Here is a 52,900-nt window from a genome sequence, read left to right on the forward strand (position 1 = left end):
GGCAGATTTCTCGCGCCTTCCCGGGCCGAACGCGGACCTGTGGGACTGGCAGCTGCTGGCGGCCTGCCGCGGGGTCGACAGCTCGCTCTTCTTCCATCCGGAAGGCGAGCGCGGTGCGGCTCGGAGCGCTCGGGAGAACTCGGCCAAGGAGGTCTGCATGAGGTGCCCGGTCCGTGCGGAGTGCGCGGCGCACGCGTTGGCGGTGCGCGAGCCGTACGGGGTGTGGGGCGGCCTGACCGAGGACGAGCGCGAAGAGCTCATGGGGCGGGCACGGAACCGGCTGGTGACGTCGTCGACCGGCGGGGACCCCGCCTCGAACAATTGAAGGAACGTTTCTGCCACAGCAGGGCACGCCCACGCGTGCCCTTGTGTTTCGTCCCCGCGCGCGTCGGCTCCGTGTCCGCCGTCGCTACGTGTCCCGGCCCTGGCGGGACGCCGCGCGGGCCAACTCGTCCAGCGTGGCCGCCACCGCCGGCACCTGGGCCAGGTCGGGAAGGGTGAGTGCGACGATCTCGCGCCGCACCGCCGGCTCCAGGGTCATCGTGCGCGCGCCCCGCGGCCGTACGGACTCGATCGCCAGCTGGGGCAGGACGGCGACGCCCAGCCCGGCGCCCACGAGGCCGATCACCGCCGGATAGTCGTCGGTCGCGAAGTCGATGCGGGGCGTGAAGCCGGCGCTCTCGCACGCCGCCACCAGCTGGCCGCGGCAGCGCGGACAGCCCGCGATCCACGGCTCGCCCGCCAGTTCCCCGATCGCGACGGCACCGGAGTGGGCCAGCGGGTGCCGTTCCGGTACTAGCGCCACGAGCCGATCGGTCAGCAGCGGCCGTACGACCAGGTCCTCCCACTCCTCGGCGCCCGCGGCCCCTTCGTAGCGGAAGGCGAGGGCCACGTCGCAGTCGCCCTCGCGCAGCAGCTCCACGGACCTCGGCGGCTCTGCCTCCTCCAGGGAGACCCGGGTGCCGGGGTGCGCGGCGCGGAGTGCGGCCAGCGCGGTCGGCACGAGCGTGGAACTGCCGCTGGGGAAGGAGACGAGCCGGACGCGCCCGGCCCGCAGGCCCGCGATGGCGGCGACCTCCTCCTCGGCGGCGGTGAGCCCGGCGAGGATCCCGTTGGCGTGCCGGACGAGCGCCTCGCCGGCCTGGGTCAGGCGCATCTCGCGGCCGCTGCGCACGAGCAGCGGGGTGCCGACGGAGGCCTCCAGGGCCTTCATCTGCTGGCTGATGGCGGGCTGGGTGCAGCCCAGTTCGCGCCCCGCCGCGGAGAAGGAGCCGGTGGCGGCCACGGCGCGCAGCACTCGGAGATGACGAGCCTCGATCACCCCTTGAGCATAAGTCAGACTTGGGCCCTCGTTCCGATAATGCGTCGACGCTTTGACTCCCGCTCCCCTACCGTGCGGGCATGAAGCTTCTGTCAGTGAATCTGGGTCGGCCGCGCGCCGTGCCGTACACCGACCAGCCGGAGGGGCTGACCGGCATCGACAAGCGGCCGGCGGACGGGGCGGTGCGGGTGGCGGCGCCCGGGCCGAAGGGCACCGGCGCGAGCGGTCTGGCCGGGGACGCGGTGTGCGACACCCGGCACCACGGCGGCGACGACCAGGCGGTGTACGCGATGGCCCGCGAGGACCTCGACGCCTGGGAGCGCGACCTGGGGCGGACGCTGGCCGACGGCGCGTTCGGCGAGAACCTCACCACGGCGGGCCTCGACATATCGGGGGCGCTGATCGGCGAGCGCTGGCGGGTCGGCCCCGCGGTGGTGCTGGAGGTCACCAGCGGGCGGATTCCCTGCCGTACGTTCCAGGGTCATCTGGCGGAGAAGGGCTGGGTGAAGCGGTTCACGCTGAGGGGTGCGCCGGGGGCGTATCTGCGGGTGATCGAGGCCGGTGAGATCCGGGCGGGCGACGCGATCGAGGTCGTGCACCGGCCGGACCACGACGTGACCGTGGCCCTGCAGTTCCGGGCCGCCACCACCGACCGCGCCCTGCTGCCCCGGCTGCTCGCGGCGGGCACGGCCCTGCACCCGGAGTCGCTCGCGGCGGCACGGAAGTACGCGGCTGCCCACCGCGGCTGAGCGGACGTCAGTACGCGCTCGTCCGTGGTCACCGCCGGAGGGACGCCGGCTGGACGCCGGACGAGGGCCGGCCGAAGGCCCGTGGAGGGCCGGATGAGGCCGGACGAGGGCCCGTGGAGGGCCGGACGAGGGGCCGGACGAGGGGCCGGACGGACACCGACAGGGTGCCGGGAGGGCGCCGGGAGGGCGCCGAAAGGGTGCCGGAAATGCGCCGGAAGGACGCCGTCCGCACCGCACCCGACCGTCACCGATCGGGAGGGCCTGTGCAGAGATCGGAACCGGGCGGTCCAGGCCACTAATCTTTCGCCATGACAACGGCTCTGATTACGGGATCGACCGCGGGCATCGGTGCCGCGTTCGCGCGGCGGCTGGCGGCCGACGGGCACAACCTCGTGCTGGTGGCGCGGGACACCGAGCGGCTCACGGAGCAGGCGACCGAGCTGCACGACCGGCACGGCATCGAGGCGGAGGTGCTGACGGCCGACCTGGCGACGGACGCGGGCATCGAGGCGGTCGCCGCGCGCCTGGGCGACCGCAAGCACCCCGTCGACCTGCTGGTCAACAACGCGGGCTTCGGCAACAAGGGCCGCTACCTGGACGTCTCGATGGACGACGAGCTGCGGATGCTCAAGGTGCACGTCGAGGCAGTGCTGCGGCTGACGTCGGCGGCGACGGAGGCGATGCGGGAGCGGGGCCGCGGCGGGGTCGTCAACGTGGCCTCCGTGGCGGCCTTCGTGCCCCGGGGCACGTACGGCGCGTCCAAGGCGTGGGTCGTGCAGTTCACGCAGGGCGCGGCGCGGGACCTGGCCGGCAGCGGCGTACGGCTGATGGCGCTCTGCCCCGGGTTCGTCCGCACCGAGTTCCACGAGCGGGCCGGGATGGGCACGGACAACATCCCGAATTGGATGTGGCTGGACGCGGACAAACTGGTCGCGGCGGCGCTGGCGGACCTCGCCCGCGGCCGGACCCTGTCGATCCCGGACCCCCGCTACAAGGCGCTCATGGGCCTGGTGAAGGTGACGCCCCGCTCGCTGCTCGGCGGGATCTCCTCGAAGACGGGCCGCAAGTACGGGCCCCAGTGACACCCCCGCCACCGGTGCCGGCCGCGGCGCCGGTACGGAGGTGAGGGCGGCGCTCCGGTGGAAAAATGGGCCCTGACGTACCGGACCCAGGGGGGCCGGAGGTGCCGCGATGACCTTCGTACAGCTCATCGAGTGCAGGACGAGCCGGTTCGACGAGATGAACCGGCTGATGGACGCCTGGGTCGAGCAGACCCGGGGGAAGCGGACGGCGACGCACGACCTGGTCGGCAGGGACCGCTCCGACGGATCACACATCGTGGAGATCGTGGAGTTCCCCTCGTACGAGGAGGCGATGCGGAACTCGGAGCTGCCCGAGACCGGCCGCGTCTTCCAGGACCTGGTCGCCCTCTGCGACGAGGAACCGACGTTCACGGACCTCGACGTCGTACGGGACGAGCCGTTGTGCGCGACGACGGCGCGGCGCCTGTTCGAGACACTCGCCGCCCCCGGTGAACTGCCGCCGCTCAACGACCTGCTGGACGAGGACTGCCACAGCCACGACCCGGTCAACCCGCAGGACACCATCGGGCTGGACGCCCTCCGGCGCGAGTACCGGATGTGGCGGGACGCCTTCGACTTCACCTTCACCATCGAGGACCTGATCGCCCAGGGCGACCGGGTCTGCGCCCGCTGGACCTGGAACGCCACACACAAGGGCGAGTTCCTGGGGATCGCCCCCACCGGCAAGCGGGTCACCATGACCGGGATGACGCTGTTCAGGTTCACGGCCGACGGGAAGATCGCCGAGACCTGGTGGCAGCACGACCAGCTGGGGCTGATGGGCCAACTGGGGGCGCTGGAGGAGTTGGAGATCTAGTGAGGACGGGGCCGCCGTGGCCTTGAAGGGGGCATCTTCTGCAGCGGAGCCGATTGTCGTAGGCGCCGACTAGATCTCCGGGCTGCCAGTGGAGGGGACTGCGCCGCGCCGCTCGGTCTCTTCCCCTACTTCTTTCGGCCCGTTTCCGGAGGTGCCCGCTGCTCCCAAGCCCGCAAACGCCTCCTCCTTCGACGCCCTCACCCACGTCACGGTCCGGCTGGGCCCCGAGGAGGCCGGCATCACGCCCGTAGCGGCCGTGCGACTGCCCGTCGTCATCAGGCACTCCCGCATTCCGCGCCCGTCCAACCCAGCCCGGCCCCACGCCTGTCGGCCCGGCTGACCGGCACCCGCGAATGCGAGGGCGACCACGTGCAACCCCGCCTCTTCCGCCCCGCCGGCGACGAACGCCTCTGCCCTCGCTGCTCGACGCCTTAGCACCCGGGCCCACACCTCCGGCAGGGCGGCTGCACTTCGGACGGCGCTCCGGGGAACGCGTCGGCGAAGGTCAAGTCAGTTGAATTGCAGAACCACCTGCAAAGAGACTCAGATCTTCCTCAACTCCCTTCTTCCCTGAGTGATCTTGCTTGTAGCGTTCTGCGTGACCGGAAGGCGAGGCTCCTGACCAGAGCCCGCATATCCAAGCCGGAAGAATCGGGGATCTTCACAACATGAAGCGCGCGATATCGAGCACGCTGTCCGTCACCCTCCTCAGCGGTGCCCTCATGATGGGTGCCGGGACCGCGTCGGCCGCCACGCAGTCGCAACACGTCGCCAAGGCTTCGACGCCGGTGGTCGGGGTCGACCCGAGGGAAGACCTGCGGTCGATGTGCACCGTCTACCACGACAAGTACGCGTGCGCCTCGCTCCTGCACAACAACAAGATGACCAAGGCGGTCCAGAACTGCCTGGTCAAGGCCGGTATCGGCGGGGCTGCCGCGTTCGTCGTCGGCAGGTACATCAGCAAGGACCTGGCCAAGGACATCGCCTCCAAGGTCGTCGTCGCAGGGGCCTCGGCCTGCCTGTCGTCCTTCACGTAAAAAATCGGGAGCGCACCAAATGACGGCCAAGATCCTTGTCACGCTCGTCTGGATTGCCGTACTCATCGGAGTGAACAAGCTGTTCGCCGGGACCGATTGGGCTCAATACGTGGCTACATTCATTCTGGCCGGCTCCTACGCACTGCTGATTGACAAAGTGAACAAGCGCACAGTCCGGGACAGCCGGAATTAGGGCATCGCTTTTCAAACGGTCTTGGCCGAAGCAGAAGTAATGCGAGTGGCCCGCCGCTTCACACGAGGCGGCGGTGCCGCAGAGACTGAAGCCGCGCCGTCCTGGGCCGGATTCGCCTACGGCGGCCAGTGCGGGACTCCCGGCCGCCGGCCAGCCACCCCGACAAGCCCTACGCGCCCATGCCCCACCCCGACAGACCGCACACGTAGGGGCTACGGGTCTGGTGACGGCGATCAGGACCTTCGGACGGCTCCCGCCCCGTCGTGAAGGCGTACACCCGAGAGGCTCACCGTCATATCTGACGGATCTTCTGGAACCTCCCTGGGAGGGTCTGCATCTTTCTGTGCGGTGACGCAAAAGCGGTGACACGGGGTCCCGCAGGGTGTCTTCACCAGGGGGAAGTCACATGGCACGGCGGACACTGGCCGTCTCGGCTCTCGGTCTGGTGGTGCTGCTGGGTGCCGCTGCCTGCGGCAAGGACCACAACACCGCCACCCAGCCGTCCAAGGGCTCTTCGGACGCTCGTCCCGCCGCGTGCGGATCGTCCCAGCTGAGCTGGAAGCTGGCCCTTCTGCCGGGCAAGCCTCACCATACGCCGACGGCGATGCTCAGCGCCGCGCACAAGGGACCGAGGCCCTGCGCCTTCGACGGGTACCCGGGGCTCGAGTTCTGGGTCGGCAAGGGACCGTCGGCCGACGCGAAGCCGAAGAAGTCCACGCCGGTCCGTCTGGTGCTGAAGCCGGGCCACAGCATCGAGTTCCCGGTCTTCTACGACGCGGTGGGCTCGCCGTCCGAGAGCTGCGACCTCCTGGCGGAGAACGACCCGCGCATCTCCGTGACGCCACCGCACCACGCCGCGCACGACTACGGCTCCCGCGTGCGGCTGACCGACGCAGAGGGGCACCATGTGCGGGCGCAGGTGTGCGGCCCCGACGACCCGCTGTTGGGTGCGCCCCAACTGCACTGAGACGCCACTGGTTTAACGAGGTGTACGCACGCCTCCTTCGTGCGATCATGGCGGCTGCGACCGCTGACCACGGTCGGTTGACAGCCGCCGCATGGCGGCACGGGGGGAATTGCACCGGGGGTGCTGCGGTGCGCTGCGCGCGCGGCGCAGGCCGTCGGCGGAAGATCGCACTTCGTACTCCGTAGCAGCGGTACGCCTGCCGCTCTGCGGCAGTGGCATGTCCGTGGGGTCCTCGTGTCGCCGTTCGGCCTGCCTCGGTTGGAGAACCTGAATTGCTCGATGAACGAATACGTCTCGGGGCCGTCGTGGCGCTGAGTGCCGCGCTGCTGCTGGGCAACGCCGCAGTGGCACAGGCCGACACCGCGCCCCCCTTACCCGGCACACCCACGCCGACCGCGTCGGGGCTCCCACAGAGCACCGGCCCTGCTCCGACGTCGGCCACGCCCACACCCCCGGCCGGTCCTTCGGCCGAGCCGCCGACCGCGGACACGCAGGTGCCGGCCCCCGACGCCGCCTGGACGGCCGAGGCCGGCCATCAGCTTCTGGACTCCCGAGCGCATGGCCTCGGCCACCGATCCCTCGGGCCGTACCCCCACCGCCCCACCGCAGGGCTTGACGGCGGCACGCCGGCAGCGCTCCGCCACCGGGCTGACCGCCGCCCAGCACTTCAAGGGCATCAAGACCGTCGGCACGATCTTCAGCACCGACAAGGGCCTGCAGGGCCACCGCTGTACGGCCAGCGTTGTGCGCAGCGGGGGGCACAACCTGATCCTCACCGCGGGCCACTGTGTCGGCTCGAAGTCCATGTTCGTGCCCATGTACGACCACACCAAGACGGCGGCGCAGCAGCAGTACGGGGTCTGGGCGGTCGACGACTGGTTCCGCGACAAGCGGTACGCCTCGGACAAGTCCAAGAACTCCGACCTGGATTACGCCTTCGCGAGCCTGAAGCCGAACGGCGGCAAGAACGTCCAGGATGTCGTGGGCGGCGCCAACAGCCTGGAGCGTACGCCCGGCTATACCAACAAGGTGACGGTCATCGGCTACCCGATGATCGGGCACAACCCCCAGGACACGGCGGTCCGCTGTGCCGACGTCCACACGACGGCACTGTCCGGCTACTACCAGATGCAGATCTTCTGCGGCGGCATGTGGGGCGGGGTCTCCGGCGGCCCGTTCTTCTCCAAGCTCGACACCTCCGGCGACAGCGGCACGATCATCGGCAACGTGGGCGGGTTCCTCCAGGGCGGACCGGATGTGGACCACACGGATCCGCGGTACAACGAGATCACCTACAGCCCGCTGCACGGCGACCGCTTCTTCCGGCTCTACGCCGACGCGCAGGAGGGCCGCAACCCCGACTACGGCCCGTACCAGCAGCCGCCCCTGCCCTACACCATGGGATCCGGGTCGACCTGGAAGCACGCGCGGCTGATGGCCTCGGGCGACTTCAACGGCAAGGGCCACAGTGACATGGTCGTGGTCTGGGACGACGGCGAGACCACCCTCTACAACAGCGACGGCGACGGCCACTTCACCAGTGAGCGGCAACTGCTGCCCAAGAACACCACCTGGGATCACGCGGCGACCATCACCGCGGGCGACTTCACCGGGTCGAAGCAGTTCGACCTGATGGTGCGCTGGTCCGACGGCGAGGTCACCCTCTACGGCGACGTGGGCACCAAGGGCCTCAACTGGGCCGGCACCCAGATGATCAAGCCGAACGACCTCTGGAAGAACGCGACCCAGATCGCGGCGGGCCGCTTCAACGCCAACCAGTACGTCACCGACCTGGTTGTGCGCTGGATCGACGGCGAGGTCACCCTCTACACCAACGTCAGCGCCGGCACCTTCGGCCAGGAGCACCAGCTCCACGGCAAGAACGACACCTGGCGGGACGCCACCCTGCTCACCGCCGGCGAGTACTCCGGCAGCGCCAAGTGGGACCTCATGGTGCGCTGGACCGACGGCGAGGTCGACAACTATGTCAACACGAGCACGTCGGGCCTGGGACAGGAGCAGCGCATCCTGGACAAGAACGCCCTCTGGACGCACGACCTGGCCATGACGACCGGTGACTTCACCGGAAACGGTCGTACCGACGACCTCGTCATCCGCTGGTCCGACGGCGAGACCACGATGTACAGGGACACCGGCGCCGCCCGTTTGGGCGCCGAGGAGACCCTGGTCCACCCCGCCTGAACCCGGGCACCAGCGCCCGACACCCGATGCCCTCGGCACACGCCCGTGCCGAGGGCATCACACGTACGGCACGCCGGCCACCGCCCGGGAGGTCGCCTGGCCGTAGGCCGGGGAGACCCAGCCACCCGAAGGGAAACGGGGAGGCCACCACCCGTACCGATCTTCCGCGTGGGTGTGCGGTGCGCGCTGGGACGTGTGTCGCCCCGTAAGGGGCGCGGGGAACTGCGCGAGCAACCAAGCACGGCGCCCCACCCGGCATCGAACCCCGCACGGCAGACGCGAACCCGCCAGGCACAGGCACAGGCACAGGCAGCGGGAAAACGCACGGTGCCCAGCCCCCGAGAGGACTGGGCACCGTTGGTTCAGCTCAGCCGGAGCTGACGCTCAGCGCAGCGCTCAGTGGGCGTGGCCGTGGCCGTGGCCCGCGGCGGCCGGCTCTTCCTCTTCCTTCTTCTCGACGACCAGGGTCTCGGTCGTCAGGAGGAGGGAGGCGATGGAGGCGGCGTTCTCCAGGGCGGAGCGGGTGACCTTGACCGGGTCGATGACGCCGGCCTTGACCAGGTCGCCGTACTCGCCGGTGGCGGCGTTGTAGCCGTTGCCCTTCTCCAGCTCGGCGACCTTGGAGACGATGACGTAGCCCTCCAGGCCCGCGTTCTCCGCGATCCAGCGCAGCGGCTCGACGGCGGCGCGGCGGACGACGGCGACACCGGTGGCCTCGTCGCCGGTCTTGCCGAGGTTGCCCTCGAGGACCTTGACGGCGTGGACCAGGGCGGAGCCACCACCGGAGACGATGCCCTCCTCGACCGCGGCGCGGGTCGCGGAGATGGCGTCCTCCAGACGGTGCTTCTTCTCCTTCAGCTCCACCTCGGTGGCGGCGCCGACCTTGATCACGCACACGCCGCCGGCCAGCTTCGCGAGGCGCTCCTGGAGCTTCTCGCGGTCCCAGTCGGAGTCGGTGGACTCGATCTCGGCCTTGATCTGCGCGATGCGACCCTCGACGTCCTCCTTCTTGCCGGCGCCGTCGACGATCGTGGTGTCGTCCTTGGTGACGGTGATGCGGCGGGCGGAGCCGAGGACGTCCAGACCGGCCTGGTCGAGCTTGAGGCCGACCTCCTCGGAGATGACGGTGGCGCCGGTGAGGACGGCCATGTCCTGCAGCATCGCCTTGCGGCGGTCGCCGAAGCCCGGGGCCTTGACGGCCACGGCGTTGAACGTGCCGCGGATCTTGTTGACGACCAGGGTCGACAGGGCCTCGCCGTCGACGTCCTCGGCGATGATCAGCAGCGGCTTCGAGGCGTTCGCCTGGATGATCTTCTCGAGGAGCGGGAGCATGTCCGCGATCGCGGAGATCTTGCCCTGGTGGATCAGGATGTACGGGTCGTCGAGGACGGCCTCCATACGCTCCTGGTCGGTCACGAAGTACGGCGAGAGGTAGCCCTTGTCGAACGCCATGCCCTCGGTGAAGTCCAGCTCCAGACCGAAGGTGTTGGACTCCTCGACGGTGATGACGCCGTCCTTGCCGACCTTGTCCATGGCCTCGGCGATGAGCTCGCCGACCTGCTGGTCCTGGGCGGACAGCGCGGCGACCGCGGCGATGTCGGACTTCTCGTCGATCGGGCGGGCGGTGGCCAGCAGGTCGTCGGAGACGGCCTTGACCGCGGCGTCGATGCCCTTCTTCAGGGCGGCCGGGGAGGCACCGGCGGCGACGTTCTTCAGGCCCTCGCGCACCAGCGCCTGGGCGAGCACGGTGGCGGTGGTGGTGCCGTCACCCGCGATGTCGTTGGTCTTGGTCGCCACCTCCTTCACCAGCTGGGCGCCGAGGTTCTCGTACGGGTCCTCGACCTCGACCTCGCGGGCGATGGTGACGCCGTCGTTGGTGATGGTGGGCGCGCCGAACTTCTTGTCGATGACGACGTTGCGGCCCTTGGGGCCGATCGTCACCTTGACCGTGTCGGCAAGCTTGTTGACGCCGCGCTCGAGGGCGCGACGGGCGTCCTCGTCGAACTTCAGGATCTTCGCCATGGCAGCGGGAGCCCTCTCGGAATTCTGGGTGAAAAAGACACTACGCCCCGGGCGCCCGGCTTCTTATCGGTCGCGGGGGCCAGGGGCGCAGCTCACAGCAGGAATGCTGAGGTGATTACTTCTCGATGATCGCGAGCACGTCGCGGGCCGAGAGGACGAGGTACTCCTCGCCGTTGTACTTCACCTCGGTGCCGCCGTACTTGCTGTAGAGAACGACGTCGCCGACGCTGACGTCGAGCGGAAGGCGGTTGCCGTCCTCGAAGCGGCCCGGGCCCACGGCCAGGACGACGCCCTCCTGGGGCTTCTCCTTGGCGGTGTCCGGAATGACCAGGCCCGAGGCCGTGGTCTGCTCGGCGTCGAGCGGCTGGACCACGATGCGGTCCTCGAGCGGCTTGATGGCAACCTTGGAGCTGGTGGTCGTCACGATCCGACCTCCCCCTTCGGAGATCTCACGGGGTTAACTGTCTGAGGTGGCGACCAGGTCGATCCGTCGTCGCGGGTGCCGGACCTGCCCGTCGCTGTGTTGGCACTCTCCAGGGGGGAGTGCCAGACCTGAGACTATGACTGTCGTTAGCACTCGGTCAAGCGGAGTGCCAATTGCCTGCGGCGCGTCGCGGGAGTTCCCTGTGAGCGCGGGGTTGTGCAGCACACCGTCTGCTGGTGTGACCGGCCCCGGGGGCCGCCGCCCCCGGACCCCCGCTTCGGCCTTGACGGCCTCGTCCTCGAACTCCCCCGAGCTCTTCGAGCAGGGTGTGCCCCCAGACGGGCTGAATGCTGGACGGGCCGGCTACTCACGCGTCGGACGGGCTGAATGCGTGACCTCGGCTCACAGGTAGTCCTGGAGCCGCCCCACCGTCAGGCCCCGGTCCTGGATCCGGCGCAGCAGCCGTGTCGTGCGTTCGCGCAGGGTCGGGCCGTCGAGGTCGTCGTCGTCCGAGGCGACGAGGAGGATGTCGCCGGGGCGCAGGCCGCGGTGGCCGTGGGTGAAGCGCAGGTCGGTGTCCGACATCGAGGCGCGCCACAGGACGACCGCCGAGACCCCGCAGTCGGCCGCCGCGCGCAGGGTCGTGCGGTCGAACGCGCGGTACGGCGGCCGGAACAGGCGGGCGCGGACGCCGAAGCGGGCGTGCAGCTTGTCCCGCTGGCCGCAGATCTCGGCGCGCTGGCCGGCGTAGGGCAGGCCGCGCAGCGAGGGGTGGTCGAGGGTGTGGTTCTGGAGGTCCGCGCCGACCGACATCAGGTGGGCGAAGTGCCCGTACCCCGGTCCGACGACTCTGTCCGTGAGGAACATGCTGACCGGCAGCCTCAGCTCACGCACCATGTCGACGAACCGCGGATCGCGCTCCGCCCCGTCGTCGTAGGTGAGGAAGACGACCTTGTCGGAGGTCCGGACGTGGTCCACGACCGGAGGCATTCCCGGGCCGGAGGTGCCGGTGAGCCGGGGCCGGGCGGGCGGGCGCGGGGGCGCGGGCAGCGGGGCCGCCAGGCCCCAGCGGCGGTAGGGCGGCTCGGCGGCCGGGCCCGCGGGCCGTACCCGCTGGGCCGCCTTCCTGCCGAGCCGCTCGATGGGGTCGACGGACGGCGCGCAGCCGGTCAGCAGCACGGCCGCGAGCAGGGCCGCGGCCACGCGCCGCGGCCTCACAGGTAGTCCTCCAGCCGGGCCACCGCGTACCCCTCGGCCGTGACCTTGTTCAGGAACCGGCGCATGTCGTCGATCATCGTGCCGTTCCATTCGCCCGGCCCGCGGAAGTGGGTGAGGACGATGTCGCCGCGGTGGATCCGCTGGTCGACCTCGCGGTACTCCCAGTGGTCGACGAAGACCTCCTCGTTCCAGATCGGCGCGTACTCGATGCCGCAGGACTTGGCGGCGACCAGGGTGTCCTGGTTGTAGTTGCCGTAGGGCGGGCGGAAGACCTTCGGGCGCTTGCCGAACTGGCGCCGCATGATGTCCTGCATGTCGCAGATCTCGCGCTCCTGGTCCTCGTAGGACAGGCCCGGCAGGTAGGGGTGGTGCAGGGTGTGGTTGTTGAGGGTGTTGCCGTAGGCCTGCACCGTCCGGAAGTACCCGTAGTCGTCCTTCACCAGGTAGTTGCTGAGGAAGGCGGTGTACGGGATGTTCAGGTCCCGCATCATCTCCAGGAACTCGGGGTCCTTCTCCGAGCCGTCGTCGATGGTGAGGAAGACGACGCGGTCCCTGGTGGGGACGGTGGTGAAGACCGGGGGCAGATCCCACTCCTCCTGGTTCGTCACCTGGAAGCCGGGGCGGGCGTGGATCCTCGGCTTGACGGCGGGCGGCGGCGGGGGTGTGAGCGGGACCCGCATGAGGCCCCAGCGCCGGGCGGCGGCCACGCGGGCCTCGTAGGCGGCGCGCAGGCGGCCGGCGTAGGAGTGGAGGGCGCGGGCCGGGGGCGCCTGGAGGAGGGGCTCCTGGCCGGGGGCCGGCCGGGCCTGGGTGTTGGAGGGCGTGCAGCCCGAGGCGAGTGCGGCGGCCACGAGGAGCACGAGACCGCCCCGGGTCACGGCCTTCCGGCGCACCGCCACCGCGGGGCGCTTTTTGTCATTTTGTCCTACTACTCCCATGGCGCCGGATCTTCGCAGGCTTCCGCGGGGAACCCGGGCCGACACCGCGGCGGGAGGCGCACCATCCACCGACTGGCCCACAATGAGCCGGTGAACGACCACCGCCTGCGCGACTTCGCCCCGCTGCTCACCCCCGAGGGCCGTGCCCTCCTGGACGAGGTGCGCGGCACCGACCCCGCGGGAGAACTCGCCGTCGCCACCCGGCTGCGCCGCGAGCACCCCGCCGAGCTGGTGTCGGCCGCGCTGGGGCAGGCGCGGCTGCGGCAGCGGGCGGCGGCGAAGTTCGGGGCCCAGGACGCGGAGCGGATGTTCTTCACGCCGAACGGGGTCGAGCAGTCGACCCGGACGAGCGTGGCGGCCCACCGGGCGCACCGGTTCCGGGACCTCGGCGTGACCTCCGTGGCCGACCTGTGCTGCGGGATCGGCGGGGACGCGATCGCGCTCGCCCGCGCCGGGATCCGCGTGCTGGCCGTGGACCGGGACCCGCTGACGGCGGCCGTGGCGCGGGCGAACGCCGAGGCGCTGGGGCTGGGCGACCTGATCGAGGTCCGGGAGGCGGATGTCACCGAGGTCGACACCTCGGGGTACGACGCCGTCTTCGTGGACCCCGCGCGGCGCGGCGGCCGGGGCCGGATCTTCGACCCCGAGGCGTACTCGCCGCCGCTGTCCTGGGCGGTGGACACCGCGCTCAAGGCCCCCCGGGCGGCGCTGAAGATCGCCCCGGGCATCCCGCACGAGGCCGTCCCCGCCGAGGCCGAGGCCGAGTGGATCTCCGACGGCGGGGACGTGAAGGAGGCGGTGCTCTGGTTCGGCACCGAGCCCGGCCGCGTCCGGGCCACCCTGCTCCCCGGTCCGCGCACCCTGCCGGGCCGCGGCCTGCCCGACCCGGAGGTGCGCCCCGTGGGCCGCTTTCTGTACGAGCCCGACGGCGCCGTCATCCGGGCCCACCTGGTCGCCGAGGTCGCCGAGGAGCTCGACGGGGGCCTGCTCGACGAGACCATCGCCTACGTCACCGCCGACACCCTGCGCCCCACGCCGTACGCGCGCGCCTACGAGATCACCGACCGGCTCCCCTTCAACGTCAAGAAGCTGAAGGCCCTGCTGCGGGAGCGCGAGATCGGCGTCCTGACCGTGAAGAAGCGGGGCTCGGCGGTCGAACCGGAGGAACTGCGCCGCAAGGTGCTGCCCAAGCCGCACGGACGGAACACGGCGACGGTGTTCCTGACCCGCGTCGCGGGAGCCCCGACCATGCTGATCGGCCACCCGGCGGACTGACAGCGGCGGCGCGGGCCGGGCCGCTCAGGACGCGACGATCCCCTTGCCCACGGCGAAACCCCTGGCCCGGCCTTCCGGGATCACGCGTCGGTGCCGTGAGGAACGCCGCTCAGCCGGAGGCGGCCGCGCGGCGTAGCAGCAGGGCCCGTTCGCGGGTGTTGCGGGTGAGGGATGCCGCCCGCTCGAACTCCACGCGGGCCTCCGCCGGGCGGCCGAGGCGGGACAGCAGGTCGCCGCGGACGCTGGGGAGCAAGTGGTAGTCGCGCAGGGCCGGTTCGGCGGCGAGGGCGTCGACGATCTCCAGCGCCGGGGCCGGGCCGTCCGCCATCGAGACGGCCACCGCACGGTTCAACTCCACCACCGGGGACGGGGACCGGGCGGCCAGCAGGCCGTACAGGGTGGCGATGGCGGGCCAGTCGGTCTCCTCGTAGGTGAGCGCGTGGGCGTGGCAGGCGGCGATGGCGGCCTGGAGGACGTAGGGGCCGGGGGCTCCGGTGGCCACGGCGTCGGCGCGGGCCAGGGCGGTGACGCCGCGGGCGACGAGCATGCGGTTCCAGCGGCGCCTGTTCTGGTCCTGGAGCAGCACGGGCTCGCCGTTCGGACCGGTGCGGGCGGCGGCGCGGGACATCTGGAACTCCAGCAGCGCGGTCAGCCCGTGCACCTCGGGCTCCTTGGGCATCAGTCCGCTCAGCAGCCGGGCCAGGCGCAGCGCGTCCTCGCACAGGGCGGGGCGCAGCCAGTCGTCGCCGGCCGTGGCGGCGTAACCCTCGTTGAAGACGAGGTAGATGACGTCGAGCACGGAACCGAGGCGGGCCTCCCGGTCGGGGCCGTACGGCACCTCGAAGGCGACGTTCCGGGTGGCCAGTGTCCGCTTGGCGCGCACGATGCGCTGGGCGACCGTCGGCTCGGGCGCGAGGAAGGCGCGGGCGATCTCGGCCGTGGTCAGACCGCCGAGCAGCCGCAGGGTGAGGGCGATGCGGGCCTCGGCGGACAGCACCGGGTGGCAGGTGGTGAAGACCAGCCGCAGCAGGTCGTCGTCGATGTCGTCCGGGCCGGAGGGTTCCTCCGGCCCGGACGTGCTCTCCAGGTCGCGCCCGATCTCGGCCAGCTTGCGGGCGTACCGCTCCCGGCGGCGCACCAGGTCGACGGCGCGGTGGCGGGCGGTCGTCATGAGCCAGGCGCCGGGGTTGTCCGGCACCCCGTCCCGGGGCCACTGCTCCAGCGCCGCGACCAGGGCGTCCTGGGTCAGCTCCTCGGCGATGCCGACGTCCCGCACGATCCGGGCCACGGCGGCGACGACACGCGGCGACTCCAGCCGGAAGACGGTTTCGAGGGCGCCGGAGGGCCCGGTGGGCTGCCTGTCCACTTCCACAGTTCCCCATGCAACACCCCCGGCGGCCCCCGGCCAAGGAGGACTCAGCCCTCGGCGATCTCCCGCACCTCGCAGGTCACCGTCCAGAACTCCTCGTGGGCCTTCAGGAACCGCTTGGTCCACTCCAGGGCCTCGGCCATGTCCTTGCACTGCATGAGCGCGTAGCCGCCGACGACCTCCTTGGACTCGGTGAACGGCCCGTCGGTGACGGAGATCTTCCCGCCCTCCCAGTGCACCCGGGTGCCCTGGGCGGAAGGGGTCAGCCCGGCCGTGTCGAGCATGACCCCGGCCTTGGTGATCTCCTCGATCAGCTCACCCATCCGCTGCGTCAGCTCGCAGCTCGGGCCCTCGGCGGGGGCGGTGGACTCGTCGATCCTCACGAGCGACAGGTAGCGCGGCATGGTGTCTCCTCGGGTCGAGGACGGGGCCCTTCCCCGCCTCTCACCCCTGCGTCGAACGGGGACACCGGGAATCGACACCCGCGCCGGATTTCCCCGAAGATTTTTCTCCGGGGGCGTTCCCGCAGGTGGGGGTGGCGTTCCTGTCGGCGGTGGACGGTGGATGGTCAGCGCAGGGACGCCCAGAGGCGGCTCGCCCCGGGTTCCTCGGCCACCACCCGGTCGGGGTCGGACGGGGCCGGCACCACCGGCATGGTCACCGTCCTCACCCGGCCGGCCGACAGGCCCCGCAGGCTCTGGCCCAGGCGGGTCAGCTCGCCCAGCGAGCCACCGGTGTCCGCCGTCGGGCTGCCGGTCACCGTGTCGGCGACCCGGTGGAACCGGGCCGAACGGCCGGCAGGTCGGTGGCCCAGGTCTGCTCCAGCAGCGCCCTGTCGAATTCCTGCCGCAGACCGAAGCGGCCGAGGCCGCTGCCGTGCAGGGTGCGGGCCGGGGGCCGCGAGCGTTTCGCGGCCGGACGTCCGCCCGGTCGGCTACGGCGTATGGAGCCGGCGCTGGATTCCCGCCGCCTGACCGTCCATGTCCACGCGGCCCTCTCGGCGTTCACCGACGCCTCGGGCGCGCGTTGGTGGAGCCGGGTGCGCTGGAACTGTTGCCTGGCCTCGTCCGCCGCGGAGGTACGGCACACCGCCCGGCTGACCCTGACGGGTCCGGTGCGGGTGCTGGGCCCGGACCGGTGGCTGCGCTGCGGGACGACCGTGGTGCAGCCGGCCGTAGTTGACTGAGGGTCAGGCCCCCATCCGCTCCGTCAGGCCGAGCTGGGACATGATCGAGCCGGAGTCGAGGTAGGCGCGGGCCTCCTGGACCTTGCCGTTCTTCACCTCGTAGACGTCGACCGCGTGCACCGTTACCGGGCGTCCCGTCGCGGGCACGGTGCCGACGTTCAGCCTCAGGTCGCCGGTCTGAGTGCCGCTGCCCGTGTACTCGATGACCACCGTGTCCCCCTGGGCCGTGAGGTGGTCCAGGGTGAACTTCCCGTCGGGCATGGCCTCGAACAGCGCCTTGGCCAGCTGGGTGAAGCCTTCCGGGCCCTCCAGGGTCCTGCCGCTGCCCTCGTCGATGAGGGTGCAGTCGGGCGCAACGGCCCCCGCGATGGAGTCGTAGTCGCGGTTGTTCCAGGCCTCGAAAAGTCCGCGGACGAATGCCTCGTTGTCTGCCATAAGATCCTCCGCCACATCATCCCCCGGTCGCCCCCGCTTCCCTTCCAATGCTGACTCCGCGCGGCGGCCGCTGCATCTCGGCAGCGGCCCGGCACCGCGGCGGTGTGCCGGCCGAGCACCGGCCGGTCTCACCGGCCGGTGCTCAGGGGTGTGCCCGCGTTGTCCGCCGCCGCTCCGGGCCCGGCGCCGGCCGCTGGCGGGGTGCTGCCGGAGCGTGGAGCAGGGGGTACGGCCCGGGCGTCAGCCGCCTCGTCGTGTCGCCCCCGCCAGGATCCAGGCCTCGACCGCCTCGTACTGCCGGCGTTGCTCCTCCGCCTTGCGCCGCCCGGAGATCACCGTCCCCGCCCAGCCGAGGGCGAAGCCGAGGGGGACGGAGACCAGCCCGGTGGTGGTGAACGGGAACCAGTTGAAGTCGGCGTTCGGGAAGGCGGCGGCAGGGGACCCGGAGACCAGGTTGGTGCCGGTCATGAGGACCAGGGTGGCGAGGGATCCGCCGATCAGGGTCCACAGCAGCCCAGTACGGGTGTAGCGGCGCCAGAACAGGCTGTAGACGAGAGCGGGCGCGAGTGCGGATGCGCCGAGGGACGCCGACAACAGGGCCAGCGGCTGCAGGTTGTGGTGCTGGACGAGGGTGGCCAGCAGGATGGTGGGGGCGCCCACCGCCAGCGCGGACACCCGGGCGATGGTCATCTCGCGGCGTGGGGCGGTCTGCTTCGCCCGGTTGGCGAGCAGGTCGTGCGCGAGGGTGTTGGCACAGGCCAGGATCATCCCGGCGACCGACGCGAGCAGGGTGAGGAAGAGCGCCGTCGTGACCACGGTGAACAGGAAGGTCTCGGCCGTCGACACCTCCGCCCCCAACGCGGCCCGCGAGCCCAGCAGATACGCGGTCCTGCCCGTCGGGTCGGCGCCCGCGATCGCGGCGCGCCCGACCAGCGCCGTCGCGCCGAAGCTGACGACCGTGACGATCAGCATGAAGAGGGCCACGCTGGGCACCGCCCAGGACATCGACCGGCGCACCTGACGGGCGCTGCGCGCCGTGTACATGCGCATGGTGACATGGGGCAGACAGGCGCTGCCGAGGACGACGGTGAGCTCTGAGCTGATCATGTCCAGCCGGGGTTCGGGCCCGCCCGCGAACTGGAGACCCGAGCGCAGGAAGGCCGGCCCCACGCCCCCGCGCGCTGCCGCGGCGGAGAACAGCTTGCCCGGGTCCCAGTCGAACTGCCGAAGGATCAGTGCGGCCACGACGGCACCGGAGCCGAGCAGGATCACGATCTTCAGGATCTGGATGAGGGCCGTGCCCTTCATACCGCCGATCGCCGCGTAGCTGATCATCAGTGCGCCGATTCCGACGATGCAGGCCGTCTTCAGCGAGTCGCTGGAGAAGCCGAGGACGAACGCCATCAGATCACCGGTGCCCGCCAGCTGGATGAGCATCATCGGCACCAGCGCCGTGATCGTCGCGGCACACGCGGCGATGCGCACGCTTCGTCCGGGCATCCGAAGCGCGAACACGTCGCCCATCGTGAACCGGCCCGCGTTGCGCAGCGGTTCGGCCAGCAGGAACATCAGCAGCATGAGGGAGAGGGCGATACTCAGCGCCAGGACCACGCCGTCGTACCCGAAGACGGCGATCACACCGCCCGTCGACAGGACCGTCGCGGCGGATATGTAGTCCCCGGCGATGGCCAGGCCGTTGCGCATCGGCGACAGCGACCCGTACCCCGTGTAGAACTCGTCGAGGTCGTCCCTGTCGGGGCCCGTCATCACGCACAGGAACAGGGTGATCGTGGCGACCGCCGTGAACGCCACCAGCGACATCGCCTGCGCCGAACTGCTGAGACCGGTCACCGTGCCCCTCCCCGCCCGGCGCCCGGCTCCGCCTGCTCGCGGATGCGGCCCGCGAGCGGATCGACCCTGCGGCGCGCCGTGTACTCGTACAGCCCGACGGCCAGGCAGGTGACGGGTACTTGGAGCAGGCCGAGCAGCAGCCCCGTGGTCAGGCCGCCCGAGACGGATCGCGTCGTCAGCGACGGCACGAACGCGGACAGGACGAGGAAGAGGGTGAAGTACCCGAGTGCCGTGAGGACCGGCACGCGCCGCTGCAGACGGTAGGCACCGCGCAGAAGGCGAAGTTCGCGGGGGTGGCCGAGCGCCGGACGGTTCTCCCCGCCGGACCGCGGTCGCGGTTGCGGGGGGTGGGCGGGTCGCGCCGGCGGCGGACGGAATGCCGAATCGTACGGCGGGGCCGCACGCTGCGGGCGGTACTCGGGGGACGGGAACGCGTCTTGCATCCCGTTTCTCCTTGCGCGGCTCGGGGCCCAGGTGGGACCGAAGGGAAGCGGGGGGTGAGCGCACGCTACTCGCCGGTACTGGTCCGCGCCAGACTCCGGGCGCACCGAGGCCGTCACGGGCATCACCGACACCCGCTCGGCCCTACGCCCCGTCCCGGTCCTCCCCCGCCGACTCGAAGCGCCAGCGGTGCACCGCGCGGGTGACCAACTCGCCGTCGGGCTCGGGCAGTTCCGGGAGGTCGGCGTCGTACGCCGCGTCCCACCAGGTGACCACCAGGACGCGGTCCTGCGGGGCACGGAAGAACTCCCGGCGCACCGGCCGCGCGGCGAGTTCCTGTGCGCGGGCCCAGGCCAGGAGCTCCTCGCCCCGGCCGGGGACCGCACGCGCCTCCCACATGAGGGCGACGGTCATGAGTAGAGGTTCTCCGTGCTCACCTCGTGCACGTGATCGTGACCATGACCGTGTCCGTCGTCGCCCGGCACGTGCGGCTCCGTCACCGGCAGGGACGAGTCCGCCGACAGGTCCCAGCTGGACGCCGCACGCCCCCGGCTCACCATCTCCGCGCCGAGCGCGGCGACCATCGCGCCGTTGTCCGTGCACAGCTTGGGGCGGGGCACCCGCAGCCGGATCCCTGCCGCCTCGCACCGCTCCTGCGCCAGCGCGCGCAGCCGGGAGTTGGCCGCGACACCGCCGCCGATCATCAGGTGGTCGACGCCCTGGTCCTTGCAGGCCCGCACGGCCTTGCGGGTCAGCACGTCCACGACCGCCTCCTGGAAGGAGGCCGACACGTCCCGCACCGGGACCTCCTCCCCCGCCGCCCGCCTGGCCTCGATCCAGCGGGCGACCGCCGTCTTCAGGCCGGAGAAGGAGAAGTCGTAGGCGGGGTCGCGCGGGCCGGTCAGGCCGCGCGGGAAGGCGATCGCCTTCGGGTCGCCCTCCTTCGCGTACCGGTCGATCACCGGGCCGCCGGGGAAGCCCAGGTTCAGCACGCGCGCGATCTTGTCGAAGGCCTCGCCGGCCGCGTCGTCGATCGTCGCGCCCATCGGGCGGACGTCGGAGGTGATGTCCGTGGACAGCAGCAGGGAGGAGTGGCCGCCGCTCACCAGCAGCGCCATGGTCGGCTCCGGCAACGGGCCGTGCTCGAGCTGGTCCACGCAGATGTGGGAGGCGAGGTGGTTGACGCCGTACAGCGGCTTGCCGAGCGCGTAGGCGTACGCCTTCGCGGCCGAGACGCCGACCAGGAGGGCGCCGGCCAGGCCGGGGCCCGCGGTGACGGCGATGCCGTCCAGGTCCTTCGCCGAGACGCCCGCCTCCTTCAGGGCCCGCTCGACGGTGGGGACCATCGCCTCCAGGTGCGCCCGGGACGCCACCTCGGGCACCACCCCGCCGAAGCGGGCGTGCTCGTCGACGCTGGAGGCGACCGCGTCGGCCAGCAGGGTGGTACCGCGGACGATGCCGACGCCGGTCTCGTCGCAGGAGGTCTCGATGCCGAGGACGAGCGGCTCGTCGCGCATGTCAGTCATGGATGTCGGTTCCTTGTACGCCGTTGTCGGAGGGGGCGGGGGCACCCGCGGCGGGGCCGCTGCCGGACGCGGTGGACAGGCGCATCACCAGGGCGTCCACGTTCCCCGGCTGGTAGTAGCCGCGTCTGAAGCCGATGGGTTCGAAGCCGAAGCGCTCGTAGAGCTTCTGCGCGCGGACGTTGTCCACGCGGCACTCGAGCATCACCTCGGCGCACTCGAAGGCGGTCGCGGCCCGCAGCAGCTCGGACAGCAGCCGGGAGCCGAGTCCGGTGCCCCAGTGGTCGCGGGCGACGGCAATGGTCTGGACGTCCCCCTGGTCCCCGGAGGCGACCAGCCCGGCGTACCCGACGATCCGGTCGTCCTCGACGGCGACGACGTACCGCCGCGTCGCCTCGGGGCCCCGCGCGTGCGCCAGCTCGGACCAGAACATGCCCCGGGACCAGGCGTCCTCGGGGAACAGGTCCTTCTCCAGTTCCAGCACCGGGTCGATGTCCCACCAGCGCATCTCCCGCAACACGGGAGTCGCGGCACCGCCGGTGGCGGGTCCGGTCGTCGTCTGTCCCGTCACTTGGGGGTGACCACCTTGTAGTTCTTGGGAACCTGGGCGTCCGGCCGCCTCAGGTACAGAGGCCGGGGCGCGGGCAGCTCCTCGCCGGCGACCAGCCTCTCGGCGGCCAGGCGGGCGAGGGCGGCGGCCGACACGTGTTCGGGCTCGTGGGTCTTCGGGAAGGTGCCGGGGTACAGCAGCGCGCCCGCGCCGACCGCGGGCAGGCCCCTGACCTCGTCGGCGATGTCGGCGGGCCGGTCGACGGCCGGGTCGGTGACACGGGTGCGGGAGTCGGCGTACCGCGCCCAGTACACCTCCTTGCGGCGGGCGTCGGTCGCCACGACGAAGGGTCCGGGGACGTCGGCCGCGTAGGCGAGGGCGTCGAGCGTGCACACGCCGTGCACGGGGACGCCGAGCGCGAGCCCGAAGGTCTCGGCGGTCATCAGCCCGACGCGCAGGCCCGTGTACGGGCCGGGGCCGACGCCGACGACGATGTCCGTGACGGCGTCCAGCTTCAGCCCCGCCTCGGCGAGCACCCGGTCGACGGCCGGCAGCAGCAGCTCTCCGTGCCGGCGGGCGTCCACCTGGCTCGACGAGGCGACGACGGCCGATCCGTCGTGCAGGGCGACGGTGACGGCGGGGGTGGCGGTATCCAGAGCGAGCAAGAGCACGCAAACAGCCTACGGCTCCCGCGGCACGGGCACGGACGCCCCGGGCGGACGGTGCTCGGCTGCTACCGTCACGGCGAGGCGGCCGGCACGACGTGCGGACCCGACACGGAGGTGGTCGAGGGTGTCAAGGGGCAGCTCGGCTTTCGTGGCCGCGCTCACCGCCGCGTCCCTCGCCGCGGTCGGTTTCCTCGCCTACCGGGCGCAGGCGAGCGTGCCCCCGAAGCTGGGCAGCCGGCCCGGCGCGAGCGCGAAGCCCTCCGCCACCAAGGCACCCCGTGACACCAGCAACCCCACCGCCCTGCCCTCGGGCTCCGGCACCGGTGAGCGGGTCGTGTACTCCGTGGACGACGACCGGGTGTGGCTGGTCAGCGCGGGCGACCGGGTGGAGAACACCTTCCGGGTCATCCCCGGCAGCGTCGACCCGGCCCCCGGCACCTACGCCGTCACCTCCCGGTCGAAACAGGTCACCGGGACCGACGGCACCCTGGTCGAGCACGTCGTGCGCTTCACAGGCGTGGGCGGGGTCGTCATCGGCTTCAGCGCGGCGGTGGACGGGGCGGTCCCGACACCGGACCCGGCCGTGCGGACCGGGGGCATCCGCGAGTCCCGCGAGGACGGCGAGACGATGTGGATGTTCGCGACGATCGGGCAGCAGGTCGTCGTCATCCGATAGGGCTACGCCGCTTCGCCGCGTTCTTCAGCCGTACGGGCGTCGCGGGTGCCGTGGACGTCCTGGGCGCGCTCCGGCGCCGGCTCCGGGTCGCGGGGCGGCCGTGAGATCACGTCGGCCGCGGCGCAGGAGGCCAGCAGGTCGCTCACGCGGACACCGCCGACCCGGTACGGCCGCGGCTGGGGCGTGCTTGCGGTGGCCGACATGGCGCCTCCTGCGGGTCGGGGGCGACGATAGTCAGGTATGCCTAACCACGATCTGCCTCCCATGTGACCACGGCGAGGACACCGGACGCAAGAACATGCCGACGCCCTGTCGGAATGTTCACCTCCGCAGAGTCCGCGTGCTCGGGCGGTGTACGGGGGCGGCGGGTGGAGCCCGGGGCCGGCGGGTGGTGCCGGGGGCGCGGGCGGTGCCGGCGGCGCGTGGCCGCCCAGGCTGTCGGGACGCTCAGGCCGTCCAGCCGCTCAGCCCGTTCGGACGCTCAGGCCGTTCGGACGCTCAGGCCGTCAGGACGCTCAGGCCGTCAGGACGCTCAGGTCCACCGGCGACCATCGCTGCCCGAGCCCGGTCACCGTCACGTGCCGCACCTCGTCGGTCGTGTCGCCGACGGCTCGGTGGACGAGGATCTGCAGCCGCTCGTCGGTCAGCTCCTCGACCTTGCCCTCGCCCCACTCCACCACGACCACGGAGTCGGGCAGCGAGACGTCGAGGTCGAGGTCCTCCATCTCGTCCAGGCCGCCGGACAGGCGGTAGGCGTCGACGTGGACGAGCGGCGGACCGTCGCCGAGGGAGGGGTGCACACGGGCGATCACGAAGGTCGGGGAGGTGACGGCGCCACGCACGCCGAGGCCCTCGCCGAGCCCGCGGGTCAGCGTCGTCTTGCCCGCGCCGAGCTCCCCGCTGAGCATCACGAGGTCGCCCGCGCGCAGCAGCTTGGCGACGCGGCGGCCCAGTTCCCGCATCTGTTCCGGGGAGGTGACGGTGATCTCGACGGACACGGGGTCAGCCGGGCTGTGCGGTGCTGCTGGTGCTTCCATAGCCACCCACGGTAGCTCCTGCCGGGACGGCTCCCACGCGGGTCAGCAGGTCGGCGAGCCGGTCGGTGACGACCTCCGGGTGCTCCAGCATGACCAGGTGCCCGGCGTCCGGGACCAGCACCAGCTCCGCCTCCGGCAGCATGTCGGCGATGGCCTCGCTGTGCTCGCTCGGCGTGACCAGGTCCTTCACCCCGGCCAGTATGAGCACCGGCATGTTCTGGAAGTGGGTCAGCGCGTCGGTCTTGTCGTGGTCGGTGAAGGCCGGATAGAACTCGGCGACCACGTCGATCGGGGTGCCCTCGATCATCCGCTCGGCGAACCGGGCGATCGCCGGGTCGACGTCGCGTGACCCGAACGAGTAGCGCTTGATGATGCCGGCGAACAGGTCGGCGGTGGCCCGCCGTCCCTTCTCCACGAGATCGGCCTGCTGCCCGAGCGCCTTCAGCACCCCCGGCAGCACCCGGCGCACCGCGTTGACGCCGGCGACCGGCAGCCCGAAGTTGACCTCGCCGAGCCGCCCGGAGGACGTACCGACGAAGGCGGTGGCGACGACGCGGTCGCGGATCAGCTCGGGGCACTCGGAGGCCAGCGCCATCACCGTCATGCCGCCCATGGAATGCCCCACCAGCACGATGGGGCCCTCCGGCGCGGCCGCGTCGATGACGGCCTTGAGGTCCAGGCCGAGCTGGTCGATGCTGACCGGCACGTCGTCGCGCGTCTGGGCCACACCCCGGGTGGACCGGCCGTGGCTGCGCTGGTCCCAGTACACGGTGCGCACCACGCCACGCAGCGCGGCGCGCTGGAAGTGCCAGGAGTCCTGGCTGAGGCAGTAGCCGTGACTGAAGACCACGGTGACGGGGGCGGGGGCCTTGCGGCCGAAGAGCCGGCGGCGGCGCGGGGCCAGGCTCGCCGCGATATCCGGGTCGAGTTCGTCGACCTCGTAGTGGAGTTCGGTGCCGTCGTCGGCGTACGCCTTGCCGGGGGTGCCGCGCAGCGTCCCGTAGGGGCCCGCCGAGTCCAGGGCCAGCCGCGCCTTGCGCCGTATCCCGCGTCCTACGGTCATCCGCTCGATGGCGACACCGGCGGCCGCGCCCGCGGCGACCACGCCTATCGCGGCGCCCGCGACGCCCGTCGCCCTGCGCCAGCCGCCGGAGGCCCCCGCGGCGGAGGCGGCGACCGCCGACGCGGCCTGCGCGACGGACCTCGCGCTGCTCTCGCTCACGTACCGCTCCTCTTCGCCAAACTGATGTTCGCCTGGTGGGGTGTGGCCGGCCGTGCCGGCTCCATTGGTCCTGGTGGTTCTGGTGGTCCTGGTGCTGCCGGTGTCGGTGCCGTGCCTGTGCCCGGCCCGATGGGGCCGGTGGCGGCGCGGGCCGGGGCCCTGTGCGGGTCACCCGTCCTGCTACCCGTCCCGGCCGCCGTCCCGTGCGTGGCCTTCGTCACCGCGTCCTTCGTCTTCCTCGTTCACATAGACGCGCGGAACGCGGGTTCCGATCCGGGTGACGACCTCGTAGGCGATGGTGCCCGCGGCCTGCGCCCAGTCCTCGGCGGTGGGTTCGCCGCGGTCGCCGGGGCCGAAGAGCAGCGCCTCGGCGCCGGCCTCGGGCTCGTCCCCGCCGAGGTCGACGACGAACTGGTCCATGGCGATCCGGCCCGCGACGGTGCGCCACTTGCCGCCGACCAGCACGGGGCCGGCCCCGGAGGCGTGGCGCGGAATGCCGTCCGCGTAGCCGACGGGCACCAGGCCGAGGGTGGTCTCGCCCGGGGTGACGTAGTGGTACCCGTAGCTGACGCCGTGGCCGCCCGGCACGTGCTTCACCAGGGCCAGCGAGGCGGCCAGGGTCATCACCGGGCGCAGCCCGAAGTCGGCCGGGGCGCCCAGCTCGGGGCTGGGCGAGATGCCGTAGAGGGCGATCCCGGTGCGGACGAGGTCGAAGTGGGTCTCGGGGAGGGTGAGCGTGGCGGGCGAGTTGGCGATGTGCCGCACCTCGGGGCGGACGCCCTGCCCCTCGGCGTGGGCCACCATCTCCCGGAAGCGGGTGAGCTGGGCGGCGATGGACGGGTGGCCGGGCTCGTCGGCGCAGGCGAAGTGGGACCACAGCCCGGTGACGCGGACGAGTCCCTCGGCCTCGGCGCGCAGGGCCTCGGCGACGAGTTCGGGCCAGTCGGCGGGCTGGCAGCCGTTGCGGCCGAGGCCGGTGTCGGCCTTGAGCTGCACACGCGCGGGACGGCCCGCGGCGCGGGCGGCCGTACGGACCTCGGCCAGCGCCCACAGCCCGCTCACCGACACGTCCAGATCGGCCTCGACGGCCTCCCGCCAGGGGCCGCCCGGAGTCCACAGCCAGCACATGATCCGCACCGGTGGCACCAGTCCGGCGGCGCGCAGGGCGAGGGCCTCCTCGGGCGTGGCGGTGCCGAGCCAGGTCGCCCCGGCGGCGAGCGCGGCGCGGGCGCACGGGACGGCGCCGTGGCCGTACGCGTCGGACTTGACCACGGCCATCAGTGCCGCGCCGGGCGCCTGGGCGCGCAGGGCCCGCACGTTGGCCCGCAGGGCGGCCAGATCGATCTCGGCGCGGGCGCGCAGCGGTGCCGTCCGCGGGTGTGCTGTCTCAGTCATCGCGCCCCCAGTGTCTCAGAGCACCGGAACGCCCCCTCGGCACCCGGGCCCTGAACACCGCGCGGCACACCCCGGTCCCGCTCCCGTGACACCGACGCGGCCCGGGCGCGCCCCGGCCGCCGACCGCGCACTCCGCGTCCTACGGCCCCGACGCGGCCGCGCGAGCCGGACGCGCCGGACACCCCGGGCGGGGCCGGTCCCGTCGTCGGCCGTCCCGCCGCGCGGGCGGGTGTCAGTCGTGGACGTCCCGCCAGGCCTCCGGGATCGTCTCGGCCACGTCGTGCGCGCCGGCCGGGGCGCCCGCCGCCGCGAAGCGGCCGGCCAGGCCGTGCAGGTAGGCGGCCGCGCTGCCCGCGTCCAGCGGGGACAGGCCCGCCGCCAGCAGGGACCCGGCGAGGCCGGACAGGACGTCGCCGCTGCCGGCCGTGGCCAGCCAGGGCGTGCCCGTCGGGTTGACGCGTGCCGGGCCGCCGTCCGGCGCGGCGACCAGGGTGGTGGAGCCCTTGAGCAGGACGGTGGCGCCGTAGCGGGCGGCGAGTTCGCGAGCGGAGGACAGCCGGGCTCCCTCCACCTCCTCGCGGGGCACACCGAGCAGGGCGGCGGCCTCTCCGGCGTGCGGGGTCATCAGGGTGGGCGCGGTACGGGCGCGTACGGCGTCCCGGTGGGCCAGCCGCAGCCCGTCCGCGTCGATCAGCACCGGTACGTCCGTCTCCAGCACCTCGGCGACGGTGGCCGCGTCGTCCCCGGCGCCGGGACCCACGACCCACGCCTGCACCCGGCCCGCCTTGTGCGGCCCCTGGTCGGAGACGAGCGTCTCCGGGAAGCGGGCGATCACCGCGTGCCCGGCGGGACCGACGTAGCGCACGGCACCGGCTCCGCCCCGCAGCGCCCCCGACACGGCGAGCACGGCCGCGCCGGGATAGCGCGCCGAGCCGGCGGCGATGCCGACCACGCCCCGCCGGTACTTGTCGCTCTCGGCGGCGGGCCGCGGCAGCAGCGCGGCCACGTCGGCGTGCTGGAGTGCCTCGAGTTCGGGCACGGCGGGCAGGTCGAGGCCGATGTCGACGAGGCGTACGGTGCCGGCGTGCTCGCGTGCCGGGTCGACGAGCAGCCCCGGCTTGTGCGTGCCGAAGGTGACGGTGAGGTCCGCGCGGACGGCGGCGCCGCGCACCTCGCCCGTGTCGGCCTCCACCCCGCTCGGCAGGTCGACGGCGACGACGGCCGCGCGGGACCCGGCCGCCCGTTCGGCCAGCGGCGCCGCGTCCGGGCGCAGCCCGCCCTTGCCGCCGATGCCGACGATGCCGTCGACCACCAGGTCGGCCCGGTCGATCAGCTCCTCCGCCGTGCCGGGGCGGGCGACGCTGCCGCCCGCGCGCCCCAGGGCCGCGAGACCGCCGGGGTGCGTGTGGTCGGGGGCGAGCAGCACCGCCGTGACTCCGGCGCCGCGGCGGGCCAGCCGGGCACCGGCGTACAGGGCGTCACCGCCGTTGTCGCCGCTGCCGACGAGGAGCACCACCCGGCGGCCGTAGACCCGCCCCAGCAAGTCCGCGCAGGCGGCGGCGAGTCCGGCGGCGGCGCGCTGCATCAGCGCGCCCTCGGGGAGCCGCGCCATCAGCTCACGTTCGGCTGTCCTGACCGTGTCCACGCTGTAGGCAGTACGCATGCGGTCGAGTCTGCCCCGGATGGGGCGGGTCCTGCACGCGCACGGGTGGGTCCCGCACGCGCATGGGTGGGTCCCGCACGCGCAGGGGTGGGTCCTGCACGCGCAGGGGCGGCGCCCTGGAGCGCCCTCCGTGACGACCGCGGAATCACCGCCCGGTTCCTCGCCCAGCGACTCGCCCGACGGCCCCGTGGCCGCCCGCCGTCCCCGCGACCGCCACCCCCCGACCGCCGTCCGCGCGACCGCCCCCGGCGGTCACCCCTCCGCGATCACCACCGCCGACGCCACCCCCGCGTCGTGGCTCAGCGACACGTGCCAGGAGCGGACCCCGAGTTCGGCCGCCCGCGCCGCCACGGTCCCCTTCACCCGCAGCCGGGGCTGCCCGGAGTCCTCGACGAAGACCTCCGCGTCCGTCCAGTGCAGCCCGGCCGGGGCGCCGAGGGCCTTGGCGAGCGCCTCCTTGGCGGCGAACCGGACGGCGAGCGAGGCCATGCCCCGGCGCTCACCGCTCGGCAGCAGCAACTCGCTGTCCAGGAAGAGCCGTTGCGCCAGCGTGGGCGTCCTCTCCAGGGACGCCGCGAACCGGTCGATCTCGGCCACGTCGATACCGACCCCGATGATGCTCATGCCGAGCACCCTACGCGGCTCCTGCCGCCCCCGGCCGAGGGTGAACCGCCTGGTGGCCGTTGGGACGCCGGGCGCCGGAATGGAGGCGCTGGTTCCCTTGGCGCACCGGCGCCCGACGTGCTACGCGTGCCCCACGACCTGAGAGTTACGCCCGTTTTCACACTTTCTGCGCGCAGTGCGCAGGAGTGCCCCACGAGAGGCGTGGGGCACCACTGCACAGTGGGCACACGAAAAGGGGCCCCGACCGCGGTCGGAGCCCCTCTCGGCGTGAAACGCGTTACCAGCGATACCAGCGGCCGCGTCGGCCACCGCTGCCCGCCGGGCGCACCACGAAGCCCAGCAGCCATACGACGAGCACGATCACGGCGATCCACCACAGTGCCTTCAGTGCGAAGCCCGCACCGAAGAGGATCAGAGCCAGCAGAAGAACGAGAAGCAAGGGAACCATATCTATCAACCTCCGATCGACCGTGTTCCCGCCGACCAGGCGAGCACGCCTCCCGAACTTGCTGTTTTTTCCTGAAGACCGGGGGAATACGGGGAGGTTCGCCTGAGACCGCAGAGTCGTAAGGCCGCGAATTTTTGATGATGTTTATAGGCGACCGCGACGGTTATTCGATCATCACCGAACGCTATGACGATTGGGATGTGGACTCCATGGCTGAGAACCAGAAGGCACAGGCCAAGACCGAGCAGACCAAGGGCAAGGCCAAGGAGACGGTCGGCCGCGCTATCGGCAACGAACGCATGGAGGCCGAGGGCCGGATGGAGCAGTCACGCGGCGACGCCCGCGAGGCCAAGGAGAAGACGAAGGACGTCTTCCGCCACTGAGCGGATCAGAAGCCTGACCCGTTCGGGCGAATGCCAGATGTGGGCACCCCAGGCGAATTGGGGGTGCCCACATTTGTTTTGCCCCGAGGACGCCAGGTCTCGGTCTTGCGCGCCCGCCAAGCGGCCGCGAGTTCGCACCACACGATCTTTCCCCGGTCGTCCTCCCCGGCCAGCGGCTGCCGGCCCCACGCGGTAGACACCGGCTCACGGCCTCGGCGGCGGCTCCGTACGACCGTCGTCGACGGCAGGCCCCTCGTGAGTGCGGCGGCGGGACTCGGCGAGGGCGCGCTCGAACTCCTCGCGGGCGCGCCGCTGGATGCCGTCGCTGTCGTGCAGCAGCGCGTCGATTTCCTCGGGCGTGGCCGGGACGGGCGGCGGCCCCTCGTCGGTCAGGCGGTCGTGGAGCCACCGGCACGCCCGGTCCTCGTCCGGGAACCGCTCCAGGACCTCGCGGCTGCCACGTTCGTGGATCCCCACGACCCACCGGCCGCCGCACTCTTCGAGGAAGTAGCGATCTGCGACCGGGCGCGGGCCGGGTGTGCAGCCGGGGATCTCGTAGTACGCGTCCGGGACCCCGGCCGCCCGGAGGGCCTGGCAGAGCTGGAAGCGGTCCATGAAGCCAGTCTTTCAGCAGAAACGGGGCCGGGCCCGGCACCGGGCCCGGCCCCGCACCGTCACCGGGACGCGGCCTTCACCCCGGCCGGCGACTTCTGCTTCATCACCTTGCTGTCCGGGTACTTGCCGTCCGGGTACGGGACCTGCACCCGCACGAGAGTGCCGTTGCCCACGAGTGTCCCCACGGTGGCGAAGGGGATGCTCGGGCAGACGCTGCTGGAGGTGACGTACTGAATGCCCCCACCCGGCTGCTCGAACGCCGGAGCGGCCGGACCCGCGCACACGGTGACGTCCTTCGCGACCCTGTACAGGTGGTAGTCGTTGGGGTAACGCGGATCGTGGGTGTTGAGGTTGGAGGGCGGGATCGCCCGCGTCCCGTACTTCGCGCCCGCGGGAGAGAGGAACTTGCCGGTCTCCGCGCCGAACCTGTCGATCAGCTGCCCCGCGTGGAGCTCCAGTGGCGCCGCGATCGGCTGCTGCTGGTCGTCGAGCGCGAAGCCGTCGGGTTCCGGGTATTTCCAGTCGCCCTGGCCCGCGTCCCTGTTGGGGTCCCACCAGGTGTTCAGGAACTGCACGGCGGTGAGGCCCCCGAGCCGGTCGTATCCCTCGAGAATCTCTCCCACCAGGCCGCGGGTCGGCAAGTGCCTGGGGCCGAGCCGCCAGTCACCGCAGAAGTAGAACGCGCGGTAGGCCGGAAGAATGGGATAGGGCACCAGGCCCCTGCACACACGCGGATTGTCGGGGTCGCCATGCCCGTCCCCCGGTACTCCGAGCGCTGCTCCCGCCCGCGGCGACGTGCCCGACCGGACCTGGCCGACGGACCCCGTCCGACTGCCGTCCTCGGACGCGGGCGCCGCCGAGGAGACGGAAGCGCCCATGACCAGAGAACCGGCCAGGCCGACCGCGGCCGCGAAGCCGGCGCACCTTGTTGACGATCTCAACGAACCTCCAATAGAACGATCGTTCGGATCTGAATGTCCGACAATTCCGGAAGTGAGGGGGAAGGGGATGGAACGATGAGATCACTAAAGCCACAGGGTTCGACGACTGCGAGCGGACGCGCCGAGCCTGCGGCCGAATGAACTCGTCGGGACCAGGGGCGATACGCCAAGGGCGGCTCCGGCGGCCGTGCGCCGCGTCCCACGCCTTGCCCCGCGACACCTCGACGGCCTGTCAAAAAGGCGGTGGCGCAGTGCGGTCGAGGGCACCCGAGAGGGCCAACCGCCGGGCAGTCGGAGTGATTTCCCGATGATCCACGCGCCTCTCCCGCGGTGGGGTGGAATCACGTTCCTGCCGTTGCGCCGTCGTCGGTCATGGGCGGCGGACGCCCTGGTGCTCCCCACCACCCTGCCCTCGGAGAGGTCATGAGAATTCCCAGGCGTCGGCGTCTGCCCGGCGCAGCGTTCTGCCTCGCGGTACTCGGCCTGCTCGCCGCGGCCGCACCCACACGCGCGACCCCGGCCGCCGTACCCGACCCGCCCCCCGTACCGATGACCGCCGCCGACCCGAACGCCTTCGCTCTCCGGTGGGACCACGACCGGATCACCCAGGCTCTCCAACTGAGGACGGCGGTGAACCCGAACGGCGGCCGGGTCCCGGTGGGGTCGATGCTGAACGCGGCCAACCGCCAGGCACACACGCAGAACAACGCGGACTGCAGGGCTCAGGCCCGTGCGAACAACAGCGCGCTGAACGGAGCGCGCGCGGTCGCCTACTACTGTCTGCGAAGCGACGACGCCAACACCAACGACTGGACCCCTCAGGGCGTCAGCGGCACCGAGGACGCTCAGCCGGGGGCCGGCACGGTGGACGGGCACAGGGCCATCGTCTTCTCCTGGCACGCGGGCGGTGAGAGGCCGGCTCCCACGGATACGGGCACCCGGCTGAGCTTCCTGGACCGCACCAGCAACAGGTACATCCACGTGCTGCTCGTGGTGCCGAACAGTGCGGGGAACGACTACAGCGATGTGACCGTCCACGCGGGCGGCATCGTCTGGTACCAGCACTACACCTTCGTCGCCGCCAACGAGGGCGGGGTGCACGTCTTCGACACCAACAACCTGCTGCAGCTCGCGAACAACCCGAAGGGGAACACCAGCCCCGGCTGCGCGACCGGGCTTCAGAACGGCAGGTACTGCGGGCGCGGATACCACTACCTGCTGCCCGAGATCGGGCGCTGGAGCAACACGGCATCCGGCACCCGCTACGACTCCATGTCGCTGGAGCGTCCCCCCTCCGGGGGCGTGGCCTTCCTGACCAGCGAATTCCGCAGGGACAGCGTCGGCCGGGTGGCGCGCTGGACGGACTCCGCGATGACCCGCTTCCAGGGCACCATCCATCCGTACATCGCGTGGCACCAGCCCGTCCGCTACGTCCAGGGCGCCTTCTCCCGCGGCTGCTACTACTTCGACACGGGCGGCGGGGGCGGCAACCGCGACCTCGTGTGGGCCAACACGACGGGCAACAGGACGCCGAGGTCGCAGCTCGGCGGTCGAGGTCTGCAGGACCTCTACTGGCTGCGCTCGGCCAATCAGCTGTGGACCCTCACCGAGCACCGGGGCACCCACAGCCGGTTCCTCTACGGTGTGAACCGACCGGCCTGTCCCTGACCCCGGCCGCCGCCGGGAGCTTCCTCCCCGGACGTCCCGTCAGCGAGACGTACGGACTCCCGGCGGCGCACCGGACGCACGAGGTGGGAACTACTCCACCGTCACCGACTTCGCCAGGTTGCGCGGCTGGTCCACCTCGTTGCCGCGGGCGGTGGCCAGTTCGCAGGCGAAGACCTGGAGCGGCACCGTGGCGACCAGGGGCTGGAGCAGGGTCGGGGTGACCGGGATGCGGATGAGGTGATCGGCGTACGGGACGACCGCCTCGTCCCCCTCCTCCGCGATCACGATGGTGCGGGCACCCCGCGCCCGGATCTCCTGGATGTTGGAGACGATCTTGTCGTGCAGCAGGGAGCGGCCTCGCGGGGACGGGACGACCACGACGACCGGGAGGTCCTGCTCGATCAGGGCGATCGGCCCGTGCTTCAGCTCGCCCGCGGCGAAGCCCTCGGCGTGCATGTACGCCAACTCCTTGAGCTTCAGGGCGCCTTCGAGGGCGACCGGGTATCCCACGTGCCGGCCGAGGAACAGCACCGTGTTCTTGTCGGCGAGGGAGCGTGCCAGGGCCCGTACCGGCTCCATGGTCTCGAGGACCTGCTCGACCTCGCCGGAGATCTGGGAGAGGTCCCGGACGACGTCCTGGATCTCGTCGCCCCACTTGGTGCCTCGGACCTGGCCGAGGTACAGGGCGACCAGGTAACAGGCCACGAGCTGGGTCAGGAACGCCTTGGTGGAGGCGACCGCGACCTCGGGCCCGGCGTGGGTGTAGAGCACCGCGTCCGACTCGCGCGGGATGGTGGAGCCGTTGGTGTTGCAGATGGCCAGCACCTTGGCGCCCTGCTCGCGGGCGTGCCGCAGCGCCATCAGGGTGTCCATGGTCTCGCCGGACTGGGAGATGGCGATGACCAGGGTCTGCTGGTCGAGGATCGGGTCCCGGTAGCGGAACTCGCTGGCCAGCTCGACCTCGCAGGGGATGCGGGTCCAGTGCTCGATGGCGTACTTGGCGATCATCCCGGCGTGGAAGGCCGTACCGCAGGCGATGATGACGACCTTGTCCATCTCGCGCAGTTCGGAGGCGGAGATGCGGACCTCGTCGAGCGTCAGGCTGCCGGAGGCGTCGATACGGCCCAGCAGGGTGTCGGCGACCGCCTTGGGCTGCTCGGCGATCTCCTTGAGCATGAAGTAGTCGTAGCCGCCCTTCTCGGCGGCGGCCGCGTCCCAGTCGACGTTGTAGGAGCGCACCTCGGCGGGGCTCCCGTCGAAGCCGGTGACCGTCACGCCGTCGCGGCGCAGCTCGACCACCTGGTCCTGGCCCAGCTCGATCGCCGAGCGGGTGTGGGCGATGAACGCGGCGACGTCGGAGGCGAGGAAGGACTCGCCCTCGCCGACACCCACCACCAGCGGCGAGTTGCGGCGGGCGCCGACGACCACGTCCGGCTCGTCCGCGTGCACGGCGACCAGTGTGAAGGCGCCCTCCAGGCGCCGGCACACCAGCCGCATCGACTCCGCGAGGTCCGCGCAGGAGGAGAACTCCTCGGCGAGCAGGTGCGCGACGACCTCCGTGTCCGTCTCGGACGTCAGCTCGTGGCCGCGCTCCGCCAACTCGGCGCGCAGCGCCGCGAAGTTCTCGATGATGCCGTTGTGGACGACGGCGACCCGCCCGGCGTTGTCCAGGTGCGGATGCGCGTTGGCATCCGTGGGGCCGCCGTGCGTGGCCCACCGGGTGTGCCCGATGCCCGTCGTGCCGCTCGGCAGCGGCCGGTCGACGAGTTCCTTCTCCAGGTTGACCAGTTTCCCGGCCTTCTTGGCCGCCGCCAGTCCGCCGTCCGCGAGCACGGCGACACCCGCCGAGTCATAGCCCCGGTACTCCAGTCGCTTCAGCCCGGCCATCACGACCTCGAGCGCCGACTGCGACCCCACGTATCCCACGATTCCGCACATGGGCCGCAGCCTACGGGCCGGCCCGCTTCCGATCACCGCACTCGGTGCCCGAAATCGGAAATTCCCGCCGGGGTACGAACCACCCCGGCGGGCATCCGCGGTCAGCCCAGCTTGGCCAGCTGCGCCTGGACGAGCTCGGCCGGGAAGTCGAAGTCCTTGCCCGTGGCGGCGGAGGCGAGGTTGACGGCCGGGAGGTGGGCGAGGGTGGCGCCCTTGCGGACGACGACGGCCTTGACCGGCGCCTTCACGCCCTCCTCGGCGTCGATGGTCATCGTCACGGCGAACGCCTCGTCCGCGCCGCCGGGCGCCTGGGTCGGGGTGACGTCGACGATCTTGTTCGTCGTGCCGCCGACGGTGTACGAGAAGCCGCCGGCGCACTTGCGGGCGGCCGCCTTCAGGTCCTTCATGGCCTGCTCGGCGCCGCCGTCCGCGTAGGAGGCGAGGGTGTCCACGACCTTGGCGCGGTCGAGCGCGGCCATCATCGTGTCCTCGGCGCTCGCGCCCGCCGCGGGCTTCTTCGCGTCGCCCATCCAGGAGCGCTTCACCGTGGCCGCGGGCGTGCCGACGTAGGAGCCGACCTGGAGGTACGCGAGCGGCGCGCAGTCCGCGTCGTCCGTCTTCACCTTGTCCCGCGCGATGTCGTCCCGCGCCGGCACCTTGGTGGTGACCTTGCCGCTCTTGACGTCGGCCTGGGTGAGGGCGGCCTTCTCCAGTTCGGCGGCGGTCAGCGGCTTCGCCGCGGCGGCGGTCCGCTCGGCCCGCGCCGTCGAGTCGCCGCCCTTCTCCTCCCCGCCGTCGGAGGAGCCGCCGCAGGCGGTGGCGAACAGGGCGAGGGCAGCGGCGGAGGCGGCGAGGGCGGTGCGGCGAACGGCGGTGGATCTCAAGGAGCAGCTCTTTCTCTTCGCGTGGGCGCGGCCCCAAAAGCCACGCTTTCCCATTGCTTTGCCCGCACTTTAAGCACAGCGGCCACGCAGTTGATCATCGAACGATCACCCGGTACCCGACCGTGACATCCGCGTGATCTACGACCGCCGGCGACAATCGGCCATTTTCATACGACACCACCCGCGTTTCCGTGCATGTGAAACACGCAGGAAGCGCAGGACGGCGGTGGGGAGCCGGTGTCGGGCCTCGCCTTCCGGGCACGACCGCGGTCCCGGCGCGGCACGTGACGCACCCCACCCCGCACCCCCGTTCAAACTCCGTTAACAATGGACTGTGATCTCTCCGGTCCCCTCGATGCCCCGGAGCGCCCACCGGCAGCGGCCGGAGGCGACTCCCTACGTCGACCTCACTCGTGCCGAGTGGAGCGCGCTGCGCGACAAGACGCCGTTGCCGCTGTCCGCCGAGGAGGTGGAGCGGCTGCGCGGCCTCGGCGACGTCATCGACCTCGACGAGGTGCGGGACATCTACCTCCCGCTGTCCCGGCTGCTCAATCTGTACGTCGGTGCCACGGACGGCCTGCGCAGCGCGCTGAACACCTTCCTCGGCGAGCAGGGCTCCCAGTCCGGCACCCCCTTCGTCATAGGGGTCGCCGGCTCGGTCGCCGTCGGAAAATCCACCGTCGCCCGCCTGCTCCAGGCCCTGCTGTCCCGCTGGCCCGAGCACCCGCGCGTCGAGCTGGTCACGACCGACGGTTTCCTGCTGCCCACGCAGGACCTGGAGCGCCGGGGCCTGATGTCGCGCAAGGGCTTCCCGGAGTCGTACGACCGCAGGGCGCTGACCCGGTTCGTCGCCGACATCAAGGCGGGGAAGGGGGAGGTCACCGCCCCCGTCTACTCGCACCTGATCTACGACATCGTGCCCGGGGAGCGGCTCGTCGTCCGCCGTCCGGACATCCTCATCGTCGAGGGCCTGAACGTCCTCCAGCCCGCACTGCCCGGCAAGGACGGCCGCACCCGGGTCGGGCTCGCCGACTACTTCGACTTCAGCGTGTACGTCGACGCGCGCACCGAGGACATCGAGCAGTGGTACCTCAACCGGTTCCGCAAGCTGCGCGGGACCGCCTTCCAGGACCCCTCCTCGTACTTCCGCAAGTACACCCAGGTGTCCGAGGAGGACGCCCTCGACTACGCCCGCACCATGTGGCGCACGATCAACAAGCCGAACCTGGTGGAGAACATCGCCCCCACCCGCGGCCGGGCCACGCTCGTGCTGCGCAAGGGGCCGGACCACAAGGTGCAACGGCTCAGCCTGCGCAAGCTGTAGGGAGGGCGGGCCGGGTCTGTTAGACAGGGGGCATGCTGCATCTGCGCCTGATCACCCCGCCCGACCGGACCGACGACGTGCTGCGTCTGATCGAGAAGACGGTCGGCACCGCCCACCTGGTCGTGGTCGCGGGCGCCGCCCGCAACCCGGCAGGGGACGTGGTGATGTGCGACGTCGCCCGCGAGGCGGCGGACGAAATGCTGAGCAGTCTGCAGGAGTTGGGCCTCGGCGAGACCGGTTCCATCGCCGTCGAGAGCATCGACCTGTCGCTGTCCGAGCGGGCCGACCGGGCCGAGAAGGAGGCGCCGGGCGAGGGCGCGGACGCGGTGTTGTGGGAGCACCTGACCGAGGCGACGCACGAGGAGTCGACCCTCTCCGTCACCTACCTCGCCTTCCTCACGCTGGCCACGATGATCGCGGCCTGCGGTGTGCTGCTCGACAACGCGATCCTGATCGTGGGCGCGATGGCGGTCGGCCCGGAGTTCGGTCCCCTGGCCGGTGTCAGCACCGCGCTGGTGCAGCGGGCACCACGGCTGGCGCTGCGGTCGCTGATCGCGCTGCTGGCGGGCTTCGCGCTGGCGATGGCGGTGACGGTGGGCTTCAGCCTCGTCATGGACGCGGTCGGGCTGTTCAGCAAGGCGAAGCTGGAGGGCACGCGGCCCAACACCAACTTCGTGTACGCACCCGACGCGTTCTCCTTCGTGGTGGCGGTCCTCGCCGGAGCCGCCGGCACGCTCTCCCTGACCTCGGCCAAGTCCGGCGCCCTGGTCGGCGTCGCCATCTCCGTGACCACCGTCCCGGCCGCCGCCAACGCGGCCGTCGCGCTGAGCTACGGCGACACGGTGCAGACCTGGGGCTCGACGCAGCAGCTTCTGCTGAACCTGCTCGGCATCGTGGTGGCGGGCACGCTCACGCTGCTCGCCCAGAAGTGGTTCTGGGCCAGGCAGCGCGCCCGCCTCCACGCCGAGTAGAGCAACTCCCCCCCAGGGGCGCGGGGAACTGCGCGGCCGGCCACGGACCGCCCGCAGCCCGCCGTCGGCGAAAACCCCCGCCCCCTACCCGGCCCCGGGCTCCCGGCAACCCGGCACCCCGGCACTCGAAGCGGCAGCGCTACCCCAGCGTGGACTTCACCGCGTCCGCCAGCCGCCCCGCCACCGACCGCGCCTGGTCGATGTCGGCCGCCTCCACCATGACCCGCACCAGCGGCTCGGTGCCGGACGGCCGCAGCAGCACCCGCCCGGTCTCCCCCAGCTCCCGCTCCGCCTCGGTGACCGCGGCGGCGAGGTCCGCGGAGGTCTTCACCCGCGACTTGTCCACGTCCGGCACGTTGATGAGCACCTGCGGCAGCCGCTCCATCACCGACGCCAGCTCCCGCAGCGTACGGCCGCTCTCGGCGACCCGGGCCGCCAGCAGCAGGCCGGTCAGCGTGCCGTCGCCGGTCGTGGCGTGGTCGAGGACGATGACGTGGCCGGACTGCTCGCCGCCGAGGGCGAAGTCCTTCTCCTTCATCTCCTCCAGCACATAGCGGTCGCCGACCGCGGTCTGCACCAGGTGGATGCCCTCGCGCTCCATGGCCAGCTTGAAGCCCAGGTTCGACATCACGGTCGCGACGACGGTGTCGGAGCGCAGCGCGGAACGCTCCCGCATCGCCAGCGCGAGCACCGCCAGGATCTGGTCGCCGTCGACCTCCTCGCCGGTGTGGTCCACGGCCAGGCAGCGGTCCGCGTCGCCGTCGTGCGCGATGCCGAGGTCGGCGCCGTGCTCGACGACGACGGCCTTGATCCTGTCGAGGTGGGTCGAGCCGCAGCCGTCGTTGATGTTGAGCCCGTCCGGCTCGGCGCCGATGGTGACGACCTCGGCCCCGGCGCGCGCGAACGCCTCCGGCGAGACCCGGGAGGCCGCCCCGTGCGCCTCGTCGAGAACGATCTTCAGGCCGTCCAGGCGGTTCGGCAGCACGCCGAGGAGGTGGGCGACGTACTGGTCGAAGCCCTCGTCGTAGTCACGCACCCGGCCGACGCCCGCACCGGTCGGGCGGTCCCAGGGAGCGCCGGTGCGGTGCTCCTCGTAGACGCCCTCGATGCGGTTCTCCAGCTCGTCGGCGAGTTTGTGGCCGCCGCGGGCGAAGAACTTGATGCCGTTGTCGGGCATGGCGTTGTGGCTGGCCGACAGCATCACGCCGAGGTCGGCGCCGAGCGCGCCGGTGAGGTACGCCACCGCGGGCGTGGGCAGCACACCGACGCGCAGCACGTCCACACCCGCGCTCGCCAGGCCCGCGACCATGGCGGCCTCCAGGAACTCCCCGGACGCGCGCGGGTCCCGACCGACCACCGCCTTCGGCTTGTGGCCCTCGAAGGTGCCCGCCTCGGCCAGCACGTGCGCCGCCGCGACGGACAGGCCGAGCGCCATCTCGGCGGTCAGGTCCGCATTGGCGACGCCGCGCACGCCGTCCGTGCCGAAGAGTCGTCCCACTTGTCCTCCTGAGGAAGCGTCCGTTCGAAATGCCGTGCCGATGGGTTCAGCGCGTGTTCACCGGGTTCGATGTTCTCGACGCGTCTGCGGCTCCCGCATCGCGGGCATTCCGATGCCTGAACATCCGATCACACTAGCCTTCGAGCGCCCTGTGCCGTTATACGCCCAAGGGCTGTGATAAACGAACGCCCCGGCGGCACAGTGGCGTGCCGCCGGGGCGTTCGAGGTACGAGCAGGCAGCTGTGATTAGCGCTTGCTGTACTGCGGGGCCTTGCGGGCCTTCTTGAGACCGGCCTTCTTGCGCTCGACCGCACGGTCGTCGCGCTTGAGGAAGCCGGCCTTCTTCAGCGGGCCGCGGTTGTTGTCCACGTCGGCCTCGTTCAGCGCGCGGGCGACACCGAGACGGAGCGCACCGGCCTGACCGGAGACACCGCCACCGGCGATTCGGGCGACGACGTCGTAACGGCCCTCGAGCTCGAGCACCTTGAAGGGCTCGTTGACTTCCTGCTGGTGCACCTTGTTCGGGAAGTAGTCCTCGAGGGTGCGACCGTTGATCTTCCACTTGCCGGTGCCCGGGACGATCCGGACGCGGGCGATGGCGTTCTTGCGACGGCCCAGGCCGGCGGCCGGCTGCGGCTCGCCGAAGCGGGAGGCCATGGACTCCGAGGTGTACTCGCCCTCGACGGGAACCTCGGACTCGGTGGTGTAGCTGTCGATGTCAAGCTCTTCGAGCGGCTGCTCGGCAGTGGTCTCGGCCACGATGCTCCTCAGATTCTCTTCAGTCTTAGGGGGTGGCCGGACTTACTGCGCGACCTGGGTGATCTCGAACGGCACCGGCTGCTGGGCAGCGTGCGGGTGCTGGTCGCCCGAGTAGACCTTCAGCTTCGAAAGCATCTGACGGCCCAGGGTGTTCTTGGGGAGCATGCCCTTGACGGCCTTCTCGACGGCCTTCTCGGGGTTCTTGGCGAGCAGCTCGTCGTAACGGACGGAGCGCAGACCACCCGGGTAGCCGGAGTGGCGGTACGCCATCTTCTGGGTCCGCTTGTTGCCGGAGAGGTGCACCTTGTCGGCGTTGATGATGATGACGAAGTCACCAGCGTCGACGTGCGGCGCGTAGATCGGCTTGTGCTTGCCCCGCAGAAGGGTGGCGGCAGTGGTGGCGAGACGGCCCAGGACAACGTCCTGGGCGTCGATGACGTGCCACTGGCGCGTCACATCGCCGGGCTTGGGGCTGTACGTACGCACGGTTCGTAGCCTTCGCTTCTTCAGTGAATGGTCCTGACAAGGTCACCGAAGACGATCACGACAGCCCTGACCGCACTGCGGTGACGCAAACCGCGTGCAGGTCGCTGGTCATCGGCCCGGTGGACCGGTGTAAGGGCCGGGTCCGTGAGAAGAGCCAAGCCAATACACAACGAAGATGCAGGATACCCGCGGCGCCACAGCGCGGTCAAAACGGGGGCGTCGCAGCGGGTCCCGCCTGTTCCCCACCAGTGTAGGACGAAGACGCGGGGCGCTTTGTACCGGCCTGCACCGAAGCGCCTTCACGGGCGGACCGGCACCCCCCAACGCCCGTCTAAGATGCGCCCCATGAGCTATGGGCAGGGGGGCTCGCAGTCCCAGTGGGATCCCTGGAAACCGAATTCTCAGCAGCCGTGGAGCAGCGGCGGGAGCGACCAGACGCCTGACTGGGCCGCGCTCGCCGAGGCGTCCGAGACCCGGAACAAGCGGCGCCGCCTGCTGTTCATCGGCGGCGGCGTGCTGGCGACCGTCGCGATCGGCGCGGCCGTCGCCATGGCCGTGGTGTCGGCGAACGGCAAGGACGAGGCGTCGGGCCCCGGCTCCCTGCCCTCCACCGCGTCCCTGCCGAGCGACTCGGCCACGGCACCGTCCTTCGCGCCCACCAGCGCCCCGCCGCCGCTGGACCCCAAGGACTTCATATCGAGCGCCCGGAAGGACACGGCGCCGCTCAGCCCCGCCGGCCTCTTCCCGGGCACGCAGCTCACCATGGGCGAGACCGTGTACAAGAAGGGCCCCACGGCGGACACGAAGAGTTGCGGCACGGCCGCGCAGGGCACGCTGCCGCAGATCCTGACGGCCAACGGCTGCACCCGGCTGATGCGCGTGAGCTACGTCAAGGACGGCATCGCGGTCACCGTCGGCGTCGCCGTCTTCGACACCGAGGCGCAGGCCACCAAGGCCAAGGGCCAGGCCGACAAGAAGAGCATCGTGAAGCCGCTGTCCGGCGGCGGGATCAAGGCCTTCTGCACCGGCGCCGTCTGCCGCTCCACGACCAACTCCTACGGCCGCTACGCCTACTTCACCCTCACCGGCTTCACCAGTGGCAAGGACGTCACGGCCAAGGACACCCAGGTGTTCCGCACCGGCGACGACCTCGCCGAGTTCGCCTTCCGGCAGATCCGCCGGCGCGGTGAGGCGCAGGCGTCGGCGGCGGCCGCCCGGTAGGCGACACGGGGCCCGGCGCCGGCACCGCCCGTCCGCGGCCGCCGGGCCCGCTCCCCCGCGCAGCCGCCGCGCCCGGTGGTCGGTACCCGGCGCCCGGTGGTCGGCACCCGGCGCCCTACCAGTGCTTCAGACGCAGCCGGATCGGCAGCACCGCCGACTCCAGCTGGGTGCGCAGCGACATCTTCGAGACCCCCTCGGTCCGCTCCTCGAAGCGGATCGGGATCTCGACGGCCCGGTGCCCCGCCCGGACGGCCTCGTACTTGAGCTCGACCTGGAAGCCGTACCCGGCGCTGGCCGGCGTGGCGAGGTCCACATCGCGCAGGGTCCGCGCCGACCACAGGTTGAAGCCCGCCGTGATGTCCCTGATCTCGGTGCCGAGCACGGCCCGTACGTAGTGGTTCGCGAAGCGTGACAGCAGCACCCGGTGCACGCCCCACTCCTCGTCCAGGGAGCCGCCCTCGACGTACCGGCTGCCCACGACCAGGCCCGCGCCGGAGTCGACCGCGGTCCGCAGCATCCGCGGCACCGCCTCCACCGGGTGGCTGCCGTCGGCGTCCATCTGCACCACGTACGCGGCGCCCTCCGCCAGGGCGGCGCCCATGCCCGCGACGTAGGCCCGCCCGAGCCCGTCCTTGGCGGTGCGGTGCAGCACGCTCATCCGGGGCCGCCCGGCGGGCCGGTCGGCGTTGTACTTCTCGGCGAGCTCCTCGGCGATCCGCCCGGTGCCGTCCGGGCTGGAGTCGTCGACGATTTTCAGATGCAGCCCGTCCAGCGGCAGCCCCAGCACCGCCTCGGCCATCCGCGGCAGGTTCCCCGCCTCGTTGTACGTCGGCATCACCACTGTGACGGGTATGCCGTCGTACGCCTCGTGGTCCGTCATGCCGCTGTTCTACCCCGCCCGCCGCGGCCGGACCGCCCGGCGGGCGCCGCACTTCTCAGCAGCAGCCCGCCGTGGGCAGGGAGCGCCGGTTGCGCGCCTCCCTGTTCCGCGCGGCCAGCAGCTCGTCCGCCGGGTAGCCGACCTCCTCCAGCGTCAGCCCGTGCGGCCGTACGACGTGCACGGCGGAGTCCCGCACACCCGCGGCCAGCACCTTGCCCGGCCAGTCCGGCGGGCGGTGCCCGTCCCCGACGAACAGCAGGGCCCCGATCAGCGACCGCACCATGTTGTGGCAGAAGGCGTCGGCGCGGACGGTGGCGGTGACGACCCCGTCCGCCCCGCGCACCAGGCTCAGCTCCCGCAGGGTCCGGATGGTGGTCGCGCCCTCGCGGCGCTTGCAGTAGGCGGCGAAGTCGTGCTCGCCCAGCAGCCGCCGGGCGGCCTCGTTCATGGCGTCCACGTCGAGCGGCCAGTCGTGCCACAGCACGTGGCCCCGCAGCAGCGGGTCGACACCGCCCGGGTTGTCGGTGACGCGGTAGGCGTACCGGCGCCAGACGGCGGAGAAACGGGCGTTGAAGCCCGCCGGGGCCTCGGTGAGGGACCAGACGCGCACGTCCTTGGGCAGCCGCCCGGCGAGCCGCTTGAGCAGCTTCTCCCGGTGCTCGGCCCACAGCTCCACCGGCAGGTCGACGTGGGCCACCTGCCCGCGCGCGTGCACCCCGGCGTCGGTCCGTCCGGCCACGGTCAGCTCGTAGGTCGTCTCCTTCGACCGCGTCACCGTACGGAGGGCGTCCTCGATCTCGCCCTGCACGGTCCGCTTCCCGCCGGCCTGCTTGGCCCAGCCGTGGAAGTCGGTGCCGTCGTAGGAGAGGTCGAGACGGATCCGGATGTGACCGGGCTGTACTTCGTCACTCACACGGGAATCCTCTCAGGTACTCGGATACGCGAAAGCGGGCCCGCCCCGAGGGACGGACCCGCTCTCGACGTCAGGCAGAGCCTCAGGCGTCCTTGGACTCCTCGGCCGGAGCCTCGGTGGCCTCGGCCTTGGTCTCCTCGGCCTTGGTCTCCTCGGACTCCTTGACCGCACGCTTGGTGGCGGCCTCGGCCTCGCCCACGGCCTTCTGCTGCACCGTCAGCGCCTCGACCAGCTCGATGACGGCCATGGGCGCGTTGTCGCCACGGCGGTTACCGATCTTGGTGATGCGGGTGTAGCCACCCGGACGGTTCTCGTAGCGCGGGCCGATCTCGGTGAAGAGCGTGTGGACGATGCTCTTGTCCGTGATCACCTGGAGCACCTGACGGCGGTTGTGAAGGTCGCCCTTCTTCGCCTTGGTGACCAGACGCTCGGCGTACGGGCGCAGGCGGCGGGCCTTCGCCTCGGTGGTGGTGATACGGCCGTGCTCGAACAGCGCCTTCGCGAGGTTCGCGAGGAGCAGCTTCTCGTGCGCGGCGCTGCCGCCCAGACGGGCACCCTTGGTGGGCTTCGGCATGGTTCTTCTCCTGTGTGTCTGCCCCGGCCGTATCAGGTACCGGGGTCAGTATCCGAGCAGGCGGTCGCCTGTCGGAGACCCCGCGCCCGAAGGGGCGCGGGGAACTGCGCGACCAGCCACGGCGGGCCGGCAGCCGAAAACGGACCAGTGGGCCCGAGCTCTCAGTACTGCTCGGTCTCCACGAAGCCCGCGTCCGCGTCGTCGTCGGCGCCGAAGGCGTCGGCGGCGGCGGTCGGGTCGAATCCGGGCGGGCTGTCCTTGAGGGCCAGGCCCATGCCGGCCAGCTTCGCCTTGACCTCGTCGATGGACTTCGCACCGAAGTTGCGGATGTCCAGCAGGTCGGCCTCGGAGCGGGCGACGAGCTCACCCACGGAGTGGATGCCCTCGCGCTTGAGGCAGTTGTAGGAGCGGACGGTGAGCTCCAGCTCCTCGATCGGCAGCGCCAGGTCGGCGGCCAGGGCGGCGTCCGTCGGGGACGGGCCCATGTCGATGCCCTCGGCGTCGATGTTCAGCTCGCGGGCGAGACCGAACAGCTCGACCAGGGTCTTGCCGGCGGAGGCCATGGCGTCACGCGGACGCATCGCCTGCTTGGTCTCGACGTCGACGATCAGCTTGTCGAAGTCGGTGCGCTGCTCGACACGCGTGGCCTCGACCTTGTACGTGACCTTGAGCACCGGCGAGTAGATCGAGTCGACCGGGACACGGCCGATCTCCTGGCCCACCTGCTTGTTCTGCACGGCGGAGACGTAACCGCGGCCACGCTCGACCGTCAGCTCCATCTCCAGCTTGCCCTTGCCGTTGAGCGTGGCGAGGACGAGGTCGGGGTTGTGCACCTCGACACCGGCCGGGGGCGCGATGTCGGCGGCGGTGACCAGACCCGGACCCTGCTTGCGCAGGTACATCACGACCGGCTCGTCGTGCTCCGAGGAGACGACCAGCTGCTTGATGTTGAGGATCAGGTCGGTGACGTCCTCCTTGACGCCCGGCACGGTGGTGAACTCGTGCAGGACGCCGTCGATGCGGATGCTGGTGACAGCGGCACCGGGGATCGACGACAGGAGGGTGCGGCGGAGCGAGTTGCCGAGGGTGTAGCCGAAGCCCGGCTCCAGCGGCTCGATCACGAACCGGGAGCGGAACTCGTCGACGACCTCTTCGGTCAACGAGGGACGCTGAGCGATCAGCATGTGTGGATCAGATCCTTCTTTCGTGGACGCCCGCTATTTGACGCCCGACGGAAACCGCACCCGTGAGAAGTGCGGGTACTGCAAGGGTACGGGCGGCACGGCCCGAAGGAGCCGTACCGCCCACACCCCGTGAAGACCGTTGAGCGGCCCGTGCGTCAGACGCGACGGCGCTTCGGCGGACGGCAGCCGTTGTGCGGGGTCGGGGTGACGTCCTGGATGGAGCCGACCTCGAGGCCCGTGGCCTGCAGGGAGCGGATCGCGGTCTCACGACCGGAGCCCGGGCCCTTGACGAAGACGTCGACCTTGCGCATGCCGTGCTCCTGGGCGCGGCGGGCAGCCGACTCGGCGGCCATCTGCGCGGCGAACGGCGTGGACTTCCGGGAGCCCTTGAAGCCGACGTGGCCGGCGGAGGCCCAGGAGATCACGTTGCCGGACGGGTCCGTGATGGAGACGATCGTGTTGTTGAACGTGCTCTTGATGTGCGCGTGGCCGTGAGCGACGTTCTTCTTTTCCTTGCGGCGCACCTTCTTGGCAGCGCCCTGACGTCCCTTGGGGGGCATCTCTTAACTCCTACGGGAGGTGGTCGGTCCTACAGCGAAGACCGTGGACAGGCGTCCGCTGCGGACTACTTCTTGCCCGGCTTCTTCTTGCCGGCGATGGCGCGACGCGGGCCCTTGCGGGTGCGGGCGTTGGTGCTGGTGCGCTGACCGCGGACGGGCAGGCCGCGGCGGTGACGCAGACCCTGGTAGCAGCCGATCTCCACCTTGCGGCGGATGTCGGCCTGGATCTCACGACGGAGGTCACCCTCGGTCTTGATGTTGTTGTCGACGTACTCGCGGATCGCGACCAGCTGCTCCTCGGAGAGCTCACGGACCCGGGTGTTCGGGTCGATGCCGGTCGCAGCGAGCGTCTGCTGCGAGAGGGTCCGGCCGATGCCGAACACGTAGGTGAGGGCGACCTCCACGCGCTTTTCGCGCGGGATGTCAACACCGGAAACGCGTGCCATTCAATGGCTCCAGTTGATCCTCGGAGGTCTTCCGCAGAGCCGGACCCCAGCCGCCGTACCAGGTACGAACTGGGTCCCCGGCCTCCGAACCGGGGGTGTCAGACCGTGTCGGCCTGGGCCCTGCGTATGAACATATTCAGCTTGCGTCGCGCGAATCCCTGCGGAGTGCAGAGGGTGCGGTCGTGCGTCAGCCCTGGCGCTGCTTGTGGCGCGGGTTCTCGCAGATGACCATGACCCGACCGTGACGGCGGATCACCCTGCACTTGTCGCAGATCTTCTTGACGCTCGGCTTGACCTTCATGGGATTGAGGTTCTCCGGGTCAGTGCCACCACCCCGCCTACGACGGGATGCGCACCCCGCGAACACGGAGTGCGGGCAAGATCTACTTGTAGCGGTAGACGATCCGGCCACGCGTCAGGTCGTACGGAGACAGCTCCACCACGACCCGGTCGTCAGGGAGGATGCGGATGTAGTGCATACGCATCTTGCCGCTGATGTGTGCCAGGACCTGGTGGCCGTTCTGGAGCTCGACCTTGAACATGGCGTTCGGAAGAGACTCGACGACAGTGCCCTCGATCTCGATGGCACCTTGCTTCTTGGCCACGCTTCGCCCTTCGAATCGACTACCTTGATCGACCCCGTGCGAGCGCATGCGGACATGCGGGTGCACGAGAGCCGACGAGTCAGTCTACGTCAGCGCACCCGGAAAGACGAATCGGAGAAGTCTGCCCCGCGCCGGAGATCATCATGCGGGGCAATCGGGAAGCCGGCCACGGGGCGGTCGCGGAGCGGCCCCTTCGGGGCGGGCGGCGACGCCACGGGCCAGGGCCGCGGGACGGTGGGGCGGCCCGTCAGGCCAGCGGGTCCGGGGCGGCCGTGATGCCGTACTCGGCGAGCTTGGCCTTGCCGCCGTCGGGGGCGGTCAGTACCAGCGGGCCCTGCTCGGTCAGGGCGACGGAGTGCTCCCAGTGCGAGGACCAGGTGCCGTCCGTGGTGATCACGGTCCAGTCGTCCTCCAGGACCCGCGTCCGCGGGGTGCCCAGGGACACCATCGGCTCGATGGCCAGGCAGAACCCGGGCACGAGCTTCGGGCCCTTGCCCCGGCGGCGGTCCACGTAGTTCAGCAGGTGCGGGTCCATGTGCATCTCGGTGCCGATGCCGTGGCCGCCGTAGTCCTCGATGATCCCGTACTTGCCGCCGCCCGGCTTGGGCTGGCGGCGGATGTAGGTCTCGACCGCCCGGGAGATGTCGACCAGCCGGTTGCCCTGCTTCATCGCCGCGATGCCGGCCCACATCGACTCCTCGGTCACCCGGGAGAGCTCGACCAGCTCCGGAGCGTGACCGGAACCCACGAAGGCCGTGTAGGCGGCGTCGCCGTGCCAGCCGTCGACGATCGCGCCGCAGTCGATGGAGATGATGTCGCCGTCCTTGAGGACGACCTCGTCGGACGGGATGCCGTGGACCACGACCTCGTTCACGGAGGTGCAGATGGTGGCCGGGAAGCCGCCGTAGCCGAGGAAGTTCGGCTTGGCGTTGTGCTCGGCGAGCACCTTCCGCGCCACCTCGTCGAGGTCCTTCGTCGTTGCCCCGGGCACGGCGGCCTCCCGGGTGGCCGCGTGGATCGCGGCGACGACCAGCCCCGCGGCACGCATCGTGGCGATCTGCTCGGGGGTCTTGATCTGCACCATGGGGGCTACGGCCTTTCTGGGACCGGGGAGTGTACGAACACCTTCAACGATACGGGGGGCGCCGGCGGCCGCACCGGCCCACAGCGCAGCCGCGGCCCCTGACGGGAACCGCGGCTGCGACCGGCGTGGGACTACTGGGTGGCTTCCTCGCGCTTCAGCGCTTCCAGCGCCCGGCGCGTGATCTCGTCCACCGGGCCCAGCGACGAGATCGTCACGACCAGGCCCTGCGCCTTGTAGTAGTCGATGATCGGCTCGGTCTGCGTGTGGTAGACCTCCAGCCGCTTGCGGACGGTCTCCTCGGAGTCGTCGTCGCGCTGGTACAGCTCGCCGCCGCAGACGTCGCACACGCCGTCCTGCTTCGGCCGGCTGTACGTCACGTGGAAGACGTGACTGGAGTCGTTGCGGCAGATGCGCCGGCCGGCGATCCGCTTCACGACCTCCTCCTCGGGGACCTCCAGGTCCAGCACCGCGTCCAGCGTGATGCCCTCGGACTCCAGCAGCTCGTCCAGCGCCTCCGCCTGCTTGACGTTGCGCGGGAAGCCGTCGAGCAGGAAGCCGTTCTCGGCGTCGGGCTGCTCCATGCGGTCCTTGGCCATCGCGATGGTGACCTCGTCCGGTACCAGGTTGCCGGCGTCCATGTAGGACTTCGCGAGCTTGCCCAGCTCGGTCTGCCGGCTGATGTTGGCGCGGAACAGGTCGCCCGTGGAGATGTGCGGGATGCGCAGCTTCTCGGCCAGGCGCGTCGCCTGCGTTCCCTTACCTGCACCCGGCGGCCCGACGAGGACGATTCGCATCAGCGGAGGAACCCTTCGTAATTGCGCTGCTGGAGCTGGCTCTCGATCTGCTTCACCGTTTCGAGACCGACACCCACGATGATCAGGATGCTGGTGCCACCGAACGGGAAGTTCTGGCTTGCCCCAAAGCCAACCAACGCCATTGTCGGTACGAGAGCGATCAGGCCCAGATACAGCGAACCCGGCCAGGTGATCCGGTTGAGCACGTAGCTCAGGTACTCAGCGGTCGGTCGGCCAGCCCGGATGCCCGGGATGAAGCCACCATACTTCTTCATGTTGTCGGCGACTTCTTCGGGGTTGAAGGAGATCGCCACGTAGAAGAACGCGAAGAAAACGATGAGCAAGAAGTACGTAGTGATGTAAATCGGGTGGTCGCCCTTGGTCAGATTCTGCTGAACCCAGGTCTTCCAGCCGGAATTGCCTCCCGCGAACTGGGCAACCAGCGCCGGAATGTACAGCAGCGACGAGGCGAAGATGACCGGAATCACACCCGCCTGGTTCACCTTCAGCGGGATGTAGGTGGAGGTGCCACCGTAGGAACGGCGCCCGATCATGCGCTTCGCGTACTGCACCGGGATACGGCGCTGGGCCTGCTCCACGAAGACCACCAGGCCGACCATGACCAGGCCGACCAGGATCACGGTACCGAACTCGATCCAGCCGTCGGCGAGCTTGCCCTGCTTCTTGATCGCCCACAGCGCGGACGGGAAGGTCGCGGCGATCGAGATGAACATCAGGATCGACATGCCGTTGCCGATGCCGCGGTCGGTGACGAGCTCACCCAGCCACATCACGACCGCGGTGCCGGCCGTCATGCAGATGACCATCGTGATCGTGGTGAAGATCGCCCGGTCGGGGACGATGTCCGCGGCGACCGAGCACTGGCCGAACAGGGCGCCGCTGCGGGCGGTGGCCACGAGGCCGGTGCCCTGCAGGATCGCCAGCGCGACGGTGAGGTACCGGGTGTACTGGGTGATCTTGGCCGTGCCGGACTGGCCCTCCTTCTTGAGGGCCTCCAGGCGCGGGATCACCACGGTCAGCAGCTGCAGGATGATGCTCGCCGTGATGTACGGCATGATCCCCAGGGCGAAGACGGTGATCTGCAGCAGCGCGCCACCGCTGAACATGTTGACCAGACCGAAGAGGCCCTGGTTGCCGGACGCCTCCTTCACGCACGTCTGGACGGCCTTGTAGTTGACGCCGGGGATCGGGATGTGGGTACCGACCCGGTAGACCACGATGATGCCCAGCGTGAAGAGCAGCTTCTTGCGCAGGTCGGGCGTCTTGAACGCCCGGGCGAACGCGGTGAGCACGGTGCCTCCTGCGACCCCCGCGCAACTGCGTCAAGGGTGACGGTCTTGAGGTTCCAACAGAGAACAACGACTTAACAACGGACGAGTGCCGCTCCGGGTGCCCGAGGTGCGGCGGCCCGGTGAAAGTGGACAGTGCAGGCCACCTTACCGGCGACACTGCCCCCCTTGGAACGACCAACCGGGGATACCCCTTTTGTGGGTATCCCCGGTTGGGATCGTTCAGGTCATCGAGACGTCCGAAAGAGTCAGACGAGCTCGGTGACGCTACCGCCGGCGGCGGTGATCTTCTCCTTGGCGGAGCCGGAGACGGCGTCGACCGTCACCTGCAGCGCCACGGAGATCTCGCCCTGGCCGAGGACCTTGACGAGGCTGTTGTTGCGAACGGCACCCTTGGCCACCAGACCCTCGACCGTGACCTCGCCACCCTCGGGGTAGAGCGCGGCCAGCTTGTCGAGGTTCACGACCTGGTACTCGGTCTTGAACGGGTTCTTGAAGCCCTTCAGCTTCGGGAGACGCATGTGGAGCGGCATCTGGCCACCCTCGAAGCGCTCCGGAACCTGGTAACGGGCCTTCGTGCCCTTCGTACCACGACCGGCCGTCTTACCCTTCGAGGCCTCACCACGACCGACACGGGTCTTGGCGGTCTTGGCACCCGGGGCGGGACGGAGGTTGTGGATCTTGAGCGGGTTCTGCTCCGCCATGATCAGTCGACCTCCTCGACCGTCACGAGGTGGCGGACGGTGTGCACCATGCCGCGGAACTCGGGACGGTCCTCCTTGACCACCACGTCACCCAGGCGCTTGAGGCCCAGGGAACGCAGCGTGTCGCGGTGGTTCTGCTTGCTGCCGATGTAGGACTTCGTCTGCGTGATCTTGAGCTGCGCCACGATTACGCACCCGCCCCGGCACGCGCACGAAGGAGGGCCGCGGGGGCGACGTCCTCGAGCGGCAGACCACGGCGGGCCGCGACCTCCTCGGGACGCTGCAGGCCCTTCAGGGCCTCCACGGTCGCGTGCACGATGTTGATCGCGTTGTCGGAGCCGAGCGACTTCGACAGGATGTCGTGGATACCGGCGCACTCGAGCACGGCACGCACCGGGCCACCGGCGATAACACCGGTACCGGGCGACGCGGGCTTGAGCAGCACGACGCCGGCAGCCTTCTCACCCTGGATCGGGTGCGGGATGGTGCCCTGGATGCGGGGGACCTTGAAGAAGTGCTTCTTGGCCTCCTCAACGCCCTTGGCGATGGCGGCCGGCACCTCCTTGGCCTTGCCGTATCCGACACCCACGGTGCCGTCACCGTCGCCCACCACGACCAGCGCGGTGAAGCTGAAGCGACGACCACCCTTCACAACCTTGGCGACGCGGTTGATCGCGACTACGCGCTCAACGTACGCGGTCTTCTCGGCGGCAGCTGCGCCGCCGTCACGGCCCTTCCGGTCCCGCCGCTCGCCGCCACCGGCACCGCCACCGCGGCGCTGGGGTCCAGCCATTGGAATTACCTCTCTCTGTTTCCGCTAGCTACGGAACCGACTCAGAACTTGAGTCCGGCCTCGCGGGCGGCGTCCGCCAGGGCGGCGATGCGCCCGGCGTACTGGTTGCCACCACGGTCGAACACGACGGCCTCGACACCGGCGGCCTTGGCACGCTCGGCGACCAGGGCGCCGACCTGCTTGGCCTGCGCGGACTTGTCGCCCTCGCCACCGCGGACGGACGTGTCCAGCGTGGACGCGGACGCCAGGGTGTGGCCCTTCAGGTCGTCGATCACCTGCGCCACGATGTGGCGGTTGGAGCGGGTCACGACCAGACGGGGGCGCTCCGCCGTACCGGCGATCCGCTTGCGGATCCGGATGTGACGGCGCTTGATCGCGGCGCGCTTGTAGGCGTCGCCCTTGAGGATCTTCTGCCCGTATGCCATGGCTTACTTACCCGCCTTTCCGACCTTGCGGCGGATGACTTCGCCCTCGTACTTGACGCCCTTGGCCTTGTACGGGTCGGGCTTGCGCAGCTTGCGGATGTTGGCCGCAACCTCGCCGACCTTCTGCTTGTCGATGCCCTCGACCTGGAAGCGGGTCGGGGAATCCACCTTGAAGGTGATGCCCTCGGGCGCCTCGACGGTGATCGGGTGGCTGTAGCCGAGCGCGAACTCGAGGTTCGCGCCCTTGGCCGTGACGCGGTAACCGACACCGCTGATCTCGAGCTTCTTCACGTAACCCTGGGTCACGCCGGTGATCATGTTCGCCACCAGCGTGCGGGACAGGCCGTGCAGGGCCTTGCTCTGACGCTCGTCGTTGGGGCGCGTCACCGAGAGGGTGCCGTCCTCGCCCTTGGCGATCTCGATCGGCGCCACGACGGTGTGGGTCAGTTCGCCCTTGGGGCCCTTGACCGAGACCGTACGGCCGTCGATGGTGACGTCCACGCCGGCGGGAACCGTGATGGGGAGCTTGCCAATACGCGACATAGCTGTTTCCTCCGTTCCCTTCCGCTACCAGACGTAGGCGAGGACTTCCCCACCCACGCCCTTC

Annotated in this window: 62 protein-coding genes (2 of these 62 only partly in view); 16 read left to right on the forward strand and 46 right to left on the reverse strand. The window is 71.0% G+C overall.

Annotated elements, in window-relative coordinates; all coding sequences use genetic code 11:
* Positions 1-325: the 3' portion of a WhiB family transcriptional regulator gene (locus ACIQ9G_RS13205; RefSeq protein ID WP_403608567.1), read on the forward strand. Its footprint begins 2 nt before the window's first position; 325 of the gene's 327 nt are visible here — the last part of the coding sequence; its start codon straddles the left edge of the window (only 1 of its three bases is visible, at position 1); it ends in the stop codon at positions 323-325.
* A gap of 84 nt (positions 326-409) precedes the next feature.
* Here ACIQ9G_RS13205 and ACIQ9G_RS13210 read toward each other — a convergent pair whose 3' ends face one another.
* On the reverse strand, positions 410-1,321 hold the full coding sequence (locus ACIQ9G_RS13210) for a LysR family transcriptional regulator (RefSeq protein ID WP_403608568.1): 912 nt from the start codon (positions 1,319-1,321) through the stop codon (positions 410-412).
* 80 nt (positions 1,322-1,401) lie between these two features.
* Between ACIQ9G_RS13210 and ACIQ9G_RS13215 the strand changes: the two genes are divergently transcribed.
* The 7 genes from ACIQ9G_RS13215 (at position 1,402) to ACIQ9G_RS13245 (ending at position 8,368) form a co-directional block, all read left to right on the forward strand.
* Positions 1,402-2,070 carry an MOSC domain-containing protein gene (locus ACIQ9G_RS13215; protein ID WP_403608569.1) on the forward strand — a complete coding sequence of 223 codons (669 nt, stop codon included), beginning with the start codon at positions 1,402-1,404 and terminating at the stop codon, positions 2,068-2,070.
* A 308-nt stretch (positions 2,071-2,378) separates the two neighbouring features.
* Entirely contained in the window at positions 2,379-3,152 is a 774-nt protein-coding gene (locus ACIQ9G_RS13220) for an SDR family NAD(P)-dependent oxidoreductase (RefSeq protein ID WP_392190761.1), read from the forward strand.
* A gap of 109 nt (positions 3,153-3,261) precedes the next feature.
* Positions 3,262-3,969 carry an ester cyclase gene (locus ACIQ9G_RS13225; protein ID WP_403608570.1) on the forward strand — a complete coding sequence of 236 codons (708 nt, stop codon included), beginning with the start codon at positions 3,262-3,264 and terminating at the stop codon, positions 3,967-3,969.
* A 668-nt stretch (positions 3,970-4,637) separates the two neighbouring features.
* Positions 4,638-5,006, forward strand: coding sequence for a hypothetical protein (locus tag ACIQ9G_RS13230; RefSeq protein WP_403608571.1), 369 nt, complete (start codon positions 4,638-4,640; stop codon positions 5,004-5,006).
* Between the two features lie 19 nt (positions 5,007-5,025).
* Positions 5,026-5,199 carry a hypothetical protein gene (locus tag ACIQ9G_RS13235; RefSeq protein ID WP_403608572.1) on the forward strand — a complete coding sequence of 58 codons (174 nt, stop codon included), beginning with the start codon at positions 5,026-5,028 and terminating at the stop codon, positions 5,197-5,199.
* 406 nt (positions 5,200-5,605) lie between these two features.
* Positions 5,606-6,166 carry a DUF4232 domain-containing protein gene (locus tag ACIQ9G_RS13240; protein ID WP_403608573.1) on the forward strand — a complete coding sequence of 187 codons (561 nt, stop codon included), beginning with the start codon at positions 5,606-5,608 and terminating at the stop codon, positions 6,164-6,166.
* 558 nt (positions 6,167-6,724) lie between these two features.
* Positions 6,725-8,368 carry a trypsin-like serine peptidase gene (locus ACIQ9G_RS13245; RefSeq protein ID WP_403608574.1) on the forward strand — a complete coding sequence of 548 codons (1,644 nt, stop codon included), beginning with the start codon at positions 6,725-6,727 and terminating at the stop codon, positions 8,366-8,368.
* A 396-nt stretch (positions 8,369-8,764) separates the two neighbouring features.
* Here the strand turns inward: ACIQ9G_RS13245 and groL are convergent, their stop codons facing one another.
* The 4 genes from groL to ACIQ9G_RS13265 form a co-directional block, all read right to left on the reverse strand.
* A complete protein-coding gene (groL, locus tag ACIQ9G_RS13250; RefSeq protein WP_403608575.1) occupies positions 8,765-10,390 on the reverse strand; it encodes a chaperonin GroEL in 1,626 nt (541 codons plus the stop codon).
* A 115-nt stretch (positions 10,391-10,505) separates the two neighbouring features.
* Positions 10,506-10,814 (reverse strand): co-chaperone GroES, encoded by a 309-nt coding sequence (gene groES / locus ACIQ9G_RS13255; RefSeq protein WP_053135717.1) that lies wholly within the window; start codon positions 10,812-10,814, stop codon positions 10,506-10,508.
* 402 nt (positions 10,815-11,216) lie between these two features.
* Entirely contained in the window at positions 11,217-12,032 is an 816-nt protein-coding gene (locus ACIQ9G_RS13260) for a polysaccharide deacetylase family protein (RefSeq protein WP_403608576.1), read from the reverse strand.
* Positions 12,029-12,970 (reverse strand): polysaccharide deacetylase family protein, encoded by a 942-nt coding sequence (locus tag ACIQ9G_RS13265; RefSeq protein WP_403608577.1) that lies wholly within the window; start codon positions 12,968-12,970, stop codon positions 12,029-12,031. Before ACIQ9G_RS13265 ends, ACIQ9G_RS13260 begins: the two co-directional genes overlap by 4 nt.
* On the opposite strand from ACIQ9G_RS13265, the gene ACIQ9G_RS13270 reads away from it, so the two are divergent.
* On the forward strand, positions 12,953-14,245 hold the full coding sequence (locus ACIQ9G_RS13270; RefSeq protein ID WP_403608578.1) for a methyltransferase domain-containing protein: 1,293 nt from the start codon (positions 12,953-12,955) through the stop codon (positions 14,243-14,245). The two genes, ACIQ9G_RS13265 and ACIQ9G_RS13270, sit on opposite strands and share 18 nt — an antisense overlap.
* Positions 14,246-14,354: 109 nt before the next feature.
* On the opposite strand, the gene ACIQ9G_RS13275 is transcribed toward ACIQ9G_RS13270, so the two are convergent.
* The 3 genes from ACIQ9G_RS13275 to ACIQ9G_RS13285 all read right to left on the reverse strand — a co-directional run bounded on the left by ACIQ9G_RS13275 (position 14,355) and on the right by ACIQ9G_RS13285 (position 16,374).
* The gene (locus ACIQ9G_RS13275) at positions 14,355-15,611 is read right to left on the reverse strand and encodes an RNA polymerase sigma factor (protein ID WP_403608579.1); all 1,257 of its coding nucleotides are present in this window, start codon (positions 15,609-15,611) and stop codon (positions 14,355-14,357) included.
* 50 nt (positions 15,612-15,661) lie between these two features.
* Complete coding sequence (locus ACIQ9G_RS13280) at positions 15,662-16,018, reverse strand: YciI family protein (RefSeq protein WP_403608580.1); 357 nt, start codon at positions 16,016-16,018, stop codon at positions 15,662-15,664.
* 164 nt (positions 16,019-16,182) lie between these two features.
* Positions 16,183-16,374 carry a hypothetical protein gene (locus ACIQ9G_RS13285; protein WP_403608581.1) on the reverse strand — a complete coding sequence of 64 codons (192 nt, stop codon included), beginning with the start codon at positions 16,372-16,374 and terminating at the stop codon, positions 16,183-16,185.
* Between the two features lie 183 nt (positions 16,375-16,557).
* Here ACIQ9G_RS13285 and ACIQ9G_RS13290 point away from each other — a divergent pair, with 183 nt between their 5' ends.
* Entirely contained in the window at positions 16,558-16,800 is a 243-nt protein-coding gene (locus ACIQ9G_RS13290; RefSeq protein ID WP_403608582.1) for a hypothetical protein, read from the forward strand.
* A 3-nt stretch (positions 16,801-16,803) separates the two neighbouring features.
* Here the strand turns inward: ACIQ9G_RS13290 and ACIQ9G_RS13295 are convergent, their stop codons facing one another.
* The 7 genes from ACIQ9G_RS13295 to tsaB form a co-directional block, all read right to left on the reverse strand.
* A complete protein-coding gene (locus ACIQ9G_RS13295; RefSeq protein ID WP_403608583.1) occupies positions 16,804-17,235 on the reverse strand; it encodes an ester cyclase in 432 nt (143 codons plus the stop codon).
* Positions 17,236-17,475: 240 nt separating this feature from the next.
* Positions 17,476-19,056 (reverse strand): cation acetate symporter, encoded by a 1,581-nt coding sequence (locus tag ACIQ9G_RS13300; RefSeq protein ID WP_403608827.1) that lies wholly within the window; start codon positions 19,054-19,056, stop codon positions 17,476-17,478.
* Between the two features lie 26 nt (positions 19,057-19,082).
* Complete coding sequence (locus ACIQ9G_RS13305) at positions 19,083-19,652, reverse strand: DUF485 domain-containing protein (RefSeq protein ID WP_403608584.1); 570 nt, start codon at positions 19,650-19,652, stop codon at positions 19,083-19,085.
* Between the two features lie 19 nt (positions 19,653-19,671).
* Positions 19,672-19,941 carry a hypothetical protein gene (locus ACIQ9G_RS13310; protein ID WP_403608585.1) on the reverse strand — a complete coding sequence of 90 codons (270 nt, stop codon included), beginning with the start codon at positions 19,939-19,941 and terminating at the stop codon, positions 19,672-19,674.
* Positions 19,938-21,053, reverse strand: coding sequence for a tRNA (adenosine(37)-N6)-threonylcarbamoyltransferase complex transferase subunit TsaD (gene tsaD, locus ACIQ9G_RS13315; RefSeq protein WP_403608586.1), 1,116 nt, complete (start codon positions 21,051-21,053; stop codon positions 19,938-19,940). The genes ACIQ9G_RS13310 and tsaD overlap by 4 nt, the downstream gene beginning before the upstream one ends.
* Positions 21,046-21,558: a ribosomal protein S18-alanine N-acetyltransferase gene (gene rimI / locus ACIQ9G_RS13320; RefSeq protein ID WP_403608828.1), complete on the reverse strand. Its 513-nt coding sequence runs from the start codon at positions 21,556-21,558 to the stop codon at positions 21,046-21,048. Before rimI ends, tsaD begins: the two co-directional genes overlap by 8 nt.
* A 59-nt stretch (positions 21,559-21,617) precedes the next feature.
* Positions 21,618-22,271, reverse strand: coding sequence for a tRNA (adenosine(37)-N6)-threonylcarbamoyltransferase complex dimerization subunit type 1 TsaB (tsaB, locus tag ACIQ9G_RS13325; protein ID WP_403608587.1), 654 nt, complete (start codon positions 22,269-22,271; stop codon positions 21,618-21,620).
* Between the two features lie 121 nt (positions 22,272-22,392).
* On the opposite strand from tsaB, the gene ACIQ9G_RS13330 reads away from it, so the two are divergent.
* Positions 22,393-22,944 (forward strand): hypothetical protein, encoded by a 552-nt coding sequence (locus ACIQ9G_RS13330; RefSeq protein ID WP_403608588.1) that lies wholly within the window; start codon positions 22,393-22,395, stop codon positions 22,942-22,944.
* Between the two features lie 2 nt (positions 22,945-22,946).
* Here ACIQ9G_RS13330 and ACIQ9G_RS13335 read toward each other — a convergent pair whose 3' ends face one another.
* The 7 genes from ACIQ9G_RS13335 to ACIQ9G_RS13365 all read right to left on the reverse strand — a co-directional run bounded on the left by ACIQ9G_RS13335 (position 22,947) and on the right by ACIQ9G_RS13365 (position 29,333).
* Positions 22,947-23,147: a hypothetical protein gene (locus ACIQ9G_RS13335; RefSeq protein WP_403608589.1), complete on the reverse strand. Its 201-nt coding sequence runs from the start codon at positions 23,145-23,147 to the stop codon at positions 22,947-22,949.
* Positions 23,148-23,459: 312 nt separating this feature from the next.
* Positions 23,460-23,981, reverse strand: a complete 522-nt coding sequence (gene tsaE / locus ACIQ9G_RS13340; RefSeq protein WP_403608590.1) for a tRNA (adenosine(37)-N6)-threonylcarbamoyltransferase complex ATPase subunit type 1 TsaE — start codon at positions 23,979-23,981, stop codon at positions 23,460-23,462.
* Entirely contained in the window at positions 23,947-25,203 is a 1,257-nt protein-coding gene (locus ACIQ9G_RS13345) for an alpha/beta fold hydrolase (protein ID WP_403608591.1), read from the reverse strand. Before ACIQ9G_RS13345 ends, tsaE begins: the two co-directional genes overlap by 35 nt.
* A gap of 180 nt (positions 25,204-25,383) precedes the next feature.
* Positions 25,384-26,598, reverse strand: coding sequence for an alanine racemase (gene alr, locus ACIQ9G_RS13350; protein WP_403608592.1), 1,215 nt, complete (start codon positions 26,596-26,598; stop codon positions 25,384-25,386).
* A 232-nt stretch (positions 26,599-26,830) separates the two neighbouring features.
* Entirely contained in the window at positions 26,831-28,261 is a 1,431-nt protein-coding gene (locus ACIQ9G_RS13355) for an NAD(P)H-hydrate dehydratase (RefSeq protein WP_403608593.1), read from the reverse strand.
* Positions 28,262-28,513: 252 nt separating this feature from the next.
* Positions 28,514-28,885: a holo-ACP synthase gene (locus ACIQ9G_RS13360; RefSeq protein ID WP_356193736.1), complete on the reverse strand. Its 372-nt coding sequence runs from the start codon at positions 28,883-28,885 to the stop codon at positions 28,514-28,516.
* A 277-nt stretch (positions 28,886-29,162) separates the two neighbouring features.
* Positions 29,163-29,333, reverse strand: coding sequence for a hydrophobic protein (locus ACIQ9G_RS13365; protein ID WP_356193734.1), 171 nt, complete (start codon positions 29,331-29,333; stop codon positions 29,163-29,165).
* Between the two features lie 209 nt (positions 29,334-29,542).
* On the opposite strand from ACIQ9G_RS13365, the gene ACIQ9G_RS13370 reads away from it, so the two are divergent.
* A complete protein-coding gene (locus ACIQ9G_RS13370) occupies positions 29,543-29,716 on the forward strand; it encodes a CsbD family protein (RefSeq protein WP_403608594.1) in 174 nt (57 codons plus the stop codon).
* 204 nt (positions 29,717-29,920) lie between these two features.
* Here the strand turns inward: ACIQ9G_RS13370 and ACIQ9G_RS13375 are convergent, their stop codons facing one another.
* A complete protein-coding gene (locus tag ACIQ9G_RS13375; RefSeq protein ID WP_403608595.1) occupies positions 29,921-30,331 on the reverse strand; it encodes a hypothetical protein in 411 nt (136 codons plus the stop codon).
* Positions 30,332-30,390: 59 nt separating this feature from the next.
* On the reverse strand, positions 30,391-31,059 hold the full coding sequence (locus ACIQ9G_RS13380; protein WP_403608596.1) for a TNT domain-containing protein: 669 nt from the start codon (positions 31,057-31,059) through the stop codon (positions 30,391-30,393).
* 636 nt (positions 31,060-31,695) lie between these two features.
* Here ACIQ9G_RS13380 and ACIQ9G_RS13385 point away from each other — a divergent pair.
* A complete protein-coding gene (locus ACIQ9G_RS13385) occupies positions 31,696-32,940 on the forward strand; it encodes a hypothetical protein (RefSeq protein WP_403608597.1) in 1,245 nt (414 codons plus the stop codon).
* 90 nt (positions 32,941-33,030) lie between these two features.
* Here the strand turns inward: ACIQ9G_RS13385 and glmS are convergent, their stop codons facing one another.
* Positions 33,031-34,878 carry a glutamine--fructose-6-phosphate transaminase (isomerizing) gene (gene glmS / locus ACIQ9G_RS13390; protein ID WP_392190738.1) on the reverse strand — a complete coding sequence of 616 codons (1,848 nt, stop codon included), beginning with the start codon at positions 34,876-34,878 and terminating at the stop codon, positions 33,031-33,033.
* A 101-nt stretch (positions 34,879-34,979) separates the two neighbouring features.
* On the reverse strand, positions 34,980-35,762 hold the full coding sequence (locus ACIQ9G_RS13395; RefSeq protein WP_403608598.1) for a hypothetical protein: 783 nt from the start codon (positions 35,760-35,762) through the stop codon (positions 34,980-34,982).
* 355 nt (positions 35,763-36,117) lie between these two features.
* On the opposite strand from ACIQ9G_RS13395, the gene coaA reads away from it, so the two are divergent.
* Positions 36,118-37,086, forward strand: a complete 969-nt coding sequence (coaA, locus tag ACIQ9G_RS13400; RefSeq protein ID WP_403608830.1) for a type I pantothenate kinase — start codon at positions 36,118-36,120, stop codon at positions 37,084-37,086.
* Positions 37,087-37,118: 32 nt separating this feature from the next.
* Positions 37,119-38,057: a DUF389 domain-containing protein gene (locus ACIQ9G_RS13405; RefSeq protein ID WP_403608599.1), complete on the forward strand. Its 939-nt coding sequence runs from the start codon at positions 37,119-37,121 to the stop codon at positions 38,055-38,057.
* A gap of 139 nt (positions 38,058-38,196) precedes the next feature.
* On the opposite strand, the gene glmM is transcribed toward ACIQ9G_RS13405, so the two are convergent.
* The 3 genes from glmM to rplM all read right to left on the reverse strand — a co-directional run bounded on the left by glmM (position 38,197) and on the right by rplM (position 40,800).
* On the reverse strand, positions 38,197-39,555 hold the full coding sequence (glmM, locus tag ACIQ9G_RS13410; RefSeq protein ID WP_403608600.1) for a phosphoglucosamine mutase: 1,359 nt from the start codon (positions 39,553-39,555) through the stop codon (positions 38,197-38,199).
* A gap of 246 nt (positions 39,556-39,801) precedes the next feature.
* Positions 39,802-40,314, reverse strand: coding sequence for a 30S ribosomal protein S9 (gene rpsI / locus ACIQ9G_RS13415; protein ID WP_020276276.1), 513 nt, complete (start codon positions 40,312-40,314; stop codon positions 39,802-39,804).
* A 42-nt stretch (positions 40,315-40,356) separates the two neighbouring features.
* The gene (gene rplM / locus ACIQ9G_RS13420) at positions 40,357-40,800 is read right to left on the reverse strand and encodes a 50S ribosomal protein L13 (RefSeq protein WP_276110719.1); all 444 of its coding nucleotides are present in this window, start codon (positions 40,798-40,800) and stop codon (positions 40,357-40,359) included.
* A gap of 345 nt (positions 40,801-41,145) precedes the next feature.
* Here rplM and ACIQ9G_RS13425 point away from each other — a divergent pair, with 345 nt between their 5' ends.
* Positions 41,146-42,021: a hypothetical protein gene (locus tag ACIQ9G_RS13425; RefSeq protein WP_403608601.1), complete on the forward strand. Its 876-nt coding sequence runs from the start codon at positions 41,146-41,148 to the stop codon at positions 42,019-42,021.
* 115 nt (positions 42,022-42,136) lie between these two features.
* Here ACIQ9G_RS13425 and ACIQ9G_RS13430 read toward each other — a convergent pair whose 3' ends face one another.
* The 17 genes from ACIQ9G_RS13430 to rpsH all read right to left on the reverse strand — a co-directional run.
* On the reverse strand, positions 42,137-42,901 hold the full coding sequence (locus tag ACIQ9G_RS13430; RefSeq protein ID WP_403608602.1) for a polyprenol monophosphomannose synthase: 765 nt from the start codon (positions 42,899-42,901) through the stop codon (positions 42,137-42,139).
* 55 nt (positions 42,902-42,956) lie between these two features.
* On the reverse strand, positions 42,957-43,814 hold the full coding sequence (gene truA / locus ACIQ9G_RS13435) for a tRNA pseudouridine(38-40) synthase TruA (protein WP_403608603.1): 858 nt from the start codon (positions 43,812-43,814) through the stop codon (positions 42,957-42,959).
* 82 nt (positions 43,815-43,896) lie between these two features.
* Positions 43,897-44,388, reverse strand: a complete 492-nt coding sequence (gene rplQ / locus ACIQ9G_RS13440; protein ID WP_403608604.1) for a 50S ribosomal protein L17 — start codon at positions 44,386-44,388, stop codon at positions 43,897-43,899.
* Between the two features lie 161 nt (positions 44,389-44,549).
* The gene (locus tag ACIQ9G_RS13445) at positions 44,550-45,572 is read right to left on the reverse strand and encodes a DNA-directed RNA polymerase subunit alpha (RefSeq protein WP_062640332.1); all 1,023 of its coding nucleotides are present in this window, start codon (positions 45,570-45,572) and stop codon (positions 44,550-44,552) included.
* 155 nt (positions 45,573-45,727) lie between these two features.
* Positions 45,728-46,132: a 30S ribosomal protein S11 gene (rpsK, locus tag ACIQ9G_RS13450; protein ID WP_003956432.1), complete on the reverse strand. Its 405-nt coding sequence runs from the start codon at positions 46,130-46,132 to the stop codon at positions 45,728-45,730.
* Positions 46,133-46,197: 65 nt separating this feature from the next.
* Positions 46,198-46,578, reverse strand: coding sequence for a 30S ribosomal protein S13 (gene rpsM / locus ACIQ9G_RS13455; RefSeq protein ID WP_392190729.1), 381 nt, complete (start codon positions 46,576-46,578; stop codon positions 46,198-46,200).
* A 187-nt stretch (positions 46,579-46,765) separates the two neighbouring features.
* On the reverse strand, positions 46,766-46,879 hold the full coding sequence (gene rpmJ / locus ACIQ9G_RS13460) for a 50S ribosomal protein L36 (protein ID WP_003998809.1): 114 nt from the start codon (positions 46,877-46,879) through the stop codon (positions 46,766-46,768).
* Positions 46,880-46,961: 82 nt separating this feature from the next.
* Positions 46,962-47,183: a translation initiation factor IF-1 gene (gene infA / locus ACIQ9G_RS13465; RefSeq protein WP_003948620.1), complete on the reverse strand. Its 222-nt coding sequence runs from the start codon at positions 47,181-47,183 to the stop codon at positions 46,962-46,964.
* 247 nt (positions 47,184-47,430) lie between these two features.
* The gene (gene map / locus ACIQ9G_RS13470; RefSeq protein ID WP_356189287.1) at positions 47,431-48,267 is read right to left on the reverse strand and encodes a type I methionyl aminopeptidase; all 837 of its coding nucleotides are present in this window, start codon (positions 48,265-48,267) and stop codon (positions 47,431-47,433) included.
* A gap of 131 nt (positions 48,268-48,398) precedes the next feature.
* Positions 48,399-49,061: an adenylate kinase gene (locus ACIQ9G_RS13475; protein WP_403608605.1), complete on the reverse strand. Its 663-nt coding sequence runs from the start codon at positions 49,059-49,061 to the stop codon at positions 48,399-48,401.
* Entirely contained in the window at positions 49,061-50,374 is a 1,314-nt protein-coding gene (gene secY, locus ACIQ9G_RS13480) for a preprotein translocase subunit SecY (protein WP_392190726.1), read from the reverse strand. The genes ACIQ9G_RS13475 and secY overlap by 1 nt, the downstream gene beginning before the upstream one ends.
* Positions 50,375-50,619: 245 nt before the next feature.
* Complete coding sequence (gene rplO / locus ACIQ9G_RS13485) at positions 50,620-51,075, reverse strand: 50S ribosomal protein L15 (protein WP_403608606.1); 456 nt, start codon at positions 51,073-51,075, stop codon at positions 50,620-50,622.
* Between the two features lie 2 nt (positions 51,076-51,077).
* Positions 51,078-51,260, reverse strand: coding sequence for a 50S ribosomal protein L30 (rpmD, locus tag ACIQ9G_RS13490; protein WP_009190145.1), 183 nt, complete (start codon positions 51,258-51,260; stop codon positions 51,078-51,080).
* A 2-nt stretch (positions 51,261-51,262) separates the two neighbouring features.
* Entirely contained in the window at positions 51,263-51,868 is a 606-nt protein-coding gene (rpsE, locus tag ACIQ9G_RS13495; RefSeq protein WP_015658456.1) for a 30S ribosomal protein S5, read from the reverse strand.
* Between the two features lie 41 nt (positions 51,869-51,909).
* Complete coding sequence (rplR, locus tag ACIQ9G_RS13500; protein ID WP_356189295.1) at positions 51,910-52,293, reverse strand: 50S ribosomal protein L18; 384 nt, start codon at positions 52,291-52,293, stop codon at positions 51,910-51,912.
* Between the two features lie 3 nt (positions 52,294-52,296).
* The gene (rplF, locus tag ACIQ9G_RS13505; RefSeq protein ID WP_403608607.1) at positions 52,297-52,836 is read right to left on the reverse strand and encodes a 50S ribosomal protein L6; all 540 of its coding nucleotides are present in this window, start codon (positions 52,834-52,836) and stop codon (positions 52,297-52,299) included.
* 24 nt (positions 52,837-52,860) lie between these two features.
* Positions 52,861-52,900, reverse strand: partial view of a 30S ribosomal protein S8 gene (rpsH, locus tag ACIQ9G_RS13510; protein ID WP_356189299.1) — the 3' portion only. Its footprint extends 359 nt past the window's final position; 40 of the gene's 399 nt are visible here — the last part of the coding sequence; its start codon lies beyond the right edge, outside the window; the stop codon is at positions 52,861-52,863.

It is taken from the genome of Streptomyces sp. NPDC096152 (assembly GCF_044763235.1).
Taxonomy (GTDB): Bacteria; Actinomycetota; Actinomycetes; order Streptomycetales; family Streptomycetaceae; genus Streptomyces.

Excerpts from the sequence above, each read along its gene's own strand:
- ACIQ9G_RS13215 (WP_403608569.1), top strand. The coding sequence starts at position 1,402 with ATGAAGCTTCTGTCAGTGAATCTGGGTCGGCCGCGCGCCGTGCCGTAC.
- ACIQ9G_RS13220 (WP_392190761.1), top strand. The coding sequence starts at position 2,379 with ATGACAACGGCTCTGATTACGGGATCGACCGCGGGCATCGGTGCCGCG.
- ACIQ9G_RS13225 (WP_403608570.1), top strand. The coding sequence starts at position 3,262 with ATGACCTTCGTACAGCTCATCGAGTGCAGGACGAGCCGGTTCGACGAG.
- ACIQ9G_RS13230 (WP_403608571.1), top strand. The coding sequence starts at position 4,638 with ATGAAGCGCGCGATATCGAGCACGCTGTCCGTCACCCTCCTCAGCGGT.
- ACIQ9G_RS13235 (WP_403608572.1), top strand. The coding sequence starts at position 5,026 with ATGACGGCCAAGATCCTTGTCACGCTCGTCTGGATTGCCGTACTCATC.
- ACIQ9G_RS13240 (WP_403608573.1), top strand. The coding sequence starts at position 5,606 with ATGGCACGGCGGACACTGGCCGTCTCGGCTCTCGGTCTGGTGGTGCTG.
- ACIQ9G_RS13245 (WP_403608574.1), top strand. The coding sequence starts at position 6,725 with ATGGCCTCGGCCACCGATCCCTCGGGCCGTACCCCCACCGCCCCACCG.
- groL (WP_403608575.1), bottom strand. The coding sequence starts at position 10,390 with ATGGCGAAGATCCTGAAGTTCGACGAGGACGCCCGTCGCGCCCTCGAG.
- ACIQ9G_RS13265 (WP_403608577.1), bottom strand. The coding sequence starts at position 12,970 with ATGGGAGTAGTAGGACAAAATGACAAAAAGCGCCCCGCGGTGGCGGTG.
- ACIQ9G_RS13280 (WP_403608580.1), bottom strand. The coding sequence starts at position 16,018 with ATGCCGCGCTACCTGTCGCTCGTGAGGATCGACGAGTCCACCGCCCCC.
- ACIQ9G_RS13290 (WP_403608582.1), top strand. The coding sequence starts at position 16,558 with ATGGAGCCGGCGCTGGATTCCCGCCGCCTGACCGTCCATGTCCACGCG.
- ACIQ9G_RS13295 (WP_403608583.1), bottom strand. The coding sequence starts at position 17,235 with ATGGCAGACAACGAGGCATTCGTCCGCGGACTTTTCGAGGCCTGGAAC.
- ACIQ9G_RS13300 (WP_403608827.1), bottom strand. The coding sequence starts at position 19,056 with ATGTCGCTGGTGGCGTTCACGGCGGTCGCCACGATCACCCTGTTCCTG.
- ACIQ9G_RS13305 (WP_403608584.1), bottom strand. The coding sequence starts at position 19,652 with ATGCCCGTGACGGCCTCGGTGCGCCCGGAGTCTGGCGCGGACCAGTAC.
- ACIQ9G_RS13310 (WP_403608585.1), bottom strand. The coding sequence starts at position 19,941 with ATGACCGTCGCCCTCATGTGGGAGGCGCGTGCGGTCCCCGGCCGGGGC.
- tsaD (WP_403608586.1), bottom strand. The coding sequence starts at position 21,053 with ATGACTGACATGCGCGACGAGCCGCTCGTCCTCGGCATCGAGACCTCC.
- rimI (WP_403608828.1), bottom strand. The coding sequence starts at position 21,558 with ATGCGCTGGTGGGACATCGACCCGGTGCTGGAACTGGAGAAGGACCTG.
- ACIQ9G_RS13335 (WP_403608589.1), bottom strand. The coding sequence starts at position 23,147 with ATGTCGGCCACCGCAAGCACGCCCCAGCCGCGGCCGTACCGGGTCGGC.
- tsaE (WP_403608590.1), bottom strand. The coding sequence starts at position 23,981 with ATGGAAGCACCAGCAGCACCGCACAGCCCGGCTGACCCCGTGTCCGTC.
- alr (WP_403608592.1), bottom strand. The coding sequence starts at position 26,598 with ATGACTGAGACAGCACACCCGCGGACGGCACCGCTGCGCGCCCGCGCC.
- ACIQ9G_RS13355 (WP_403608593.1), bottom strand. The coding sequence starts at position 28,261 with ATGCGTACTGCCTACAGCGTGGACACGGTCAGGACAGCCGAACGTGAG.
- ACIQ9G_RS13360 (WP_356193736.1), bottom strand. The coding sequence starts at position 28,885 with ATGAGCATCATCGGGGTCGGTATCGACGTGGCCGAGATCGACCGGTTC.
- ACIQ9G_RS13365 (WP_356193734.1), bottom strand. The coding sequence starts at position 29,333 with ATGGTTCCCTTGCTTCTCGTTCTTCTGCTGGCTCTGATCCTCTTCGGT.
- ACIQ9G_RS13370 (WP_403608594.1), top strand. The coding sequence starts at position 29,543 with ATGGCTGAGAACCAGAAGGCACAGGCCAAGACCGAGCAGACCAAGGGC.
- ACIQ9G_RS13375 (WP_403608595.1), bottom strand. The coding sequence starts at position 30,331 with ATGGACCGCTTCCAGCTCTGCCAGGCCCTCCGGGCGGCCGGGGTCCCG.
- ACIQ9G_RS13385 (WP_403608597.1), top strand. The coding sequence starts at position 31,696 with ATGAGAATTCCCAGGCGTCGGCGTCTGCCCGGCGCAGCGTTCTGCCTC.
- glmS (WP_392190738.1), bottom strand. The coding sequence starts at position 34,878 with ATGTGCGGAATCGTGGGATACGTGGGGTCGCAGTCGGCGCTCGAGGTC.
- coaA (WP_403608830.1), top strand. The coding sequence starts at position 36,118 with ATGCCCCGGAGCGCCCACCGGCAGCGGCCGGAGGCGACTCCCTACGTC.
- ACIQ9G_RS13405 (WP_403608599.1), top strand. The coding sequence starts at position 37,119 with ATGCTGCATCTGCGCCTGATCACCCCGCCCGACCGGACCGACGACGTG.
- ACIQ9G_RS13425 (WP_403608601.1), top strand. The coding sequence starts at position 41,146 with ATGAGCTATGGGCAGGGGGGCTCGCAGTCCCAGTGGGATCCCTGGAAA.
- ACIQ9G_RS13430 (WP_403608602.1), bottom strand. The coding sequence starts at position 42,901 with ATGACGGACCACGAGGCGTACGACGGCATACCCGTCACAGTGGTGATG.
- rplQ (WP_403608604.1), bottom strand. The coding sequence starts at position 44,388 with ATGCCGAAGCCCACCAAGGGTGCCCGTCTGGGCGGCAGCGCCGCGCAC.
- ACIQ9G_RS13445 (WP_062640332.1), bottom strand. The coding sequence starts at position 45,572 with ATGCTGATCGCTCAGCGTCCCTCGTTGACCGAAGAGGTCGTCGACGAG.
- rpsK (WP_003956432.1), bottom strand. The coding sequence starts at position 46,132 with ATGCCCCCCAAGGGACGTCAGGGCGCTGCCAAGAAGGTGCGCCGCAAG.
- rpsM (WP_392190729.1), bottom strand. The coding sequence starts at position 46,578 with ATGGCACGCGTTTCCGGTGTTGACATCCCGCGCGAAAAGCGCGTGGAG.
- rpmJ (WP_003998809.1), bottom strand. The coding sequence starts at position 46,879 with ATGAAGGTCAAGCCGAGCGTCAAGAAGATCTGCGACAAGTGCAGGGTG.
- map (WP_356189287.1), bottom strand. The coding sequence starts at position 48,267 with ATGGTGCAGATCAAGACCCCCGAGCAGATCGCCACGATGCGTGCCGCG.
- ACIQ9G_RS13475 (WP_403608605.1), bottom strand. The coding sequence starts at position 49,061 with ATGCGAATCGTCCTCGTCGGGCCGCCGGGTGCAGGTAAGGGAACGCAG.
- rplO (WP_403608606.1), bottom strand. The coding sequence starts at position 51,075 with ATGGCGGAGCAGAACCCGCTCAAGATCCACAACCTCCGTCCCGCCCCG.
- rpsE (WP_015658456.1), bottom strand. The coding sequence starts at position 51,868 with ATGGCTGGACCCCAGCGCCGCGGTGGCGGTGCCGGTGGCGGCGAGCGG.
- rplR (WP_356189295.1), bottom strand. The coding sequence starts at position 52,293 with ATGGCATACGGGCAGAAGATCCTCAAGGGCGACGCCTACAAGCGCGCC.
- rplF (WP_403608607.1), bottom strand. The coding sequence starts at position 52,836 with ATGTCGCGTATTGGCAAGCTCCCCATCACGGTTCCCGCCGGCGTGGAC.